The following is a 44,819-nucleotide window of genomic DNA, read 5'->3' on the forward strand; positions in this document are numbered from 1 at the left end:
CTTGTATCCATTCAATCGGGTTGGATACATCTTAGCACGCTGTCCGAATTTGCCGGACCACTTCATAGATCCGTCCACACTTTCTAATCGTTTAGCGGACACACGATATAAGGCGTTTTCGAAGGCCTTCGGATTTGGGGATTTCGACACAGCAAGAACACAGCTTTCTGATTTTGCACAGGAAATTACAAATCTATACCAAACGCGCCAGTTCGAAGAAGCCGTTGGCGTTCAAGATTCAGATTTACGGCTGGCGCTAAATGCCAAACGCGAACTGGGTTCGATTTCGTCGGGAACAGGCAGTGACAATACCAAATGGTTTACGATTATGGGCTCAGCCCCACTTAGATCTGTATTTGAGACAGCCTTTGGACTGCCGAGCAGTTTTGGAAAGCTTGATATTGATAAGCAACTCGAAGTTTTTCAGCAAAAATCTGAGAAGCTGTTTGGAAGTAGTGCTGTAAGCAATTTTTCGGACGATACTGCACAGGAAGCTCTGGTCGAGCGGTATCTGCTCATGTCCCAAATTTCGAATTCAGCCTCTGCATCATCCGCAGAAATTGCGCTCACGCTCCTTAGTTAATCAGTTCGCTCTTTGTTTAAATATGCATTGTGGCAACCCAGTAGTCGCTTGTTTTCCTAGCTTGCCCTGCTCGACGCACGGACACTAATGACCTCTCAGCTTTGAATGCGGGACCCCATCAGTGGGAGACCAACAGATACATACTGAAAGAGAATTTCTTAAACTTTCAGTATGTTGAGCCATTTCTGCGCCAACAACCCCGACGTATCATTGCAATCTGAGGGATACATTCCCCAGAACAAGCATTTTCCAGTGACATGAATTGATGGCGGCCTGCGACAGAACGAATAGGGATATATTCAGAAATCACGCACCCTAAAGTAAGGGGCATCCCTGAACCCTAGGACCAAACCCTCTCAAATTGGGCAAAGTGCCTTTTGATAGAGTTTGCAAGCAGAGAAAACCTTCTGTAGAAATTTAGAAAAATATCGACGCATCATATTTCGCGTCAGAGAGGTGAGTAATAGACGTCCTGTCGCGTCGCTTTGGATCGGCGAAAAACTTCACTATTTGAATCAGCTTTGTCTTAAAAGCCATGTATTGGCGGGGCATCCAACAACCCTGTATTGCACAGACAAGGTGGACAACGCGCCAGAAGGTGTCGAGGTACGACCAGCTTCGGAAATCATGGATTTGGATATGCAGCTTGTTGCAGATACAAGCGCGTCTTTTCTCTCAAATGTATTTCGCTACAAAATGATCCAGAAAACTGGGGCTATCTGGATTGATTGCGACGCATTCTGCCATAAACCCTTCCCTGATGACCTCGAATATATCTTTGGCGTTCATGGTCTTTTGGGGGCTTTGAATTGTGGAGTTGTCGCCTTACCGCAAGAATGCGAATTGATGGACCAGCTCCTTGATTATTACGACAACCTGCCAGATTATCCGCCTTGGTGGAACAAAAACCAACGCCGTAAATACGACCGCCTTGACGAAAAAATGAGCCACGGCGCACGCATCTACAAGGCTGAACGTACGGCATTTGGCCCGCAAGCTTTTACCTATTTTGCTAAGCAAACGGGTCAGTTTGAAAAGGCCATGGAGCGTGATGTACTTTACCCTGTTCCGTTCCAGTTGAACGACATCTTTTATGACCCTTATGGAAATGTCGAAGGGCACTTTACGGAAAACACGTTGTCTGTGCACCTTTACACCAATGGCACCAAACCATGGTGGGAGAAACATGTTCCGATGCCCGGTTCATACGCAGCGCGCATGTGCGACCAGATCGGCATCGACCCATCCAAGGCATTGAAATAACACAGCGAGACTTCTTATGAAGCTCAAACCGCATACAAGCCGGCACGGCGAGCTGCTTGCAATTTCAATGATGAAAGACGAAGCACCATTCCTGCTGGAGTGGTACGCCCATCATCTTGCTGTCGGGTTCACAAAAATACTTGTGTACACCAACGATTGTTCCGACGGGACAGACGACATGCTGATCCGGCTCGAGGAGCTGGGGTTGGGATATCATCGCAGAAATGAGATTCCCGAGGGTATCAAACCACAGCCATCGGCCATGAAACACGCCCAAGTAGAGCCTGTCGTCAGAAATGCCGATTGGGTTCTCATGTTTGATGCGGATGAATTTTTGTCGATCAACTATGGGGACGGCACGCTTGATCCAATGTTGGATGCCGCAGGCGATGCCAACGGCATCGTCATCACATGGCGCATCTTTGGGTCTGGCAATGTGATTGACTGGTCGCGAGACCCTGTCACCGAGCAATACCTTTATGCTGCGCCACCAACCTGGAACAAGGGATGGGGGGTAAAAACGCTCTTTAAGTTTGACCACGAGTATTGGAAGCTTGGCATCCACCGTCCATCAATAAAGAGAAAGCACTTGGACGATGGGTTCCCTGACACAGTAAAGTGGCTCAATGGTTCTGGTCTTCCGATGGAAGACTATTTCAAATTCCGTGGCTGGCGCTCTATTCGGCGTACCGTTGGGTACCAATGGGCACAACTCAACCACTATGCGGTCAAATCTGTCGACAGTTACGCAATCCGAAAGTTTCGCGGAAACGTTAACAACAAGAAAGACAAATACAACTCTGACTACTGGTCACTGCAGGATCGAAATGAAGTGCGCGACGAAAAAGTTCTACGCTACTCTGATAGACGTCGGGCAATCATGGACGAACTTCTGACAGACCCAGTGCTGAACAAACTACATTTTGCTGCTCTCGAGAGAGTCGAAGCACGTCTTGAAGAGTATCGAAAAACCGACGCTTATGAGGCACTCAAGGCATCTTTGATTGAAGCCTTAAAAGTTCCTATTACGCAAATCAATGCCAAACCACCAAAGGCGCGGGATCCCGAAAAGATCAAAGCGTTGATGTCTCAGGTTGAAAAGAACAACGCGGAACGCCCTGTGAATGAGCGTCGCACCAAGCCCTCGGCAGAGTTTTCCGATGTAGAAGATGGCGGCGATGGCTTTGTACCCGGAGAGATCGATACCTCGGTAGAAACTGCGGTCGATTGGATTTCAAACCATGATATTTTTCTGCCAGCGGATGTACGTATCTTTGCCCAGAGCACCTTAGATCAGGTAATGCGCGGGAAATATCAAAGGCGACTGGCGCGTTGGACGGGACGCGTCGTTGAGGATGGCGACCGTATCTTGGATCTTGGCGCGGGTATTGGGTTTTTGTCATTCCTGACGCTCAAGCATTACCCCAATTGTCAGCTGTTGGTTCAGGAAGACCATGCCTCTAGGCTGGCGTTGATGAAAGATGTCCTGAAACGGAACGCGCTTGATTTTGACACTCGATTGGGGTGGCACGAAAAACCAGTTGTTGACCCCAACAGTGATACCACAACGATTGCGTCAATTGATGCGCTGATCAGAGTCACCCAACCCGCTGTGATCCGCGCCAGCCAAGAACCCATTGGTCGTCTCTTGGCTCAGCTTGATCTGGGCGTGACCAAACGAATTATGCTGACTGGGCCCGCTGCCAACGCTTTCAAACAAAGCAAAGTTTCAGGAGCTGATCTCGCGGAGAACGAAGACATAGGCATTGCCGAAGCTGTGGTCATCAATCGAACACCAGCAGTAAAGGCGACGAGTTAACCTCTAGTCGAAATAGCCAATTTGCTGCGCGACGGCTTCACCACGTTTTGAGCTAAGCACATCTTGCAACATCGTTTCGCGCAGCGAATACGACTCTTCATGCAACTCACGCAGTTGGGAATCCGCCAGAAATTCATCCAATAGACCTCTGGCTTTTGGCGAGAGTTTAGATCCGGTTTTATCTGTATTCCCTATCCGGTTGGCCGTGTCCCAATACCGCTTGGATTGGCCAAGCCGCTCTGCATTTACGGCATCTCCACGATCAACCTTAAGCAAAAACTCTTCTTTGCTTTTGATTGAATAGTGGTTCACCTGCGCATATGTGCGCGTGCCATTGGATGCTATGCCCTTTGATCCACTATCTGTAAAACCCGCTGGCAAACGCCCTCCTGCCCCATCAATCCAGGTCATGCCTGTCGTAGAAAAGTCAGGCGTCACAGGTCGATGCGGGCGTCGTGGACCTTGAATTGTATTGCGATACAGGGTCTTTACGGCGGTCAGAACGGTTCTGTTTTCCTTTTTCGCCGCAGCCAAGTCCGTTGCTGTTTGGGTAAATCGCCTTGTTACCAAATCGGGGCTCATCTTTGTGTGCCCGTTGCTATTGAATGCGATCGACGTAAACGACACCGCATCGGCGGGCCCAGTTGCCTCAAAGAACCCATCCAGATCGGAAACGCCGCGTTTTAGATTCAAAAATTCATCTGCATCCGTCACATAGAGCCAATCCGCGGCCTGACAGCGGCCAAATTGACCAGCATACCGCAAGGCCATAATGTGCCACTTGCCACGGTCAGGGAACATCACTTTTGGATTGGGTTGATGCTTTACCTTGTGTGGCATCATCACCTCAAGCCGATCCAAAATACGATCAGTATTGTCAGAGCAGTCGTTGGAAAAGATCAACAAATCATCGATGCCCAGCGCAAAGTGGTGCGCCAACCACTCAAGAACATATGGGCCTTCATTCCGCATCACACTGATCATCAGAGTCTTTTCGCCATTGATGCTCATGTGAAATATCCTTGGGGTCAGCCGGAAAGTCGGATTTTGTCTATTAATTTGCGTCACTTGGCGAACAAATGAAAGCGCCGGGCATTGGGCTGTTCGGATATCCTTTGCATCGTGTCTATTTTGCAGCAAAGGGCGCGCAATGATTGCGGAAATTTGGAAACCCCGATAATATATTGAAAAATTTGGCCGCTGAGCAGTGACGCGGCAAAAAGCAGGTCGTAATGCGACCGAAAATTGAGTGCATAGGGCGCAGGCATGATTTCGCGTGACGAATTTGTTGAGGCATCTATTGCCCATCAACTGGGGGACCTAAGTAACGTCTGCCTTTCAACAAACTTGCCGGCAATGAACTATGCCAAATCCGCATCGTCTGGCATGACCGTGTCTTGGGATCATCACCGCAACACGCCAGACGGCCACAATGGTTGGCTGATGGCGGACAGGCGTCTTCGCAAAACCGGAAACAAGGTTAATCGCGCCAAGGTGGCGGGCGCTTTGGGTCAGATCCTAGACCGCAGACCTTCTTATGATTTTCTGGTTGATATGGCCGATCACCGGGCGCGAAATTTGGTCATGGAAAACGGCCACTGCGCACCTGTTTTTTGTTTTAATCGCAAAATTGGCGCACATTCTGGCAGAATTCTTTGGCCCCTGCCCGAGTATCAAGACTTGGGGTCTGATGAGTTTTTAGGGGGCGCCGAACTGCGCGAAATTCCTTGGGCGCAAAAGTCACCAAACGTGGTGTGGCGCGGCACTGCTGGAAACTGGGGGCGGCTGGGTAAGTACGGTCGTGGACGGCCAATTCGGCTGTATGCTCTTCTTAAAAAACACAAATCTGGTCAGTTGACCCTCGAAGAGACACAGCGCACAATGATGACAATGGAACGTCAGAGGTTCCTTTTCGAACGATATGATGATCCCCGATTTGACATCGGCTATACCAATTTTGGGGACTATGATCTTGATGCAGAACCGTTGCTGCAGCCATTTCGCAAGAGCCGCATGGCCCGCGCAGACCAGTGCGCCTTTAAATATCTGGCGGTTCTACCCGGATCAGACGTTGGATCGAATTTCTACTGGGTCATGAACAGCAGTTCTCTTGGGCTCGTCATGGAGCACGAATTCGAGAGCTTTGCATCTGCGCACTTTAAACCTTGGGTCCATTTTGTGCCCTTCAAAAAAGATCTATCGGACCTGAATGAACGCTTGGCGTGGTGCGATGCCAACCAAGACGCCTGCCAAAAGATGATCAAGCGCGCAAACGAGGTGTGCGACCTGCTCGCAGACGGCACCTTACGGGCTGAAATTCTTGACGAAGTCGTAAGCACCGTCGGCGCCCGCATTCTTTATGGCAACGAAAACCAAGTTGTTGGGAAATAGGTGGCTATATCTGGCGGCAAGCACATGGCAAAACTGAGTATGTTACGAGTTAGTACCCCAATCATGCACACAGGCACGAGTGTCTGGAAAGGAACGTAGAAATGGCGCAAGCAAAGCTGTCGATATTTTTTGTCGTAGAGCCGCCAAAGTATCAAGATATGGGGTGTTATTTGGCTGCGTCTATCCGAAGCCAATTCGACGAGCCTTTGGACCTGATCGGCTATTGCCCAGAAGACACAATTGGAAATATGGATGCCCGCGCGCTGACTGTTTACAAGCAGTTGGGCGTTGATATCAGGCCGATCAAAACTTCGGGTAAGTTCGATCCCGCATATCCGCATGGCAACAAGATGCTTGCAGCACTTGAACCTCGTGACACGCCATATTCGGCGTTCATGGATTCCGATATGTTGTTTATCGGGAAAAATCAGTCACAGAACATGTACCGCCAAGGACATGTCTCGGTCGCGCCGGCCACCTCTATGTATTGGACCGGCCAAGATATCTGGAACGATATCTACGCAGCGTGCGATATGGACATTCCCGAAGAGCGCATTTGGCTTTCTCGGCAACGCCGTCGCAAGCTCATGCCCTATTTTAACGCCGGGTTGATCGTGTTTCCAGAAGGCCCCTTGAACAGTGACGGCGAAAGCTTTGCCGAAATTTGGTATCGCCTTGGCCAAACCGTCGACCAAATCGACATTATCAAAAAACGCCCATACCTTGACCAAATGACACTTCCTCTTGCGATTCAGGCCGCTGGGCTGAAATGGAATATTCTGCCAGAGGAACAGCATTTCATACTTGGTGGTGCATTGCGCGGCGTGCCCTTACCAGAACAGCATGATATTGTGATGCTTCACTATAGAAACTTTGAAATTTTGCGAGAAGTCGGGCACTTGCGTACCGCCAAAAAAATGCTGGAGCAACAGATTGGTGTGCGGCGATTGGACAAGGTACAGGTAGACCCGAGCCTATAATACGATGACAATGACAACGTTAATCACCCAACCGAGTTGGCAGCGCCGCACAGTTTACGACGGCGCGCTTATGCGCTTAGAGTATTTCGGTCCAGCGTCACCCGATCAGGTCATCGTCGTATTTCCACCATTTGACTTTCCGTTTGCTGACAATGGCCAAGGTTGGGGTGGAACCAGCTTTGCCAAACGCAACCTTGCCTATGTCTGCGTCTACAGCGCTAAACCTGACTGGTACCAGAACGCCGAATTCTTTGACGCAATGAAAGCCTGCCGCCGAGAAATTGGCGGCAATTCCCAAATTTCTGCTTATGGGTTTTCCATGGGGGCATATGGCGCATTGTTAGCTGGACGCACGCTTGATGCAGAACGCATCATCGCGGTAAGCCCTCAGGCCTCGATTGATCCCAAAGTCGCCACCTTCGAGCGCCGGTACGACAAGGAATGGTCAAATATGGACGGATGGCGCCATAACCTCGCGAGAGAGATGGATCACCACCGAGACTATTTTGTCGTCTTCGATCCGTTGCACCGCATGGACAAAATGCACGAGGGCCTGCTGCCCAAGCCTGCCGGATATAGACGCTGTATGATGCATGGTGTTGGACACGGCATACTCAAGGCCTGCGTCGAAATGGGCTTGCAGGACGAGCTATTCGATCTGGTGCATGGGAAAATTGAAGCAAATCAGTTCCGAACCGCGTTTCGCAGAAAGCGGCCAACAGGCTTTCGTTATCTACGAAAGGTCGGGTCCGAAATGCACGACCGCGGCCACAAAATCGCGCCCCTATTTCGCGATCTCGCGGCTGAATCCGGCTATGACCGATTGGTGCGGCGGTGGCAAAAATACTATAGCGCCGCCTAGAAAACTTCGAACACGCATGGCTGTAGAAAATGCGTTAATATGTTGATGTTGCGGTATTCATTTTCGTCACGCATGATACGTTGACAGAGCAAGTTTGGCATCAAGTTCGCCTAACGTGACCCGAACGAAGGAAATGCAGCAATGAGCGAAACCCCGACACCGTCACGTGGTGTGCTGCTTCGTGCAAAAAACGGTGATGTAATTGGCTTTGACGAAACTGGTCTTAGGTTGCGGCTGGCTGATGAGGTAATCGCTGACATCGCATCTCGACTGCCGCAGCTTGGATCGGCTCAAGAAGTTGATCCTGCCGTGCTGGGTGACATTGATGCTTGGGATGTAAAAGTTATCGCGAACGAGTATGTGTTTTCAGCTCGGCTTGCAGGCGAACAGGGCGTCCGAAAATTCCGTCGCCCCATTCAGTCTGATGGCATGCCGGATACAATCGCGAACCCGAGCGGGGCTCTGTTCGCGATGTTCGGCCTTGGCGGTGCGCGACGCACTACTGGCCAGGCACATGATCTGAGATTCCCATGGCATGTCGTAACCGCAGGTGATGATCTTGGTGCCACAGGGAACGCAGGATCAGATACAAATCTGGAAACCTCTGCGCTTTATTGTTTGCCCGAGCAAACCCGGGACAGTCTGATCGCTGACGAAATTGTTGCCCGTCGGCAAGAAGCCTATCGCGCTTTGCCCGTCATTTTTTCACGAAGCGAAAGTGATAACTCTGGGTGCATTGCAGATCTAGCGGTTGGGATTGGAATGTCCAACCTCACGCAAAGCGTAAAGAACTTTGTTAGCGCTGCACGCAGGTTGGGATTACCCCCCAAAGTTCTTGGCGTGGGTTTGGAATTTACCCTTGAAGACGTTCTGAGTTCTGAAGCGGAATGGCAGTCCGGCATTTTTAAGATCATGGATGCGGTTTGTGATCTGTTTTCCGATCAAGGGCTTAGAAAGCCTTTGTTTGTGTCTGTTTTTGACGCTGGGACACAAAATATTTCCGACCACACAACGATCAGAGCACAATGGGCTCTTTCATGGAATTCAGGCAGCCATGATTTTGTGTTTAGTGCGCCAAGTTACATGTTTCCACTCGACACCTATGGGCGCCCGACACTTGATGCATGTTTGCAGATGGCAGAAATGGATGCGTCGGCTGTCGAAGCTCTTAACGAGGATCAAACGTGGTCTTGTCCGGTTCTTTTGCTTGCAGAGCGAGAGGATGACCCCACCATTATCAGGTGCCGCGGTCAGGCCGAAACCAAATTTGTCCTAGATTCCGATGATCCTTTGAACTCAGGAGATGCATGCGGTTTTCAGTTTGAGAATGATGACGCTGGCGCGAAAATTATTGCGGTACAAGTGGCGGCAGACGATCCAAATGATGTGCTCATCACGTGTGATAAGCCGCCTCAAGGTACAAACCTTACATTGTTGTACGCGATCGGTCACACCCCATCCAATGATGGTATGCCCGCAAACAGGGGTGCGTTGCGGGATCGGTGGTCCTTGAAAAGCCGCACAGGTGTGCGCTTACATCGCTGGGCTCTGCCCGCGGCATTACCGGTGCACTGATGCAAGAAGTTTTCCGAGACGGTGACACCCTGTATCTGGACATAGATTTGCCCAGCGCCGTGTTGCTCGACGAGCAGCCAGATCCAGCTGACGACAGCAGACGACACCCAAATGAATGTGGGGCCGTTTGGTATTCCCAGTCTACGGTTTCACACAATGACGGCGTGATCTCTGAATGGCTACCACAAGAGGGTCTCGGTCAGACCCTCACACCTGCCAAGCCTCATGCTGGTGCCAGCCAATACACCCGAGATGGCATTGGCTTTGTCATGGGTGAAAACGGGGGCCTCGCCGCCCAAGACGCCCTTGTTGATGCGCATTCTTTTACCATCGCTGTCAGGGTGCACTCTGACATTGGCGAAGGCCGCTCGCTCGCGACGCTGAATCCAGATGACCACAAAAACTATCTTTATCTCTATGAGAAAGACGGCAAGGTTGGCTTTGCGGACCAATCAGATCGGCTTCAGCTCAGCTTACCTTCACCTAAAGGGCCTTATTGGGCGGTCGGAAGTTATCACCTTGGTCGCCTCGCCTTGTCGTGCTTTTCTGAGGGCCAAACACCTGAAACTGTCATAACCAGCGAGTCCAGCATGGATGTGGCAGCGTCGATGCTTGGGGCGAGCACTTTGTTTGTGGGGTGCCGTTCCCATCGCAAGGGTATCGTGAAAACACTTGGCCAATCTGTCATGTCCGACGTGATGCTTTGGATTGACCGAGATTGCCTGGACGATACCGAAGGCCGCGAGACATTGAATCAGGCCTGTCGGTATGCCGAACATGCGGAGACACCAGAATGAAATTTACGCGCGACACCACGCAAAACGACAATATCGTGGCGATCTGGATTGACGACATGATCGACATCTTCACGTGGCGCAAATCGTTTGGGTTGGAAATCCAAACGCCCAACCTAGACCGGTTCATGGCCGAAGGAACGCGCTTTGCGAATGCGTACGCAACTGTGCCGCTCTGCGCCCCGTGCCGTGCCGAGCTGGCAACTGGTATCTCGCCGTTTCGAACCGGCCTCGTCGATTTGAACAGATTTTGGCGGGATGTGCTTCCGCCAACTGCTGGGTGGCAATTTGATCTGCGACGCGCTGGGTTCCGAACCTTTACGACAGGCAAAGTCGACAGCAACTACAAACCCATGCCCCAAGCCTATAAACGCATTCTGTTTCACGAAGAACCAGAAGCCAAAGATGCTGGCAAACGAGATGGCGTAAAGGCTTATCTTGATAAAGGCCCCGGCATTTCCGGAGTAAACCACCCCAATGATGACGGCAGTCAGGACCGTAAATTCTATGACTGGCGTGTTGCGCAAAACGCGATTGACCACCTTGGCACCGCTGATCCAAACAAACGTCATTTGATCCAGCTTGGGTTCAAACACCCGCATTATAACCTCCAGTGCCCTGACAGGTTTTATTCTCAGTATGAGCCAGCTGAAATTGTGTGGCCGCAAAGCGCGGCCCCCGAAGATTTCTTTGGGCCGCAATCAGGTATGGCCGTCTATGAAGCCGCATATATCACGAACGGACCATGGACCCCTGAGAAAGCGGGTGATCTAGCGTGGCGCCAAGTTGTCAGAGCCTATTTCGCCGCAATTAGCCATGTTGATCACGAAATTGGCCGCTTTATGGATGCGCTTCGGGACTCGCCGCTTGGTGAAAACACAACGGTTTTGCTGTTGTCCGATAATGGTTTTAACCTCGGGACCCACGACAGCTTTCATAAGATGAGTCAGTGGGATTCGGCAGCGCACGTTCCGCTTGGAATGTGGAACGCCAAGATGGAGGGCGGTAAAGTCATCGATCTCCCGGTGAGCCTTCATAATATTCCCAAAACGATACTGGATCTGGCTGGCCTTCCATATCGGCCGGATTGGACATCAGGTCAGAGCATGCTGCCGCTGGTCGATGCGTCCTTTGGCACATATGACGCTAGTAAATCTCCTGTCACCTCCGTATTCGGCACGCTTTCCGTACGCTCGGCTCGTCCAGACCTGAACCAGTATCGGTATTTCCGGTATCCAAATGGCGAAGAGCATGTGTACGATTTGGTAAATGATCCTGGGGAAACCGAAAATCTCTGCGAAACAGCCCCAATCCAAGAGCTTCGCCAAGAACTTGTAGAAAATGCGCTTGAGCTTGGTTTGGACTTACGCGGCTACGAAAACCCTGAGCGTGGCGTGAATGCCATGATGTCGTTGGATGGATCGGTTGTCATGGCTGGCGGAAATGCCGACAATGATTATTGGGCATACGGTTCTGATGCCGAAAAAATTGTCGAAGATGCGGACGGCGGCAATGATACCCTGTGGTACATGGCCGGACCTGACGATTACGTCCTGCATATGCCAGCCCATGTTGAAAACATTCGCATCGCAACCGTTGTCGCGCGCAACGAAAGTGATGGGAAAACGGGCAAAGAGATTGCGGTCGTCGCGCATCCAGACACCCCCATCAATTTTGAAACATCCGAACGCGTCGTCGTCCACGTCACCGGAAGCCGTGGCGATGACGTTATGATCGGGCCCAAGTATGGCGGGGCCGAGTTTCACGGCGGGGCCGGAAATGACCTTTTGGTTGCAAAATCAGGCCGCAAGAAAGACCGGCACCAATTCTTTGGTGGGTCGGGAAATGACACGCTGATTGGTGGAAATGGCCGCGACTATTTGGACGGTGGCACCGGAAACGACGTTATCCGCGGCGGACATGGCCAAAGCACAATCCACGGTGGGGCGGGCAATGATGAAATTCACGATGGCGAAGGTGGATCAGAGATTTTCACAGGCCCAGGCCGAAACACTGTGCATTCTGAGGGGGGCGATGACGTCATCCACATCGGCAATGGACATAATCAAATTCGCGCTGGCGACGGACACGTCAAGATGATCGTCGAGTACGGCGGGATCACAGAGATTCAGGATTGGCGCCCCGACTATCGTCTTGATCTGTCCTCTTGGCCAAATTCACCCGAGCTTCACATGCATTCAGATCGGGAAGTCATGCTTAAGTTGGGTCTTTCGACCATTGTGTTGAAAGGTGCTGTTAAGGGTTTGGCACTTGATGAAATTTTGGTTTGAAAAGACACGAGAGACCCGAGCAGGATAGCCGCGCCTTCGAAAGGGTTGCCATCTGTTCAATAAGGGGTCCTTAGGATAAGAAAGACACATAATTTATGAATTTTGAGGTTTGGTATGGCGTTGCGATTTGATCCGGAACAACAGTTGGCCGATCAGATTGAAGTGATCGAAGACGCAATCATTGTTCCTTTTGGCGACGGCACTTCCAAGAACATGGCCCGACCCGCAGGCGTGTTTTACCCAGATGGACGGTATTGCGAAACAGCTCAAACATGGCGAGCTTCTAATCGACCAACAATCGTAGAACCCAGATTTCCCCAACCCGAAGAAATCACTGGCCACCTACCGGGTACGGTACTGTTTGGCGGGCTTGGGTATGGCCATTTTGGTCACGCCTTATGCGAGTCTACGGCACGGTTGTGGGGACTTGATCACAGCCCAGAATCCATTGATCAGGTTGTATTCATCCCGAAAAGACAATTCACGTGGCCAAGCAGAAGCCTGCCGCCTCTGCGCCCGATCGTCAATGCCTTAGGCGACGTTCCAGATCTTGTCGCTGTTGGAAGCCCGACCCGCGTTGACCGGCTTGTTGTGCCACCTCAGGGGTTCGGTGTGAACGACATGATCGGTGCCTGCCCCGAGTTTCGAACATTTATGGATGAACGCCTGCGCAAAACTGTTACCGCAGAGGGCCCCGAGAAAATCTTTATCTCGCGCAGCAAACTGTTCCGAAAGCGTGGGCGTTTTCTACAGGAAGAGGCGCTCGAGAGACATTTTGAGGCCGAAGGGTTTTCGATTTTTCATCCACAAGAGCACAATGTCGCCACGCAGCTTGCCCAGTACAAAGCGGCCAAGGTCATCGTGTCATCCGATAACTCGGCGTTGCATCTTGCCGCCTTTGTCGTTTCCGCAGAGTGCCGCATCGCGATTTTGTTGCGGCGGCCCGGCACAATTTACAAAGACTTCATCGAGCAATTTGACAGATTTGCGGGGATCAGCCCCGTAATTATTGATGCCTGCTCACGTTTTTGGTTTCGTGAAGACGAACCAGTTCAGTTTAACGAGGTCATTTCCTATATCGATCTTGAAAAGACGTCTCGAGCACTCGCCGAGCATGGGTTTATCGAAAATGCAGCTTGGCCGAACCTATCGGAGCGAGAAATGGAAATACGCCTTGAGGATTTCGAAGAGCGTGCTGAGACCTTGCTAGAAGAAGTGTTTCCCTAAGACACAAGCCTCGCGGTATCAGGCGCAAAATTTTGTGTGGAGAAGAACCATCTTCTCCACACTGATTTGAAAACTTCGCCGTTAAAGGACCATCGCCTTTAGGCTGTCCGCGCCGCCCAGAATACGGGCTTTCTGAGCTTCTGTTTCAATCAAAATATGGTCGGCATAAAACGATGCAGACGCGATTTTCGCCGCCATAAAGCCCGGGTCTTTGCCAAGCTCTATTGCGGTTTCGGCCGCAAGCAAGGCACGCCCAAGTTGCCACCCTGAAACAAGGTTACCAGCCAGCATCAGATACGGCACACCGCCACCAAATGCAGACGTCGGATCTTGTTTTCCGTGCTCCAACATATGGGACACGACATCTTGAAACGCGGCGCGCGCTTTTCCAAGGTGTTTGGCAACGGCCTGAGCTTGTTGTGATCCCTGTGACAACTCGCGCTCTGTCTGTTCGATCAATCCAGCAACACGCAGCGCGGTTTTTCCGCCATCACGAAGTGTCTTACGCCCGACCAGATCGTTCGCCTGAATCGCGGTGGTGCCTTCATAAATCGGCAAGATACGGGCATCGCGATAATGTTGGGCAGCACCTGTTTCCTCGATAAAGCCCATCCCGCCGTGCACCTGTACACCCAAAGATGTCACTTCGATCGCCGTTTCAGTACAAAAACCCTTAACCAGTGGCGTCAAAAATTCGGAAATGGCTGTGGCATCATTGCGATCCTCTGCGGACTCGGCATGCCGTGCCAAATCTTGCCATCCAGATGCATAAGCAGCCATAGCGCGCCCGCCTTCGGTCAACACACGCATCCGCGCGAGCATACGCCGTACATCTGGGTGCTGAATGATGGAGACCGCATCACGGGTTGAGCCGTCGAGCGGGCTGCTTTGCACGCGATCATTGGCATAGGCCAGCGCCTGTTGATAGGCGCGCTCCGCAACGGCTACACCCTGCAAACCAACGCCGTACCGCGCCGAATTCATCATTTCGAACATATAGCTCAGGCCAGAGTTTTCTTCGCCGATCAGATACCCGGTGGCACCCTCAAACTCTAACACGGCTGTGGGACTGGCCTTGATACCCAGTTTATGCTCGACACTTACGCAGCGCACCGCGTTGCGAGCACCCAAAGACCCGTCAGATTCCACCATGAACTTTGGCACCACAAAAAGGCTGATACCCTTGACACCCGCGGGTGCCCCAGGAAGTCGCGCCAACACCAAATGCACCGTGTTTTCGGCCATATCATGTTCACCATAAGTGATGAAAATCTTGGTACCTGTCACCTGATAGGTTCCATCATCCTGCTTTTCTGCACGGCTGCGGATCAGCGCAAGATCACTACCTGCTTGGGGTTCTGTCAGGTTCATCGTGCCGGTCCATTTCCCGGACACAAGATTTTCAAGATACGTTGCCTTGATTTCGTCTGATCCGGCTGTCAACAACGCTTCAATTGCGCCATCTGTCAAAAGCGGACACAGTGCAAAGCTCATATTTGCAGAGTTTAGAATTTCAGTGGCTGCGGCGCCAATCGACCGTGGCAAACCCTGACCGCCAAACTCTTCGGGATGTTGCAAGCTCTGCCACCCCATTTCGACAAAGCTGCTATAGGCCTCGTGAAAACCATCAGGCAAGAAAACGCGCCCATTTTCATAGTGCGAGCCAGCATGATCGCCGGGAGCGTTCAGTGGCGCAATCTCTTCTGCACAAAAGCGACCGTATTCCTCGAGAATTGCCGCCGCGTCGCTGAGGTCAAGTGCGGAATAGGTAGGTAAACTTGTAACGTCTGACCATTCCGCAAGATGTTCGATGTTAAAAAGCATGTCTTTGGTTGGGGCCTCAAAGGTCACTACACTATCTCCGATATAATTCTTTGGGGTTACATAGGCTGTGCACGATTGCCGTGACCATCCCCGAGATGGACGCATTCCTTGCATAAAGTGACAAATACTTGGATAGTCCATGGCATGAGTTCCCTGAAAACTGCACCCATTTTACCAACAGTATCCCGCGCTTTCCTTGAAGATTGGCTTGCCGCACTTCGGGGGTATTGCAGCCATGAACAAGTAGACGGTTTTCTAACCCAGACTGGATTGTCACCCATCAGCCATCCGCGGGCCCGTGTTACGCATGACCAAATCGTGCGCTTGTACAAGTTGGTGGTTGTCGAAACCGGTGATGAAATGATGGGCTTGTGGAGCAGGCCAATTCGCGCTGGCGCCCTTAAGCACCTTTGTGCCTCGACACGAGGGGCGTCGTCACTTTCAGCTGTTCTCTATCGGTTTAGTTCGTTTTGGAATCTGCTGCTTGACGACCACCATATGACATTTGAAGCGCAGAACGGTGCGTTGCGACTAAGCCTCATTTCTAACAAGCAAACCACACCCCAGTATTTTGGCCATGTGTTGTTGTTGAAGCTGGCGCACGGGGTGGCATCTTGGCTGGTTGGTCGCGAGATTCCCCTCAAGGATGTGAGCTTCGAGTTTGATCGACCCAGCTTTGCGGAAGACTATCCAATCCTCTTCCCCGCACCGATACGGTTTTCAAGACCAAATTCGTCCATTTCGTTTGATGACGCCTTAAGTGATCTGCCGGTTTCACGTACCGAGACAGAAACTCAGGAGTTTTTAGCACGCGCCCCCCGAGATTGGATTTTCACCAGCCTGCGTGAGCATACGCTTTCGCTTCGGGTGCGCGAGATATTGCTATTGTCAGATCAGCTTGATTGCGGATTGGGCACTGCCGCCGAGGCTCTAAACCTGACCCCACGCACACTGATGCGCAGGCTTGGCGCGGAAGACACATCATTTCAACAAATCAAAGATGGATTGCGGCGTGATATTGCTATTCGGGACATTTCCCATAGTGCCAAAACCATTGAGGCAATCTCTCAGGATCTTGGGTTTGCTTCGGCAGCCACGTTTCACAGGGCTTTTAGACGCTGGACTGACGCTACACCAAGCACATATCGCTAGGCGATCAACGCGACAGATTTTCCGAAAATTGCACGACATCGTTCCGAGTTGGAATGGCATCTGCCGTTCCATGGCGCGTCACCATCAAGGCGGCCGCATCGGCTGCAATATTTAGCGCTGTGGCCATCGTGTGCCCCGTATCGATGAGCGCCAAGGCATATCCGGTATACGTATCCCCTGCGCCTGTTGTGTCGACAACATCGACTTTGGGGGCCTCGAAAAACTGGTTGGTCTGGTGTGTGTGATTGTTCCAGCGACTACCACGCGACCCCAAAGTCACTACGACATCCTCTACGCCCAACCGCGTCACGAGTTTTCCGGTTGCGGCCATAAGTTGTGCTGCTTCGACTTGGTTCAGAATGAGAAAATCAACGTATGGCAAAATCTCTTGGACGGCATCTGCACAAAAAGGGGCCGCAGCATAGGCGATCTTCATACCGTTGGTACGCGCGATATCTGCTGCAAAACACTGAAGCTCGGTTTCATTTTGCATTAACAGAATGTCGCCTTCCGTCGCCTCACAGAGTGCCTCTGTGACAACGGATTTCTGTATCGCGAGGTTGGCGCCCGGCCACAGTATGATGGAATTTTCGCCTTGAGCGTCCACGGAAACAACCGCCTGAGCCGTCGAGGTGTCGACAATCGCGACGTGCTGGGTATCAACGCCGTATGCGGTTAGGCGATCCTTGGCCCAAACACCATCATTCCCAATAGCGCCAATGTGAACAACCTGCGCGCCTGCGCGCGCGGCTGCCACAGACATATTCGCACCCTTGCCACCCAGGCCGCTTGCCATTTCAGTCGCGGCCAAGGTTTCACCTGGTTTTGGTAAATGCGGCACCTGATAGAAAAAGTCCGCATTAATAGATCCGAGATTGTAGATCGTCATCCGACTTCAACCCTTCACAACGTCTATCCAACCTTACAGGCGGCCAAAATTGCCATGTTCAAAATATCATTCGCCGTAGAGCCTGAGGAGCAAATTTGGATTGATTTGTCCACGCCGGACAAGATCGGGCCAATAACCGTTGCATCGCCCATTTCCTGCATCAACTTAACAGAAATTGATGCCGAATGCCGTGCCGGAACCACCAAAATATTTGCAGGACCAGTAAGGCGTTGGAAAGGATAGTTTTCCTGTGCCTTGGTATTTAGGGCGACATCAACTGTCATCTCGCCTTCGTATTCAAAATCTACGCCACGCGCATCCAGTACTTTGGGCGCAAGGTGCATTTTCTCGGCACGTTCAGACACTGGGTATCCAAAGGTCGAGAAGCTGACAAACGCCACTCGCGGATCAAGTCCGATATGGCGCGCCACACCTGCTGCACGTTCAGCAATATTCGCAAGGTCTTCTTCGTCAGGCCATTCGTGCACCAGCGTATCTGCAATCAAGACAATCCGGCCATTGTGCAAAATGGCGGTCACGCCAACTGCGCCGTGGTCAGCATCTGCATCAAACACGTGATTGATGAGCTGAAGAACATGAGCAGACTTGCGGGTCGCACCCGTGACAACAGCGTCACCATGCCCGTGTTGAAGCATGAGTGCCGCAAAGACATGCCGGTCACGCGCCGCAAGCTTGAACACATCGTGACGGTCAAAACCCTTACGTTGCAAGCGCGAGTATAGGAAATCAGTATACTGTTCGAGATATCGCGTATTCTTCGCATTCACGACTTCGATCTCGCGCACAGCATCTCCAAGGCCGGCGGCCTCAAGCTTTTCTTTGACGTCAGCTTCACGGCCAACCACAAGCGCCTTACCAAAACCGCCGCGCTGATATGAAACCGCGGCCCGAAGAACACGAGGATCATCCCCCTCGGCAAAAATCATACGGGCCTGTGCGTTCCGCGCACGTGCGTTTAGGCTTCGCAAAATCGAGGCCGTTGGATCCATCCGCGATTTGAGGTTTTCCTGATACCCATCCACATCAATGATTGGGCGACGCGCAACACCTGTATCCATGCCAGCTCGGGCGACTGCAGGAGGAATTCGATAGATCAGGCGTGGATCAAATGGAGTGGGGATAATGTAGTCACGCCCAAATGACAGCTTGCGACCATACGCCATGGCAACCTCGTCTGGCACGTCTTCGCGCGCCAACTCTGCCAATGCCTCTGCACATGCAATCTTCATATCATCATTGATTGCTCGGGCGTGGATATCAAGCGCACCGCGGAACAAGTACGGAAATCCCAGAACGTTGTTAACTTGGTTTGGATAATCGGAACGACCGGTCGCCACGATTGCATCTGCGCGTACTGCGTGCGCTTCTTCTGGAGTAATCTCTGGATCAGGGTTCGCCATCGCAAAAATGACCGGATCGTCCGCCATCGACGCAACCATATCGGTTGTCACGGCGCCCTTTGCGGACACGCCCAAGAATACGTCCGCACCACGCATGGCATCTTGGAGGGTTCGCAGGTCAGTATTCGCAGCATGCGCCGATTTCCATTGGTTCATACCTTCGGTACGACCCTGATAAATCACGCCCTTGGTGTCACACATGATGCAATTGTCATGCTTGGCACCCATGGTTTTTAGAAGTTCAAGACATGCGATACCAGCAGCCCCCGCACCATTCAAAACGATGCGGCAGTCTTCGATCTTTTTGCCTGAAATATACAAGGCGTTGATCAGACCAGCCGCACAGATAACCGCTGTGCCGTGCTGATCATCGTGAAACACCGGAATGTCCATTTCTTCCTTGAGCCGTTGCTCAATGATGAAACACTCTGGCGCTTTAATGTCTTCAAGATTGATGCCGCCAAACGTCGGCCCCATCAATTTGACGGCTTGGCAAAAAGCATCAGGGTCTTCTGTATCCAACTCGATATCGATCGAGTTCACATCCGCAAACCGCTTAAACAGTACTGCCTTGCCTTCCATCACGGGTTTGGACCCAAGCGCGCCTAAATTGCCCAACCCCAAAACCGCTGTCCCGTTTGAAATCACCGCAACGAGATTGCCCTTGTTCGTGTAATCATAGGCCAGAGCCGGGTTTTCGGCGATTGCTTCGCAGGGTACAGCAACACCAGGCGAATACGCCAGCGACAGGTCGCGCTGAGTTGTCATGGGCACGGTTGCCTTGATCTCGAACTTGCCCGGAGTGGGGTCAAGGTGGAAGGCCAGCGCCTCTTCAGCGGTCACTTTTGTCTTTGACATTACTTATTTCCTTCGGATGCCGTCTCAGCCTCTTAACGCAGGTCGCGGAATGTCTCAACCAAAAGCACTTTCGCCTTTCGCCATAGTATCAGGGTTTGTTAAGTCTTAGGCCTGATATGGGGGAATTTCAGGTGAGCGCTAGCAAAACAGCCGTCACGCCAATGATGGCTCAGTACCACGAAATCAAAGCCGAACATCCGGACGCTTTGCTCTTTTACCGGATGGGCGATTTTTACGAGATGTTTTTTGACGACGCCGTCGCTGCATCCGCAGCTTTGGATATTGCCCTGACGAAACGCGGCAAACACGAAGGTGGCGAAATCCCTATGTGTGGTGTGCCCCACCATGCCGCCGAAGGGTATTTTTTGACGCTCATTCGAAAAGGGTTTCGCGTCGCTGTCTGTGAACAGATGGAAAGCCCCGCTGAAGCCAAAAAACGTGGCTATAAGGCCGTCGTAAGACGAGAGGTCGTGCGGCTTGTCACGCCGGGCACATTGACCGAAGACAGCCTGCTGGATGCACGCCGCCATAACTTTTTGGCAGCTTACGCGGTAGTGCGCGATCAGGCCGCATTGGCGTGGACTGATATTTCTACAGGCACGCTTCACGTAATGCCGATGTCTCCGGTTCGGCTGTCCCCGGAACTTGCCAGATTGGCACCGTCAGAATTGCTTGTTGCGGAGGGGTCAGAGGCCTCTCTCTCCGAAGCCGCCGCAGATATGCACGTTCCCCTCACTCCGATATCGCGAGGATCTTTTGATTCAACGTCTTCAGAACAACGCATCGCAGCATTGTTCAAGACATCCTCGCTAGAGGCCTTTGGCAGCTTTTCTCGACCTGAAATCGGCGCTTTGGGAGCATTGGTCGATTATCTAGAGCTTACCCAAAAGGGCAAACTGCCACTGCTCCAACCGCCAGTACGCGAAGCCACGCAGAGCGTTATGCAAATCGACGCTGCCACCCGTAGAAATCTAGAGCTGACGCATGCACTGTCTGGCGGTCGCGCCGGATCGTTACTGGCGACAATTGATAAAACCCTCACATCTGGCGGGGCCCGCCTGCTCGAGCGTCGATTGTCATCACCTTCCCTGCATTTGACTACGGTCCAAGCGCGGTTAGAGGCTGTGTCCCTTTTTGTGAATGATCGACCACTGTCACAGACCTTGCGTGATGCGCTACGCAAAGTTCCTGACCTTGATCGTGCTTTGTCGCGTTTGGCACTAGATCGTGGAGGCCCCCGTGATCTGGCATCCATCAGAAATGGTTTGGGTCAATCACAAGACATCCTCACCTTGCTGGGCGCATCATCGTTGCCCAAAGTTCTGTCCGATGCGTCCAGCAGCCTTGAGGGGCATGATCCCTTGTTGCATTTGCTAGAGGATGCGCTGGTCGCTGATCCGCCTCTGCTTGCGCGCGACGGGGGTTTCATTGCCCCCGGATATGACGCCGACCTGGACGAAAGCCGGCAGCTTCGTGACGAGGGCCGAAGCGTCATCGCATCGATGCAGGCCCAGTATGCCGAAATGACGGGGATCGGTTCACTCAAGATCAAGCATAACAACGTGCTGGGATATTTCATCGAGACCACAGCGACACATGCCGACAAAATGCTTTCGGCACCGCTCTCCGAAACATTCATCCATCGCCAAACAACCGCCAACCAAGTCCGCTTTACCACGGTTGAGTTGTCGGAAATGGAAACCAAGATCCTGAATGCGCGCAACAATGCACTCGAGATCGAAAAGAGGCTCTATTCCAGCATAAGACAAGTAATTCTCGATCAGTCAGCCAAAATCGCAAACACTGCATCAGGACTGGCAGAGCTTGATCTAAGTTCCGCACTTGCAGAAATCGCCGTTGATGAAAACTGGTGTCGACCGGATATCAATGAAGCCCGAGATTTCCATATCGAACGAGGTCGCCACCCAGTTGTCGAGGCCGCGTTGCGCAAACAAAACGGCGCGCCTTTCGTCGCAAATGATTGTGATTTGTCAGGTGGGGATAAGGCAAGCCTTTGGTTGCTGACCGGACCAAACATGGCTGGTAAATCCACATTTCTGCGCCAGAATGCCTTGATCGCGCTGCTCGCCCAAATGGGAAGCTTCGTTCCAGCCGCCAAGGCACGGATCGGGATGGTGAGCCAGTTGTTTAGCCGCGTCGGTGCATCCGATGACCTCGCACGCGGGCGTTCAACCTTTATGGTCGAGATGGTAGAAACCGCCGCAATTCTGAACCAAGCAGACGACAGAGCACTTGTTATCTTAGACGAAATCGGGCGCGGCACCGCCACCTATGATGGCTTGTCAATTGCCTGGGCGACGCTCGAGCATCTGCACGATGTCAACAAATCGCGCGCTTTGTTTGCCACCCACTATCACGAAATGGCGGCACTTTCGAACAAGCTTGATGGGGTCGAAAACGCCACAGTTACGGTCAAAGAGTGGGATGGTGAGGTCATTTTTCTGCACGAGGTAAAGCAAGGTGCCGCCGATCGCAGTTATGGCGTTCAGGTCGCCCAACTTGCCGGATTGCCTCCTGCGGTGGTCCAGCGCGCACGGGTTGTGTTGGACACCCTTGAGAAGGGCGAGAGAGATGGCGCACCGCAAAAGGCGCTGATTGATGACCTGCCTCTTTTTGCGGCAACTCCTGCCGCCGTGCCCGCACAAAAACAAGGACCGTCCGAGTTAGAGACCATGCTGGACGATATTCATCCTGATGACCTAAGCCCAAGAGAGGCGCTTCAACTCATTTATGAGCTCAAGAACAAGCGCATCGCCAAATAGAAAAAGGGCGCCATATCCTCAGACATGGCACCCCTCGCGTTATCTTATCAATTCAAAACTGAACTCAGCCCGGGTTGGAAGAAACCCCGACCTGTGCTGGGCGCAACAGGCGATCATGCAGGAAAAAGCCTTCTGCTGAGACCTGAATGATTTCACCGGATTTTGTGCCGGGAACAGGCGCCTCGAACATTGCCTCGTGCATTTTGGGATCAAACTTATCACCCACTTTGGGCGATACAATTTCGATGCCGTGCTTTTTGAACACACTCAGCAGCTCACGCATTGTCAGCTCAATACCCTCAAGCAACGCCGGAACCGCTTCTCGTTGTTCGTCGGTGATTGTATCGAGCGCTCGCTTTAGGTTGTCGTGCACCGGAAGCATATCGCGCGACAGCTTGGCCCCGCCGTATTGTTCAGCGTCACGGCGCGCCTTTTCACCGCGTTTGCGTGCATTCTCGGCGTCTGCCAATGCTCGCATAAACTTGTCTTTGAATGCGTCTCTTTCGGCCCGCAGAGAATCCACCTCTATCGCGGCATCATCCATTTCGGCCATATCATCTGCAAACACCTCAGCTTCCGCTTCTGCGAGGTCATCCAGGAAATCGTTTTCTTTGCGCTCAGCCATTTTTCACCTTTAACCCCGGTCCGAGATCAACTTCCCGACCAGCTGTGCCGTATAATCTACAATCGGCACGATACGTCCATAGTTCAAGCGCTTGGGTCCGATGACACCAACTGCGCCTACAATTTTTCGATCAGCGTTCATATAAGGGGAAACGACCAAAGAGGAACCCGAAAGTGAGAAAAGTTTGTTCTCAGAGCCAATAAAAATGCGAACTCCGTCGCCTTCCTCGGCAAGTTCCAGAAATTCAGCGATATCTCGCTTGCGTTCTAGGTCATCAAACAACGACCGAATCCGCTCCAGATCGTGCTCTTCCTCTTCTGTGCCGAGCAAATTTGAACGCCCCCGCACGATCAAACGCTCATGCCGCTCACCTTCGTCAGCCCATAGCGCTAGGCCGTTTTCAACCATGTCCCGGGCCAAGACGTCAATTTCCTGACGCCGACGCCCGATCTCTTCGGCGATTACCGTGTGCAAGTCACTCAGCGTCCGACCTTCGATCAAAGAGTTTAGAAAGTTCGCTGCCTCTCGCATCGAACTTGGCGTCTGTCCCGCCGGCGGCGAGAACAATCTGTTTTCAACGTGCCCATCCGCAAACACCAATACGACAAGCGCACGATCTATTCCCAGACTTACAAACTCAATATGTTTGATCGGCGCTTCGTGTTTAGGCGCCAAAACCAACGACGCCCCATGCGTAACCCCGGATAAAGCCGCGCCAACACGATCCAGCATCCCGCTAACATCCGCAGAGGCATCCCCCATCGTGGCATCGATTTTTTCACGATCTTTGACGTTCAAATCGCTGACCTCTAGCAAGCCATCGACAAACATACGCAACCCCTGTTGAGTGGGAATTCGTCCAGCGCTCACGTGGGGACTATCTAGCAATCCCAAATACTCAAGATCTTGCATTACATTTCGGATGGTCGCCGCACTGACTTGCTCTGTCAGCGTCCGCGTAAGTGTCCTTGAGCCAACGGGGCCGCCTGTTTCGAGATAACCTTCAACCACGCGCCGAAAGACCTCTCGCGAGCGATCGTTCATCTCTTCAAGAATTTTGCTACTGTCGGTCATGATATGCCTTTGCCACTTTTGCAATTAAAGTGGGTTGGACCGAAAGGTCAATCGGGGTTGCACTCTTGCAGCGGCGCCTTGTATCCCCTTGCCCAAGCAAAAAAGGAAATTCACCATGCGCCCTTCTGGAAGACAACTTAATGAAATGCGTCCGGCTTCGATTGAAATCGACGTAACAAAACATGCAGAAGGTTCTTGCATGATCAAGATGGGTGACACCCATGTATTGTGTACAGCTTCGCTTGAATCCCGGGTTCCACCATTCATCAAGGGCTCGGGCCTAGGCTGGGTTACAGCCGAATATGGCATGCTGCCGCGCTCTACTTCATCTCGGATGCGCCGCGAAGCTGCTGCAGGTAAACAAGGCGGCCGTACAGTCGAAATCCAGCGTCTAATTGGCCGGTCGTTGCGCGCTGGTGTGGATCGCGTTGCCTTGGGCGAACGCCAAATCACAGTAGACTGCGATGTCATTCAGGCCGATGGCGGCACACGATGTGCGTCCATTACCGGTGGTTGGGTCGCACTACGTCTCGCGGTAAACAAGCTAATCAAGGCTGGCGATATTGTAACAGATCCGCTGATCTCTCCCGTCGCAGCTGTGTCTTGTGGCATCTACGCGGGACAACCGGTGCTTGATCTTGATTATCCCGAAGATTCCGAAGCAGGCGTCGATGGCAACTTTATTATGCTTGGAAACAAGCAGCAGATCGAAGTGCAAATGTCAGCCGAGGGCTCTACATTTTCTCGTGCTCAGATGAATGAACTCCTTGATCTTGCGGAAAAAGGTGTTGACGAGCTTGTCGCACTTCAATTGGCAGCCACGGCGTGATGCGCAAGTTTTCAGGCGATCGCTTGCTTGTCGCGACACATAACGCTGGCAAGCTAGAAGAGATCAAGCGACTGCTGGAACCCTTTGGGGTTTCAGTGGTCGGCGCCGCCGAAATGAACCTTCCCGAACCTGAAGAAACCGAGACCACGTTTGTCGGAAACGCCCGCATCAAGGCCCACGCCGCAAGCAAGGCAACTGGGCTTCCTGCACTTTCAGACGATAGCGGTATTGAAGTTGACGCATTAGATGGGGCGCCCGGCGTCTATACTGCGGACTGGGCTGAAACCGGCAATGGCCGTGACTTTGTTATGGCTATGACGCGGACACACACCGAGCTCGAGGCCATCAACGCCCCGTTTCCCCGCACCGCCCGTTTTTGCTCAACGTTGGTACTGGCGTGGCCCGATGGCCATGACGAGGTCTTTCCCGGCAAAATAGAAGGCCAAGTGGTTTGGCCCATGCGCGGCCCCGAAGGACACGGATACGATCCGGTATTTCAGCCAAACGGGTACAACATCACATTCGGTGAAATGGAATTCAAAGAAAAGAACCGCATCAGCCATCGCGCCGATGCCTTTCGCAAGCTGGTAGATGGGTGCTTTGGTTGAAGACTGGCAGAACGGGGGCTTTGGCTTCTACATTCACTGGCCGTTTTGCGAGGCCAAGTGCCCCTATTGTGATTTCAACAGCCACGTCTCCAGAGAAATTGACCAGAAGCGCTGGCTTAGAGCCTATTTGTCCGAGATAGATCGCGTAGCCGCCGAGACCCCTAATCGTGTTTTGAACAGCGTGTTCTTTGGCGGCGGCACCCCAAGTTTGATGAATCCGGATGTCGTCGCTGCCATTCTCGAACGCATTTCTCAACACTGGCCACAATCGAACGACATGGAGGTCACCCTTGAGGCAAATCCAGGATCGGTAGACGCAGGAAGGTTCGCAGCATTTAGGCAGGGCGGCGTAAATCGGGTTTCCATGGGCATTCAGGCCCTAAATGACATCGATCTTAAGCATTTGGGACGCATTCATACCGTCGCGGAAGCTCTCGCAGCCTTTGACATAGCCCGTAATTGTTTTGACCGTGTCAGTTTTGATCTCATTTACGCACGTCAGGATCAATCTCTTGACGCTTGGACTCACGAACTTAACCAAGCGCTAAGCTTAGCAATTGATCACCTATCACTGTATCAGCTCACAATTGAACAAGGCACAGCCTTCGGGGATCGCTATGCGCGCGGCAAACTTCGCGGGCTGCCACAAGACGACCTGGCCGCAGACATGTATGAGGCCACACAGAGAATTTGTGCCGATGCGGGTCTAAACCCGTACGAAGTCTCTAACTATGCCAAATTTGGCAATGAATCTCGCCATAATCAAATTTATTGGCGCTATGGGGACTATGCAGGTATTGGTCCGGGCGCCCACGCACGCCTCACATTAGAAGGCACACGCTATGCTATTGAAAACTGGCGCAATCCAAACAAATGGCTCACGCACGCAGAGAGTGGAAATGGCGAAAATGTAAAAGACGCCATCAATCGGTCTGATCAGGCCACCGAACTTCTGCTCATGGGTCTAAGAATGTCCGAGGGTATCGATCTTGGCCGGTTTACCGCCCTATCTGGGACAACAATTGAGGGTCCGCGAGTTGATGTATTGCGCGAACTTGGTATGATTTCTCTCGAAAAGCAAAGGCTTACCGTTCTCCCTAAAGGCAGAATGGTTTTAAACTCTGTTTTGTCAGAGCTATTGGTGGATTGAAATGCGCGTGATCTGGGCAGCACTTGGGTTGCTGAGCTTAAGCATCGGAATTGTCGGCATTATTTTACCGCTCGTTCCAACAGTGCCCCTTCTGTTGTTGGCGGCATTCTTTTTCGCGCGCTCATCAGAGAGACTTCACAGCTGGCTTCTGGGACACCCTCAGCTAGGCCCTCCAATTGAAGAATGGCAATCTAGGGGCGCAATTAGCCTATCTGCAAAAAGAATTGCCACAGTTTCAATTGTGTTAATATTCTCGATTTCGGTAATACTCGGCCTAAGGCCCCTGATCCTCGCGATTCAGGGGCTTACATTGACCTGCGTACTCATATTCATCTGGACAAGACCTAGCGCGTAGAGCTTAACGCCTGACAAATCTCATCTAGCTGGTCAAGACTCTGGTATCTAATCGTCACCTGACCACTCTCGCCACCAGCTTTGTGGTCGATCAACACCTTCATCTTAAGATTCGCCGAAAGGTCACCCTCAAGCGCTGCAGTATCGGCATCTTTTTCAGGTTTAAGATCGACCTTCTTTACCCGAGCCTGCGGTTTTGCACCTGCAGTTTTTGCCAGCGCTTCGGTCTGTCGAACCGATAACCCTTCATTTACAACTTTGCGCGCGAGTTCAGATGCTTGGTCGGTGGTAATCAAAGCCCTAGCATGCCCAGACGAAAGCTCTCCTCGCTTCAAAAGTCCCTGCACATCCTCTGGAAGGTGCAACAATCTCATTAAGTTGGCGATATGACTTCGACTTTTCCCGAGAGCTTCTGACAACTTCTCTTGCGTGTGTCCAAATTTGTCCATCAACTGGCGATATCCGGCCGCTTCTTCGACCGGATTTAGATCTGCACGTTGGATGTTTTCGATGATCGCGATCTCAAGGACTTCGGTGTCGTCATATTCCCGCACAACAACTGGAAGCTCGTGAAGCTGCGCCATCTGCGATGCCCGCCAACGGCGCTCACCCGCCACAATCTCATAGGTCCCATCCGCTTTCTCGCGAACGATAAGTGGTTGGATCACGCCCTTTTCTCGAATTGATGCAGCAAGTTCATCAAGATGATCTTGGGCAAACTCTCGCCTTGGCTGGTCAGGGTTTGGAACAATTCGTTCAATCGGGACGGTCATATCTGGGCGTCGAATATTTTCGGCACCCTCGACGGACTTCTCTTCCGTTACATCAGCCATCAAAGCAGACAGCCCACGCCCCAAACCACGCGTTTTTCCCTTTCTATCCGCCATCAGATGTACCCTTCATTATGCAGCTACTTTTTTGTGTTTATTCAACAATTCTTTTGCCAGACTCCGGTATGCATCCGCGCCCTTCGAGGTCGGGTCATAATCCAGAACAGGCTGGGCAAATGATGGTGCTTCAGAAACACGCACATTTCTTGGAATTTTCGTTTCAAACACCAGCTCACCCAAGTTGTCTCGTGCGTCTTGTTCAACTTGTTGAGAAAGGTTGTTACGTGCATCAAACATCGTAAGAACCACCCCTTCAATCCGAAGTTGTGAATTCGCTGTTTGCCGCACTTCTCTCACAGACAGCATAAGCTGTGATAGGCCTTCGAGCGCAAAGAACTCACTTTGAAGTGGGATAAGCACAGAATGTGCAGCAATCATCGCGTTAACAGTCAATAGATTCAGCGAGGGCGGACAGTCTATGAGGACATAGTCCCATTCGTAAGAATCCATTGCTGGTTGCCTTAGGGCATCATGCAGCAGAAAGCTTCTTTTCTCGTTAGAAATCAACTCTATATCGGCAGAACTCAGGTCAACAGTTGCCGGGATAATCGACATTCCTTCAGTATCGGTAGATCGAATAACATCGGCCAGATCAGCTTCGTCAAGAAGCAATTCATACGTGGTATATTCGCGGTCGTTAGCGTCAATACCCAAACCCGTCGATGCATTTCCCTGCGGATCAAGATCAACAACCAGCACCCTGCACCCGACCTCAACCAGCGCAGCCGCGAGGTTAATGGCTGTTGTTGTTTTCCCTACACCGCCCTTTTGATTGGCGACCGCGATAATTTTTGGGCCCTTAGGCCGTGTGGGATCAGACATGGTGAATTTTCCCAACCTTCAGAATTACAGAGTTTGGCTCAGTTTTACTTTTAGTAACGTCGTACTCAAATGACCACAACTTCTGCGCGGCGGCTAACTCTTTTTCCCAAGTGACACCCTTTGGAAACAACGCAAATCCTTCTCCGTTGAGGTGCCGAGCAGCGAACGCCAGAAGTTTGGGCAGGTCTGCAAGTGCGCGAGCTGTCAATACATCCGCATTCTGAGGCGTCGCCTGCTCTATTCGTTCCGACAGAACTTTTGCGGATACACCGGTTTCTCTCAACACAGTTCTTAGGAACACACACTTCCGTTGGTCACTTTCAATCAACGTGACTGCATTTGATCGTCCGTCGCCGGCCGCTAGAATTGCAATCACCAATCCAGGAAATCCACCACCACTACCAATATCAACCCACCTGCGATCATCACTCTCGAGAAGGCGGTATATCTGAGTAGAATCAAGTATATGTCGGTTCCAAATGTCTGAGAGCGTGGATTTGGAAACCAAGTTTATCTTGGGGTTCCATTTTTCTAGTAAGCTCACAAGAAGACGTAACCGGTCAGATGTTTCACGTGAAACACTTAGAGAAGAGAGCGCTTGATCAGAAATAGACATCAGGCGGTTTTCCCTCGCTTAGATTGCTTTATTCTGGCAAGAATCAGTGTAAGCGCTGCTGGTGTCATCCCATCAATACGCCCTGCTTGGCCAAGATTCGTGGGTCTCGTAGCCGTCAGCTTTGACTTCAGTTCGTTTGATAGCCCATCAACAGCGAGAAAGTCGAAGTTCTCTGGGATGTGTTGATTTTCATCCCGCTGCATAGCCTCCACGTCCTTGCGCTGCCTATCAATATAGTTGGAGTAGAGCGCATCTCGCTCCAACTGTTCTCGAGTCTCAGAATCGACATTATGGAAGTCAGGGTTCAATGCGAGTAAGTCAGAGAACGACACATCCGGAAATGCAAGTACCTGAAATGCCGTACGGCGGTTTCCATCCTTGTTCACTGATATCCCAGCGGTTCCGAGCTCTTTAGGTGAATATCGTACTTCTTCGAGCAGGGATTTACCCGTCGCAAGTTTTTCGATTTTCCGTTCAAACGACAAACGGCGCGCATCCTTTACAAGACCAAGAGACAGCCCCATCGGCGTCAAGCGCTGGTCAGCATTATCAGCACGTAACGACAGACGGAACTCAGCGCGCGATGTAAACATCCGATAGGGTTCCGTGACGCCGCGCGTAATTAGATCATCCACCATGACGCCAATATAGCTGTTGGAGCGCGTAAAGTATGCGAACTCTAGACCCAGAGACGCCTTCGCAGCGTTAACCCCAGCAACAAGGCCCTGCGCCGCAGCCTCTTCGTACCCGGTTGTTCCGTTAATCTGTCCCGCCAAATACAAGCCGGGGACTGACTTTACCTGAAGCGTTGCATCCAGTGCACGTGGGTCAACATAATCGTACTCTATCGCATATCCTGGCTGTAGAATTTTGCAATTTTCCAAGCCAAAGATCGAATGTACATAATCTTCTTGTACATCAATCGGGAGCGAGGTTGATATCCCATTGGGGTATACCGTATCGTCACTAACCCCTTCTGGTTCCAAGAAAATCTGATGCGAGGTCTTGTCGGCAAATCTTACAATTTTATCCTCAATTGACGGACAATATCGCGGCCCGATCCCATCAATATGCCCGCCATACATCGCCGATCTATCCAAATTCTTCCGGATTATGTCGTGCGTCCTCTCGTTGGTATGGGTGATGCCACACGAGATCTGCCGAGCAATCGGCTTATCGGACAGAAAAGAAAACATAGTTGGATCTTCGTCACCAGGCTGCATCTCAAGAGCAGCCCAATTTATTGACTTCCCGTCAAGCCTTGGCGGCGTGCCCGTCTTCAGTCGGCCAAGAGGCAATCCAAAACTATCGATGCGCTCAGCCATTTTGACGGATGGATCGTCGCCCATGCGCCCACCGGGCCGCGAGACATCACCAATATGAATAACTCCTCGCAAAAATGTTCCTGTAGTCAGCACGACGGCGCTCGACGACATTTGCGCCCCATCCGCAAGAACCACGCCACAAACGCGGTCCCCCTCCATAACAAAATCGGTGGCTTCACCTTCAACCACTGTCAAGTTTTCAGTGTTCAAAATTTCTGACAGCATGGTTTGCTGATATATCTTCCGATCTGCCTGGGCACGCGGGCCCTGCACTGCCGGACCCTTACGACGATTTAGCAGCCTAAACTGGATTCCAGCGCGATCGGCGACGCGACCCATCAACCCGTCCAGCGCATCAATCTCACGAACAAGATGGCCTTTACCCAGCCCGCCGATTGCAGGATTACACGACATAACGCCGATTCCGCTTGTTTTCAGCGTTACGAGAGCTGTCTTCGCGCCCGCACGGGCCGATGCATGCGCTGCATCTGTACCGGCGTGGCCTCCACCAACTACGATGACATCAAAATGTTTCACGTGAAACACTCCTTACTTACCGATACAGAAGCTTGAAAATATCTCGTCCAACAGATTCTCTACATCTACGCGACCAACAATCGAATCCAAAGCGCGAATTGCGGTACGAAGCTCCTCGGCGACGATCTCGTAGTGGTCTGGGCCAAGGTTTAATAGAGCATTCGCCGCACTTAGACTTTCTGTCGCCCGCGACATGGCGATCCTATGTCGTTCTCTCGTCGCAATACCGGAATGACTGGCACGGTCAGCAAGCTTGTCGGAAATTTCGGATACGAGTTCAGAAACACCAAATCCGGTCTTCCCAGAGATCGCATGTGAACTGTCAGTCAGAGTGTCGGCTTTCGCTGCACGAATGATATCATTTGGAAGTGGCTCAAAATCCGGAGTCTTACCGGCTTCAATCAGAAACACGCGCAGATCGGCTGCTAATGCACGTTCGCGCGCACGTTCGATACCAATTCCCTCTACGACATCGTCTGTATCTCTAAGACCTGCTGTGTCCAGCAGAGTAACAGGCAGGCCGCCCAAATCCATACGAACCTCAATCACATCACGCGTGGTTCCGGCAAATTCGGACGTGATTGCAGCCTCTCGACCAGCCAATGCGTTCAGTAGAGTGGATTTGCCAACATTCGGCGCCCCAAGAATAGCCACCTCAAAACCAATCCGAATACGTTCCGCGGTCTCGACTCCCGAAATCTCTTTGGAAAGCTGATCGGACACAGTATTCAACAGCTCTTGAACCTCGGGTGTTACATCAACCGGGACCTCTTCGTCAGCAAAATCAATCGTTGCTTCAAGAAGAGCAGCAGCGCGGATAAGGTTTTCGCGCCAACCACCAGCCAAGTTGCCCAGATCACCCGACAACACACGAAGTGCTTGTTTACGTTGAGATTCCGTCTCTGCTTCGATCAAATCTGCCAGACCTTCGACTTGCGCCAAATCTAAGCATCCGTTTTCCAGTGCACGCCGAGTGAACTCGCCTGCTTCCGCCATACGCAGGTCGTCTAAATCAGCCAACACCTTAAGAACAGCATTTACGACAGCAACAGATCCATGCAGGTGAAATTCTACAACTTGTTCGCCTGTAAAGCTGCCTTTCTCTTTGAAAAACAGTACCAAAGCTTGGTCAAGCCTTGTGCCCCGGCTATCCGAAAGAACTCGCAAAGCCGCCGTTCGAGCCGGCGGAACATCCCCGCACAATGATTTACACACGTCAGAAGCCCGAGAACCAGACACGCGAACAACCGCGACCCCTGCTTTACCAGGAGCCGTTGCGAGCGCAAAAATCGTATCAGGCACATAGGCCATGGCGCGGCTCTAGGTATTCATCGAGTCAAAGAACTCGGTATTTGATTTTGTTTGCTTGAGCTTGGAGATCAGGAATTCGACTGCATCCGTTGTACCCATTGGATTCAAGATGCGTCGTAGAACAAATGTCTTTTGCAGATCAATTTTATCGATCAACAGATCTTCTTTCCGTGTACCGGACTTGAGAATATCGATCGCAGGGAACACGCGCTTGTCAGCAATCTTGCGATCAAGAACAATTTCCGAGTTACCAGTACCTTTGAATTCTTCAAAGATGACTTCATCCATCCGGCTACCTGTATCGATAAGCGCGGTAGAAATAATCGTGAGCGACCCGCCCTCCTCGATATTTCGAGCTGCACCAAAGAAACGTTTAGGACGTTGCAACGCATTTGCATCAACACCACCCGTCAAAACCTTGCCTGAAGAAGGTACGACCGTGTTGAAAGCTCTACCAAGTCTAGTGATCGAATCCAGCAAGATGACTACATCTCGCTTGTGCTCCACCAATCTCTTGGCCTTTTCAATCACCATTTCAGCAACCGCAACGTGACGCGTCGCAGGTTCATCAAATGTCGAAGATACAACCTCGCCCTTCACAGAGCGCTGCATATCGGTGACTTCTTCAGGGCGTTCATCAATCAGAAGAACGATCAAATAGCACTCTGGGTGATTAAGCTCGATAGAATGCGCGATGTTTTGCAGCAATACGGTTTTACCCGTACGCGGAGGTGCTACGATCAAAGACCGCTGTCCCTTCCCAATCGGCGCAACCAAATCAATAATTCGCGCTGATCTGTCTTTGATCGTCGGATCTTCGATTTCCATCTTAAGGCGCTCGTCAGGATAGAGCGGCGTAAGGTTATCAAACGCAATTTTATGTTTAGCCTTAATTGGATCTTCGAAGTTGATTAAATTCACGCTACGAAGCGCAAAATACCGCTCTGTGTCCTCAGGAGCCTTAATAACACCGTCAATGGTATCACCGGTCCGCAGAGAGTGTGAGCGGATCATATCGGGGGACACATAGATATCGTCAGGACCAGGAAGATAGTTCGCTTCGGGTGACCTTAAAAATCCGAAACCGTCTTGAAGCACTTCCAACACACCATCGCCAGAGACCTCCCACCCTTCATCCGCGCGTTCACGCAGAATTTGGAACATCATCTCGCCTTTGCGCATCGTCGAAGCATTTTCGATCTCTAGCTCTTCAGCCATCGAAAGCAAATCAGCAGGTCGTTTTGCTTTAAGTTCCGCCAGCGCGAGTTTTTCAGTGGTCATAACACATCCCAGACATGTCCCAAGCGGGCCATGGATTATCTAATAGTTTGGAAGACACATAGCCCGGACGGGCCTGTTTAACAGGTTTCTAAGCATTAAAATAAGCGGAGTCAAATTCTCAGAATTTGATGACCACCGAAGATACAATGATAATCATCAATATTGTCGGTACTTCATTCATCATTCGATAAGATTTCCCAGACAGAGTGTTTTCACCTCTGCTGAACTTTTTGCGTTTTATCATCAACCAATGATCAAAGATTGTCATACAAAGCACACCAATTGCCTTGGTCCACGGCCAAATTTCGGACCAATCAACGATCCCCGGAGTGAATACCAATGCAAGACCTGCGATCCATGTCGCGATAGAAGCTGGCGACATAATATATCGCTGAAGTTTGAATTCCATAATCCTCAGTGTTTCATCAAGCTGATCGCCAACTACGGCATTTTCAGCGTGATACACAAAGAGCCGAGGTAAATAGAACAGACCTGCCATCCATGAGATCACCGCCATTATGTGGAATGACAGGGTATATGGATAAATCTCGGCAAGAAAATCGGTCATGAGGTATTCCACGCGGTTCTGTGTCCTCTCTAAATAATAAATATATATAGAAAAGGAAGAAGTTTATGTAGGTACGCGTTTGCCTGAGGATTAAATGGTTCTCACAAGACTTATCCACTTAGGGATAATAGCTATACAGTGATTGTATAACTGAATCCCTGAAATCTATATATTCATTAAAAACAAAAGATTATCCAAAACTTTCAAACGATATTACATGTGGAAAACTGATTGAAAAAAAATGTACTGCCATAGTTTTTCTAGGTAGCAAAGTTATCCTCATCCACCGTGGGTGAATCTCGTGGAACACCGTGAAACAGGTGGGTTTTTCACAGCTTGCAACCGGTGTTGGTTTTTCACACAAGTAAGCTCTAGAAATATACCGAATTGGTACACGGGGTTATCCACATGGCACATACAATCGTTTTAGCTTCTGGATCAGATATCAGGGCGCAGCTTCTCAAAAATGCAGGAGTTGAGTTCTCGATTCAGACGGCGCGTGTCGATGAACAAATGCTCAGGGCTGGACTTGAGGCAGAAGGTGCCCCACCCAGAGATATTGCAGATGCCCTTGCAGAGGCAAAAGCACGAAAGGTTTCAAGCAAACGACAAGGCTCACTTGTCATAGGATGTGATCAGGTTCTTGATCTCGATGGTCTCGTGTTGACTAAGCCAAATACCAAAATCGAAGCACGAGCTCAGCTTACGTCACTGCGTAACAAACGCCACAGTCTGTTGTCTGCAGCTGTAATATATCTGGATCGCCAACCCGTTTGGCGGCACGTCGGAGTCGCCCGGCTTCACATGCGTGATTTTTCGGATGCGTTTATGGATGACTATATAGATAGAAACTGGGAGAGTATCCGTCACTCAGTTGGGGGGTATAAGTTGGAGGAGGAAGGTATTCGTCTGTTTGATAAAGTGGACGGTGACTACTTTAATGTGCTTGGAATGCCTCTGATTGAAATACTATCCTATTTGACCTTGCGCGGAGACCTACAGAAATGACTTTGGCTAAAATACCTCTGGCGGGCGTAATCGGTCATCCGATTGCGCATTCTCGGTCACCGCTTTTGCACGGACACTGGTTGCGATCGTTCGGACTAGCTGGCCATTATGTTCCTATGGATGTGTCACCAGAGAATTTGCAAGAAGCGCTGCGTACGCTACCCAGAGTTGGCTTTGTTGGTGTAAATGTTACGCTTCCCCACAAGGAAAATGCGTTACAAATAGCAGATATAGTAACTGATACAGCGCGCAGAATTGGCGCAGCAAACACTCTTACGTTTCTTGAAGACGGCAAAATTGTTGCTGACAACACTGATGCATATGGTTTCATGGAGAACCTGAAACAGGGTGCGCCAAAATGGAGGGCAGACGCAGGGCCTTCTGTCATTTTGGGTGCCGGCGGTGCGGCGCGTGCTGTCATTGTTGCCTTGTTGGATGAGGGCGTTTCCGAAATTCTTATTACCAACCGAACTAGGGAACGGGCGGAGCAGCTTTGCCAAGAGTTCGGCCCGTGTTTGCGAATGGTAGAGTGGGCTCAGGCGGATGACGCCATCCAAGCTGGGTTGACCATAATCAACACGACATCTTTAGGCATGGCCGGTAAGGCGGAACTGAACCTCTCACTTGCGGGTTTGCAGAAAGAGGCCACGGTGACGGATCTGGTCTATAATCCCATAAAAACCAGGCTTCTCGAAGCAGCAGGTGATGCGGGATGCGTCACGGTAGATGGTTTAGGTATGTTATTGCATCAAGCGGTACCAGGCTTTGAACGCTGGTTTGGAATCCGCCCAACAGTTGATGACGCGACGCGAAAGGCAGCTCTTGCATGACGTATAAACTTGGGCTGACCGGATCGATCGGAATGGGAAAATCAACGACGGCGCGTCTTTTTGCCGAACTGGGATGCGAGGTATGGGATGCTGACGCCGCTGTTCACAGGATGTATGCACCGGGTGGCGCAGCCGTAGAGCCAGTCTCAAGATTGCTGCCTGCCGCGGTCCAGAGTGGTGCTGTGTCCAGAAAGTGTCTTAAAGATCTCATCGCTCAAGATGCGAGTGTTTTGAAGACATTGGAACAAATAGTTCACCCATTGGTTGCGCAAGACCGGGAGGATTTCCTTGCTTCATCTGTTAGCGACATTGTTGTTTTGGATATTCCGCTGTTGTTCGAGGGTGGCAATGAAGAAGCTATGGATGCAGTGGTATGTGTCTCTATTTCACCGGAAGAACAGGAAACACGCGTAATGGCACGGGGAACAATGACGATAGAGCAGTTTCGTCAAATTCGTGCGAAACAGATGCCGAACGAGGATAAATGTGCGCGATCGAACTATGTTGTTGTGACCGACAATCTGGAGCACGCGCGAGCACAAGTGAAAGAGATTGTTGCTGAAATTCGGGGAAAATTAGGTGATGCGTGAAATTGTTCTAGATACTGAAACCACTGGTTTCGACCCTAAATCAGGTGACCGCATTGTCGAAATTGGTGCTGTAGAGCTATTTAATCACATGCCAACCGGCGAAACCTATCACCAGTATATCAATCCAGAACGCACCATGCCCAAAGAGGCCTTTGAAGTGCACGGAATAGGCCCTGACATCCTAGAACCCCCTCAAGAACTCGAACCGGGTGCCGTTACGCTTCGCGATAAGCCCGTTTTTGCAGAGGTCGGCCGTGCATTTCTGGATTTTGTCGGTGACTCCAAGCTTGTGATACACAATGCGGCCTTTGACATGAAGTTTTTGAACGCAGAGCTAAAGTGGATGGGGCTTCGGCAACTTCCATGGGAACAGGCCTTGGACACTCTGGCCATAGCGCGCAAAAAGTTCCCAGGGTCGCCGGCGTCATTGGATGCGCTTTGCCGTAGGTTTGGCATTGATAACGCAAACAGAACCCTGCACGGAGCCTTGTTAGACTCTGAAATACTTGCCGAAGTCTATTTGGAACTCATCGGTGGCCGTCAACCTGATTTGGTATTGGCGCAGAACATCGTGGGAAACTCGTCAACATCTGAGGCGTCTGATTGGCGGCCTCAACCGCGAAACACGCCCCTGCCCTCTCGCCTGACCCCAGACGAAAAACGGGCACACGATGAATTCGTAGAGAAGATGGGAGAGACGGCCCTTTGGACCAAGCTGGGATAGGCGCCCCGATAGATGGGGCGCCCTTCCACGAAGTCTTAGTTTTGAGGAGTTTCTGCCTGACGGCGCGCCAACTCGGAGCGGTAAAGCTGCATAAAGTCGATTGTCTCGAGGTTCAGAGGTGGGAAACCACCATCTCTGGTCACATCTGAAACGATGCGACGTACAAACGGGAACAGCAAACGCGGGCATTCAATCAGCAGAAACGGGTGAAGTTGATCTTCTGGAACGCCCTCGATGTGGAAAATACCAGCATACTCGAGCTCTAGAATGAACATCTCGTCGCCAGTTTCTTTGGCTTTGGATGTGACATTCAGCTTCATGACCACTTCGTACTGGTGCTCAGCGTCGCGCTTTTGCGCATCAAGGTTCACCTGTACTTGAACGTCAGGTTGTACATTTCCCGTCGCACGCTTCTGCGCGAGGATGTTTTCAAAGGACATATCACGAATGAATTGAGCCAATACGTTCATGCGAACCTGTGGGGCGGCTTGCGCTGCACCGTTGCCGTTTTCCGACATAGTTTTCTCCTGAAAAATTCAAAAAGTCCCGGCTGCTTTACCAGTTCAGGGCTTGGGTCTCAATGCTTAGTCCATTCAGATGGCGGATGTGTTGGGCGCTTGGCTGGATCGACTTCGGTGAAGTCGCCATCAATGATGTCCGGATGGTGTGTTTTCTGTTCGTGGTACTGAGTGTGGTTCCCACCCATTGCAAAGCTCTGTACCTTGATCCGTTTGCGCAGATAGCTGAAAACGGCAACCCGTACCGGGGGCATCAAAAGCAAAAACCCAACGGCATCCGTAAAAAAACCGGGTGTAAGCAACAACGCGCCGGACAGCAGAATCATTGCGCCATGCGCAAGTGGTTCGGTCGGGTCGTCTAATTCCGAAAAGGACTGGCGAATGTTTCCCATGGCTAATGCGCCTTGGTTTCGCACCAAAAACGTACCGAGCATTGCGGTTAGAATTACGACTGCCAGTGTCGGCCAAAGGCCAATTGCACCCCCGACTTGAATAAAAAGCGCAATTTCAATCAAGGGAACGCTGACAAATGCCAGAAACAACCACATTTTTTCTCTCTCCAAGGTTTCACGGGCCTAGTGGACTTGATCCCGCCCGTAACCTACATAAGTGCGGTATACGCCTGTTTCCATGCCCCGACACGAGGTCCCTATGAATTCTCCTATTCTTCAGCTTTTGGTGCTGGCCGGTATTGCCGTCTTTTTGATCCTGCGTTTGAAAAACGTATTGGGAACTCGAGACGGATATGAACCGCCGCGCGAGGCACAACAACCTGCCGCCCGTACAGGCCCAACACTTGAAGTCATTGAGGGTGGACCTGATCTGGATATCACGGATCACGTACCGGAAAATAGCGAGAGTGCAAAAGCACTCGCGGCTATGAAGAGCGCCGAGCCAAGCTTTGGCGTGACTGATTTTCTTCAGGGTGCGCGCGGGGCCTATGAAATGATTTTGATGGGCTTTGAAAAAGGCGATTTGGCCAGCATCAAACCATTCCTTGCAGAAGATGTGTATCAGGCATTTGCCGGAGTTGTGGAAGCTCGTGAGCAACAAGGTTTGACCGTAGAGGGCGAGTTTGTTGGCGTGCGTGAGATGGCTTTGAATAACGCCGAGTTTGATACAGCAACACGTGAAGGTGAAATTTCCGTGCGTTTTGTGGGAGAGCTTACGCATATCGTGCGTGATCGGGCCGGCGAGATTGTGGAAGGCGACGAAAGCCAAATCAAACGGCAAAAGGACATTTGGACTTTTGCGCGCAAGATGGGATCAAACGATCCGAACTGGCAACTCGTCGCTACGGGCGAATGATCAACTGGTTTCGGGGGCTTCTTGTCGCTGGGTTTTTATTGGCCAGCTCTGAGGGAATGACCGAGACCACCTATACCATTCTTGATTTTCAAGATTTGGACGGCTGGCAGCAGGATGACCATTCTGCTGCCCTTTCGACATTCCGAAACACCTGTGCCGATTTGGATGCGCCAGATTGGCGATCGTTATGCGCCGCAGCCTCAGAGTTTCAGGATGCGCAAAAGTTTTTTGAACTCTTTTTCCGTCCCGTTCTTGTTGAAGATGGAAAAGCCCCCCTTTTCACGGGATATTTCGAGCCGGAACTGGATGGGTCGCTGTCTCCGGATGCTCGGTATCGGTTTCCGATCTACAAGATGCCCAGAGAAGCAAAATCAAAATCTATCTGGCTCAGCAGACGAGAAATTGAAACGTCTGATGTAATGCGTGGACGGGGGTTGGAAATTGTGTGGGTCGATGACGCTGTCGAACTGTTCTTTCTACAAATTCAGGGATCGGGGCGCGTCAAGCTGCCTGATGGCCGTTATGTACGGGTTGGATACGGGGGATCAAACGGCCATTCCTACAGGTCCATTGGGGCCGAAATGGTCCGGCGCGGCATATATAATGTTCATCAAGTAAGTGCGCAGGTGATTAAGAACTGGGTTCGTAGAAATCCAAAGGACGGATTGGAGTTGCTGCGCCACAATAATTCATATGTCTTTTTCCGCGAGGTCAGCAAAGTACCGGCTCACAAGGGCCCTCTGGGTGCAATGAACCGATCGATTACCACGATGCGTTCAGTAGCCGTGGACCCAAAATTTACACCATTGGGGGCTCCGGTCTGGATTGAGAAAGATGGTGAAAACCCCTTGCGTAGGCTCATGATTGCGCAAGATACCGGATCGGCCATCAAGGGTGCACAACGCGCAGATGTGTTTTTTGGAACGGGTGATGCGGCTGGTCGCGCTGCCGGCCGATTGAAAGACCCTGGCCGAATGGTTGTGTTGTTACCAATTCAGCGTGCGTACGCCATGTTACCCGAGTCAGTCCTATGAGCCGACGCAAGTTAACTTCGGACGAGATCGATTTGTGGCGCAAGGTCGCCGCGCGTGCCCACCGCATGCACCCCGAACAGACGAGCCATGAAGGTCCGCAACCCAAGCCCAAGCCTGTCAAAACCGTGCGTCCGCGTTTGGCTGATTTCGAAGTCGGCATTGCCGCTCGGGGCCCGGCGCCTCGGAATGATTTGATGCCCGCGATTTCTGACCGTATTGCAAGTGCACCGGTCAAGATGGACAAAAAGGCGTTCATGAAACTAAAGCGCGGCAAGCTGGTTCCCGAAGGCAAGATTGATCTTCACGGCATGACTCTGGATCAGGCGCACCCTGCCCTTACAGGATTTATTCTTCGTGCTCAGGGTCAGGGCAAACGGCTTGTGTTGGTGATTACGGGAAAAGGGAAATCGAAACACGATGATGGGCCAATACCGGTTCGGCGTGGGGTTCTCAAACACCAAGTTCCTCAATGGCTTGTGATGCCCCCTTTGGCTGGTGCTGTCTTGCAGGTTGCCGAAGCGCATCTCAGGCATGGTGGAACCGGAGCATATTACGTCTATCTTCGGCGCCACTAACGAAAGAACCTCAGATTTCAGGGTAAACATGAGTCCGCTTCACCACCCCGTAAACAAAACTGGTGTCGATGGACCCGATCCCGCCAATTGGGTGCAGGCGTTCGCGCACAAACCGCTCGTATCCTTCCAGATCACTCGCCACGACCCGCAGCAGGTAATCTGACGAGCCGGTCACCACCATGCATTCCAACACGTCCGGAATGCGTTTCATCTGGTCCTCGAAATGCCCCACAACATCCTTGGTGTGTTTGTCCAGCGTGATCCGCACCATCACCGTCACCGGCAGCCCATAGGCACGCGCGTCCACATCCACGCTATAGCCGGTGATCGCCCCGCTTTGCTCAAGCAGTCGCAGCCGCCGCAGGCAAGGGGATGGCGACAGATTAACCGCCGTCGCAAGGTCAAGATTGGTCATCCGGCCATTTTTTTGCAGTGCGCGGATAATTTTTCGGTCAGTAGCGTCAAGTTTTGGCATTTTGTTCCAATATTTGTGCGATCACGGCACTACATAGCAACTAATGACCTAGGATCATAGCATATATTGCCTCTAGAATTGAGGAGACAGCGATGCGTGCCACTGACTATGACTTTTCCACCCGCGCCATTCACCACGGCTATGATCCGCAATCCCATCAAGGGGCGCTGAACCCGCCGATATACATGACCTCCACCTTCACCTTTGACACCGCCGAATCCGGTGGCGCGATGTTTGCGGGGGAAAAGGCGGGGCATTTCTATTCGCGCATCTCCAACCCGACGCTGGATCATCTGGAACAGCGGATCGCGAACCTTGAGGGCGGCGAAGCGGGCCTTAGCACCGCATCTGGCATGGGCGCGATCACCTCGACGCTTTGGTCGTTTCTTGAAGCCGGCGATGAGGTTATCATCGACAAAACGCTTTATGGCTGCACCTTTGCGTTTATGACCCACGGCCTGCCCCGGTTTGGTGTCAAAGTGACCCTGGTGGATATGACCAACCCCGACAACCTGACTCATGCGATAAGCTCCAAAACCAAGATTGTGTATTTTGAAACCCCGGCAAATCCAAACAACCGTTTGGTGGACATTGCCGCGGTGTCCCAGATCGCCCACCGCGTCGGGGCCAAAGTGGTGGTCGACAACACCTATGCCACGCCGGTGATCACCCGCCCGCTCGAGCATGGCGCCGATATCGTAGTGCATTCGGCGACCAAATTCCTCAGCGGTCATGGTGATGTTGTCGCTGGACTGATCGTTGGCAGTCATGAGGACATCACTCAGATCCGCCTTGTTGGGCTCAAGGATATGACCGGCGCGGTGATGTCACCGATGACGGCAATGTTGTTAATGCGCGGAATCAAAACCCTGGAATTGCGCATCGAACGTCACTGCAAAACCGCCTTTGAGGTAGCCCAAGCCCTGGAGGCCCATCCCGCCGTGCTCAGCGTCAGCTACCCGGGTTTGGACAGTTTCCCCCAGCGTGATTTGGCCCGCAGACAGATGGCGAATTTTGGCGGCATGATTCCCTTTGAGGTCAAAGGCGGCAAGGCAGGCGGAATTGCTGTGATGAACCGTCTGAAACTGATTCAGCGGGCGGTCAGCCTAGGCGATGCCGAAAGCCTGATCCAGCATCCCGCCAGCATGACCCATTCTACTTACACTCCTGATGAACGCGCCGAGCATGGCATTGCAGAAGGGTTGGTGCGCCTGTCCGTTGGCCTGGAGGGCTCTGCGGACCTGATTAACGATCTGCATGGTGCGCTTGCCGCGCATAACATGCAGGCTGCCTGACCTCCCAGCGGCAGCAATTGGGCGCAGGCAGGGGAGTTCCTGTGCCCATTTTTCCCAACAAAATCGGAATAGACCCATGACAAATCCTAAGATTCTTGGCGATGACGCCAGCCTGCCGCCTGCTACGACCAAGGGGGGATGGCTCAATGACCTGAACCGCGCCCGCGCCGCGGGGCCGTTTCTGGCCACCCATCCGGCCCCATTTGCCGGCCATTCGACCACCGCTGTGCATGCCGGCACCCATGATGATCCGCGCACCGGCGCCGTAGGCACCCCGATTTACCAGGCCTCGACCTTTGTGTTGAATGAGGGGCAGTACCAATCTGTAGAAGACGGATTTGCACGCGATCGATTCATCTATTCGCGCTATGGCAACCCGTCCCAATGGGCAGTTCAGGAAAAGCTCGCCGCGCTTGAAGGCGCCGAATCCGCCATCGTGTTCAGCTCCGGTATGGCAGCGATCACCAGCACCGTTTTGGCGCTGATGGACAAAGGCGCACATGTGGTCGCCTCCAGCGATCTTTACGGCGGCACGTTCAACCTCTTTAATCAAGAATTTCCAACCCTTGGCATGTCCTGCACCATGGTGGATTCCTACGATTTTGACGCGATCGAGGCCGCGATCCAGCCGAACACCCAAATGCTGTATTTTGAGGCGATCACAAACCCGCTGCTCAAGGTGATCGACATTCCGCGTCTGGCCGAGATTGCGAAACGCCGGAACGTGCGGCTGGTGGTCGATGCCACCTTTGCCCCTCCCGTGGCGATGCGCACGTTGGATCATGGGGTCGACGTGGTGATTCATTCCGCCTCCAAATATCTCAACGGGCACAGCGATCTGATCGCCGGGGTCGCCGCTGGCTCACGCAAACTGATTGATATGATCTGGCCGAGATTGCTCAACTACGGCGGTTCGCTTGATCCGCATGCCTGTTTCCTGCTGGAACGCGGGCTCAAAACCCTCGCGGTACGGATGCGTGCGCACGAAGAAAGCGCACTAGCGCTGGCCGAATATCTCGAAGGCCATCCGCGTGTGCGAAAGGTGTTCTACCCCTTCCTGCCCAGCCATCCGGATTATGACACCGCTAGCCGCCTGCTGAAAAACGGCACCGGCAATGTCACCTTTTTCATCGAAGGGGGCGATGCTGCCGCGCTGCGCTTGGTTGATGCCCTGAACATTCCCAAACAAGCCACCAGCCTTGGCGGTGTGGAAAGCCTGATCAGCCTGCCATTCAACACCTCACAGGCCACATTCACCGCACGGCAACGGGCCGATGTCGGGATTGATCCGGGCTGCGTGCGCCTGTCGGTCGGGATCGAAGACGCCGCCGATCTGATTGCCGATTTCGATCAAGCCCTCACCGCCATTTATCCAGCAAAGGAAGCCGCACATGCGTAACGCCATCCCCACCGCCGCTCTCAGCGAATTTGTAAACGAAGTTGCCTCCGCCCCCGAAGAGGCGATCATGGATTATGGTCTTGAGGTAAAATGGCAAAGCGGCACCCGCGCCGTCAGCGAAACCAAGCCAATGAAAGTCGGCCCGCATCAGGTCAGCCGCTCGTTCAGCTGGACATCAGATGAACCACGGCAATTGATGGGCAACAACCACGGCCCCAACCCGCAGGAATTGCTGCTTTCGGGTCTGGGGTCATGCATGATGGTCAGCTTTATCGCTGGGGCCACCGCCGAGGGGGTTCTGTCGCAAAGTTTTCGCGGTTGGTTGGATTGGCTCGCGCGTGGTAGGTACGGGCTTTTGAGT

42 protein-coding genes are annotated in these 44,819 nt (G+C 51.9%); 26 read left to right on the forward strand and 16 right to left on the reverse strand.

Annotated elements, in window-relative coordinates; translation table 11 throughout:
* From FAP39_RS14635 to FAP39_RS14645, 3 genes are all read left to right on the forward strand, one after another.
* A partial coding sequence (locus FAP39_RS14635; RefSeq protein WP_171006881.1) for a DUF1217 domain-containing protein occupies positions 1-583 on the forward strand: 583 nt, incomplete at its 5' end.
* Between the two features lie 456 nt (positions 584-1,039).
* Complete coding sequence (locus FAP39_RS14640; RefSeq protein WP_138017129.1) at positions 1,040-1,846, forward strand: glycosyltransferase family 32 protein; 807 nt, start codon at positions 1,040-1,042, stop codon at positions 1,844-1,846.
* Between the two features lie 16 nt (positions 1,847-1,862).
* Complete coding sequence (locus tag FAP39_RS14645; RefSeq protein ID WP_246059181.1) at positions 1,863-3,665, forward strand: glycosyltransferase family 2 protein; 1,803 nt, start codon at positions 1,863-1,865, stop codon at positions 3,663-3,665.
* Positions 3,666-3,668: 3 nt separating this feature from the next.
* Here FAP39_RS14645 and FAP39_RS14650 read toward each other — a convergent pair whose 3' ends face one another.
* Entirely contained in the window at positions 3,669-4,676 is a 1,008-nt protein-coding gene (locus tag FAP39_RS14650) for a glycosyltransferase family 2 protein (protein WP_171006882.1), read from the reverse strand.
* Positions 4,677-4,931: 255 nt separating this feature from the next.
* On the opposite strand from FAP39_RS14650, the gene FAP39_RS14655 reads away from it, so the two are divergent.
* The 7 genes from FAP39_RS14655 (at position 4,932) to FAP39_RS14685 (ending at position 13,785) form a co-directional block, all read left to right on the forward strand.
* Entirely contained in the window at positions 4,932-6,056 is a 1,125-nt protein-coding gene (locus FAP39_RS14655; protein WP_138017131.1) for a glycosyl transferase family 90, read from the forward strand.
* A 101-nt stretch (positions 6,057-6,157) separates the two neighbouring features.
* Positions 6,158-7,036: a hypothetical protein gene (locus FAP39_RS14660; RefSeq protein ID WP_138017132.1), complete on the forward strand. Its 879-nt coding sequence runs from the start codon at positions 6,158-6,160 to the stop codon at positions 7,034-7,036.
* 10 nt (positions 7,037-7,046) lie between these two features.
* Entirely contained in the window at positions 7,047-7,898 is an 852-nt protein-coding gene (locus tag FAP39_RS14665) for a hypothetical protein (protein WP_138017133.1), read from the forward strand.
* 141 nt (positions 7,899-8,039) lie between these two features.
* Positions 8,040-9,473 carry a hypothetical protein gene (locus FAP39_RS14670; protein WP_138017134.1) on the forward strand — a complete coding sequence of 478 codons (1,434 nt, stop codon included), beginning with the start codon at positions 8,040-8,042 and terminating at the stop codon, positions 9,471-9,473.
* Positions 9,473-10,270 carry a hypothetical protein gene (locus FAP39_RS14675; protein ID WP_138017135.1) on the forward strand — a complete coding sequence of 266 codons (798 nt, stop codon included), beginning with the start codon at positions 9,473-9,475 and terminating at the stop codon, positions 10,268-10,270. Before FAP39_RS14670 ends, FAP39_RS14675 begins: the two co-directional genes overlap by 1 nt.
* Positions 10,267-12,558: a sulfatase-like hydrolase/transferase gene (locus FAP39_RS14680; protein WP_138017136.1), complete on the forward strand. Its 2,292-nt coding sequence runs from the start codon at positions 10,267-10,269 to the stop codon at positions 12,556-12,558. The genes FAP39_RS14675 and FAP39_RS14680 overlap by 4 nt, the downstream gene beginning before the upstream one ends.
* A gap of 114 nt (positions 12,559-12,672) precedes the next feature.
* Positions 12,673-13,785 carry a glycosyltransferase family 61 protein gene (locus FAP39_RS14685; RefSeq protein ID WP_138017137.1) on the forward strand — a complete coding sequence of 371 codons (1,113 nt, stop codon included), beginning with the start codon at positions 12,673-12,675 and terminating at the stop codon, positions 13,783-13,785.
* A gap of 81 nt (positions 13,786-13,866) precedes the next feature.
* On the opposite strand, the gene FAP39_RS14690 is transcribed toward FAP39_RS14685, so the two are convergent.
* Positions 13,867-15,636, reverse strand: a complete 1,770-nt coding sequence (locus FAP39_RS14690; RefSeq protein WP_138017138.1) for an acyl-CoA dehydrogenase family protein — start codon at positions 15,634-15,636, stop codon at positions 13,867-13,869.
* A gap of 117 nt (positions 15,637-15,753) precedes the next feature.
* On the opposite strand from FAP39_RS14690, the gene FAP39_RS14695 reads away from it, so the two are divergent.
* Positions 15,754-16,761: an AraC family transcriptional regulator gene (locus FAP39_RS14695; protein WP_138017139.1), complete on the forward strand. Its 1,008-nt coding sequence runs from the start codon at positions 15,754-15,756 to the stop codon at positions 16,759-16,761.
* Positions 16,762-16,765: 4 nt separating this feature from the next.
* Here FAP39_RS14695 and FAP39_RS14700 read toward each other — a convergent pair whose 3' ends face one another.
* Together FAP39_RS14700 and FAP39_RS14705 are read right to left on the reverse strand one after the other, a co-directional pair.
* Positions 16,766-17,650, reverse strand: a complete 885-nt coding sequence (locus FAP39_RS14700) for a ribokinase (RefSeq protein WP_138017140.1) — start codon at positions 17,648-17,650, stop codon at positions 16,766-16,768.
* 23 nt (positions 17,651-17,673) lie between these two features.
* On the reverse strand, positions 17,674-19,929 hold the full coding sequence (locus FAP39_RS14705) for an NADP-dependent malic enzyme (RefSeq protein ID WP_138017141.1): 2,256 nt from the start codon (positions 19,927-19,929) through the stop codon (positions 17,674-17,676).
* A 161-nt stretch (positions 19,930-20,090) separates the two neighbouring features.
* Between FAP39_RS14705 and mutS the strand changes: the two genes are divergently transcribed.
* On the forward strand, positions 20,091-22,712 hold the full coding sequence (gene mutS / locus FAP39_RS14710; RefSeq protein WP_138017168.1) for a DNA mismatch repair protein MutS: 2,622 nt from the start codon (positions 20,091-20,093) through the stop codon (positions 22,710-22,712).
* Between the two features lie 64 nt (positions 22,713-22,776).
* Here mutS and FAP39_RS14715 read toward each other — a convergent pair whose 3' ends face one another.
* Positions 22,777-23,337, reverse strand: a complete 561-nt coding sequence (locus tag FAP39_RS14715; protein ID WP_138017142.1) for a nucleotide exchange factor GrpE — start codon at positions 23,335-23,337, stop codon at positions 22,777-22,779.
* 9 nt (positions 23,338-23,346) lie between these two features.
* A complete protein-coding gene (gene hrcA, locus FAP39_RS14720; protein WP_138017143.1) occupies positions 23,347-24,411 on the reverse strand; it encodes a heat-inducible transcriptional repressor HrcA in 1,065 nt (354 codons plus the stop codon).
* A gap of 115 nt (positions 24,412-24,526) precedes the next feature.
* Here hrcA and rph point away from each other — a divergent pair, with 115 nt between their 5' ends.
* From rph to FAP39_RS14740, 4 genes are read left to right on the forward strand one after another with little or no spacing between them, the layout of a single operon-like run.
* The gene (gene rph, locus FAP39_RS14725; protein WP_138017144.1) at positions 24,527-25,240 is read left to right on the forward strand and encodes a ribonuclease PH; all 714 of its coding nucleotides are present in this window, start codon (positions 24,527-24,529) and stop codon (positions 25,238-25,240) included.
* Positions 25,237-25,848, forward strand: coding sequence for an RdgB/HAM1 family non-canonical purine NTP pyrophosphatase (gene rdgB, locus FAP39_RS14730; RefSeq protein WP_425471437.1), 612 nt, complete (start codon positions 25,237-25,239; stop codon positions 25,846-25,848). The genes rph and rdgB overlap by 4 nt, the downstream gene beginning before the upstream one ends.
* On the forward strand, positions 25,841-26,998 hold the full coding sequence (gene hemW / locus FAP39_RS14735) for a radical SAM family heme chaperone HemW (protein ID WP_138017169.1): 1,158 nt from the start codon (positions 25,841-25,843) through the stop codon (positions 26,996-26,998). Before rdgB ends, hemW begins: the two co-directional genes overlap by 8 nt.
* Before the next feature lies 1 nt (position 26,999).
* The gene (locus tag FAP39_RS14740; RefSeq protein WP_138017146.1) at positions 27,000-27,353 is read left to right on the forward strand and encodes a YbaN family protein; all 354 of its coding nucleotides are present in this window, start codon (positions 27,000-27,002) and stop codon (positions 27,351-27,353) included.
* Here FAP39_RS14740 and FAP39_RS14745 read toward each other — a convergent pair.
* From FAP39_RS14745 to FAP39_RS14775, 7 genes are all read right to left on the reverse strand, one after another.
* Positions 27,343-28,239, reverse strand: a complete 897-nt coding sequence (locus tag FAP39_RS14745) for a ParB/RepB/Spo0J family partition protein (RefSeq protein ID WP_138017147.1) — start codon at positions 28,237-28,239, stop codon at positions 27,343-27,345. The genes FAP39_RS14740 and FAP39_RS14745 overlap by 11 nt on opposite strands.
* A 15-nt stretch (positions 28,240-28,254) precedes the next feature.
* Positions 28,255-29,064, reverse strand: coding sequence for a ParA family protein (locus tag FAP39_RS14750; protein ID WP_138017148.1), 810 nt, complete (start codon positions 29,062-29,064; stop codon positions 28,255-28,257).
* Positions 29,057-29,680, reverse strand: a complete 624-nt coding sequence (gene rsmG, locus FAP39_RS14755; RefSeq protein ID WP_138017149.1) for a 16S rRNA (guanine(527)-N(7))-methyltransferase RsmG — start codon at positions 29,678-29,680, stop codon at positions 29,057-29,059. The genes FAP39_RS14750 and rsmG overlap by 8 nt, the downstream gene beginning before the upstream one ends.
* On the reverse strand, positions 29,680-31,551 hold the full coding sequence (mnmG, locus tag FAP39_RS14760) for a tRNA uridine-5-carboxymethylaminomethyl(34) synthesis enzyme MnmG (protein ID WP_138017150.1): 1,872 nt from the start codon (positions 31,549-31,551) through the stop codon (positions 29,680-29,682). The genes rsmG and mnmG overlap by 1 nt, the downstream gene beginning before the upstream one ends.
* 3 nt (positions 31,552-31,554) lie before the next feature.
* Positions 31,555-32,853, reverse strand: coding sequence for a tRNA uridine-5-carboxymethylaminomethyl(34) synthesis GTPase MnmE (mnmE, locus tag FAP39_RS14765; RefSeq protein WP_138017151.1), 1,299 nt, complete (start codon positions 32,851-32,853; stop codon positions 31,555-31,557).
* A gap of 9 nt (positions 32,854-32,862) precedes the next feature.
* Complete coding sequence (rho, locus tag FAP39_RS14770) at positions 32,863-34,134, reverse strand: transcription termination factor Rho (protein ID WP_138017152.1); 1,272 nt, start codon at positions 34,132-34,134, stop codon at positions 32,863-32,865.
* Positions 34,135-34,252: 118 nt separating this feature from the next.
* Positions 34,253-34,702 (reverse strand): CopD family protein, encoded by a 450-nt coding sequence (locus FAP39_RS14775; protein WP_138017153.1) that lies wholly within the window; start codon positions 34,700-34,702, stop codon positions 34,253-34,255.
* A gap of 408 nt (positions 34,703-35,110) precedes the next feature.
* Here FAP39_RS14775 and FAP39_RS14780 point away from each other — a divergent pair, with 408 nt between their 5' ends.
* From FAP39_RS14780 to dnaQ, 4 genes are read left to right on the forward strand one after another with little or no spacing between them, the layout of a single operon-like run.
* Positions 35,111-35,710: a Maf family protein gene (locus FAP39_RS14780; protein ID WP_138017154.1), complete on the forward strand. Its 600-nt coding sequence runs from the start codon at positions 35,111-35,113 to the stop codon at positions 35,708-35,710.
* Positions 35,707-36,540, forward strand: a complete 834-nt coding sequence (locus tag FAP39_RS14785; RefSeq protein ID WP_138017155.1) for a shikimate dehydrogenase — start codon at positions 35,707-35,709, stop codon at positions 36,538-36,540. The genes FAP39_RS14780 and FAP39_RS14785 overlap by 4 nt, the downstream gene beginning before the upstream one ends.
* A complete protein-coding gene (coaE, locus tag FAP39_RS14790; RefSeq protein ID WP_138017156.1) occupies positions 36,537-37,130 on the forward strand; it encodes a dephospho-CoA kinase in 594 nt (197 codons plus the stop codon). The genes FAP39_RS14785 and coaE overlap by 4 nt, the downstream gene beginning before the upstream one ends.
* Positions 37,123-37,854 (forward strand): DNA polymerase III subunit epsilon, encoded by a 732-nt coding sequence (dnaQ, locus tag FAP39_RS14795; protein ID WP_138017157.1) that lies wholly within the window; start codon positions 37,123-37,125, stop codon positions 37,852-37,854. The genes coaE and dnaQ overlap by 8 nt, the downstream gene beginning before the upstream one ends.
* Positions 37,855-37,889: 35 nt before the next feature.
* Here dnaQ and secB read toward each other — a convergent pair whose 3' ends face one another.
* On the reverse strand, positions 37,890-38,372 hold the full coding sequence (gene secB / locus FAP39_RS14800; RefSeq protein WP_138017158.1) for a protein-export chaperone SecB: 483 nt from the start codon (positions 38,370-38,372) through the stop codon (positions 37,890-37,892).
* 59 nt (positions 38,373-38,431) lie between these two features.
* A complete protein-coding gene (locus FAP39_RS14805; protein WP_138017159.1) occupies positions 38,432-38,920 on the reverse strand; it encodes an FxsA family protein in 489 nt (162 codons plus the stop codon).
* Positions 38,921-39,023: 103 nt separating this feature from the next.
* On the opposite strand from FAP39_RS14805, the gene FAP39_RS14810 reads away from it, so the two are divergent.
* From FAP39_RS14810 to FAP39_RS14820, 3 genes are read left to right on the forward strand one after another with little or no spacing between them, the layout of a single operon-like run.
* Complete coding sequence (locus tag FAP39_RS14810; protein ID WP_138017160.1) at positions 39,024-39,680, forward strand: Tim44/TimA family putative adaptor protein; 657 nt, start codon at positions 39,024-39,026, stop codon at positions 39,678-39,680.
* A complete protein-coding gene (mltA, locus tag FAP39_RS14815; RefSeq protein ID WP_138017161.1) occupies positions 39,677-40,714 on the forward strand; it encodes a murein transglycosylase A in 1,038 nt (345 codons plus the stop codon). The genes FAP39_RS14810 and mltA overlap by 4 nt, the downstream gene beginning before the upstream one ends.
* Positions 40,711-41,289, forward strand: a complete 579-nt coding sequence (locus FAP39_RS14820; RefSeq protein WP_138017162.1) for a Smr/MutS family protein — start codon at positions 40,711-40,713, stop codon at positions 41,287-41,289. Before mltA ends, FAP39_RS14820 begins: the two co-directional genes overlap by 4 nt.
* A gap of 10 nt (positions 41,290-41,299) precedes the next feature.
* On the opposite strand, the gene FAP39_RS14825 is transcribed toward FAP39_RS14820, so the two are convergent.
* Positions 41,300-41,764 (reverse strand): Lrp/AsnC family transcriptional regulator, encoded by a 465-nt coding sequence (locus FAP39_RS14825; protein ID WP_138017163.1) that lies wholly within the window; start codon positions 41,762-41,764, stop codon positions 41,300-41,302.
* A gap of 92 nt (positions 41,765-41,856) precedes the next feature.
* On the opposite strand from FAP39_RS14825, the gene FAP39_RS14830 reads away from it, so the two are divergent.
* The 3 genes from FAP39_RS14830 to FAP39_RS14840 all read left to right on the forward strand — a co-directional run.
* Positions 41,857-43,059, forward strand: coding sequence for a methionine gamma-lyase (locus FAP39_RS14830; RefSeq protein ID WP_138017164.1), 1,203 nt, complete (start codon positions 41,857-41,859; stop codon positions 43,057-43,059).
* Positions 43,060-43,135: 76 nt separating this feature from the next.
* The gene (locus FAP39_RS14835; protein ID WP_138017165.1) at positions 43,136-44,458 is read left to right on the forward strand and encodes a trans-sulfuration enzyme family protein; all 1,323 of its coding nucleotides are present in this window, start codon (positions 43,136-43,138) and stop codon (positions 44,456-44,458) included.
* Positions 44,451-44,819 (forward strand): OsmC family protein (locus FAP39_RS14840; protein WP_138017166.1); only part of this gene is annotated, 369 nt, incomplete at its 3' end. The genes FAP39_RS14835 and FAP39_RS14840, both read left to right, overlap by 8 nt.

This window comes from Shimia litoralis, from assembly GCF_005518135.1.
Classification (GTDB): domain Bacteria; phylum Pseudomonadota; class Alphaproteobacteria; order Rhodobacterales; family Rhodobacteraceae; genus Shimia_E; species Shimia_E litoralis.

Coding starts and splice junctions, on each gene's coding strand:
- FAP39_RS14645 (WP_246059181.1), top strand. CDS start 1,863: ATGAAGCTCAAACCGCATACAAGCCGGCACGGCGAGCTGCTTGCAATT.
- FAP39_RS14650 (WP_171006882.1), bottom strand. CDS start 4,676: ATGAGCATCAATGGCGAAAAGACTCTGATGATCAGTGTGATGCGGAAT.
- FAP39_RS14655 (WP_138017131.1), top strand. CDS start 4,932: ATGATTTCGCGTGACGAATTTGTTGAGGCATCTATTGCCCATCAACTG.
- FAP39_RS14660 (WP_138017132.1), top strand. CDS start 6,158: ATGGCGCAAGCAAAGCTGTCGATATTTTTTGTCGTAGAGCCGCCAAAG.
- FAP39_RS14665 (WP_138017133.1), top strand. CDS start 7,047: ATGACAACGTTAATCACCCAACCGAGTTGGCAGCGCCGCACAGTTTAC.
- FAP39_RS14670 (WP_138017134.1), top strand. CDS start 8,040: ATGAGCGAAACCCCGACACCGTCACGTGGTGTGCTGCTTCGTGCAAAA.
- FAP39_RS14675 (WP_138017135.1), top strand. CDS start 9,473: ATGCAAGAAGTTTTCCGAGACGGTGACACCCTGTATCTGGACATAGAT.
- FAP39_RS14680 (WP_138017136.1), top strand. CDS start 10,267: ATGAAATTTACGCGCGACACCACGCAAAACGACAATATCGTGGCGATC.
- FAP39_RS14685 (WP_138017137.1), top strand. CDS start 12,673: ATGGCGTTGCGATTTGATCCGGAACAACAGTTGGCCGATCAGATTGAA.
- FAP39_RS14695 (WP_138017139.1), top strand. CDS start 15,754: ATGAGTTCCCTGAAAACTGCACCCATTTTACCAACAGTATCCCGCGCT.
- FAP39_RS14700 (WP_138017140.1), bottom strand. CDS start 17,650: ATGACGATCTACAATCTCGGATCTATTAATGCGGACTTTTTCTATCAG.
- FAP39_RS14705 (WP_138017141.1), bottom strand. CDS start 19,929: ATGTCAAAGACAAAAGTGACCGCTGAAGAGGCGCTGGCCTTCCACCTT.
- mutS (WP_138017168.1), top strand. CDS start 20,091: ATGATGGCTCAGTACCACGAAATCAAAGCCGAACATCCGGACGCTTTG.
- FAP39_RS14715 (WP_138017142.1), bottom strand. CDS start 23,337: ATGGCTGAGCGCAAAGAAAACGATTTCCTGGATGACCTCGCAGAAGCG.
- hrcA (WP_138017143.1), bottom strand. CDS start 24,411: ATGACCGACAGTAGCAAAATTCTTGAAGAGATGAACGATCGCTCGCGA.
- rph (WP_138017144.1), top strand. CDS start 24,527: ATGCGCCCTTCTGGAAGACAACTTAATGAAATGCGTCCGGCTTCGATT.
- FAP39_RS14740 (WP_138017146.1), top strand. CDS start 27,000: ATGCGCGTGATCTGGGCAGCACTTGGGTTGCTGAGCTTAAGCATCGGA.
- FAP39_RS14745 (WP_138017147.1), bottom strand. CDS start 28,239: ATGGCGGATAGAAAGGGAAAAACGCGTGGTTTGGGGCGTGGGCTGTCT.
- FAP39_RS14750 (WP_138017148.1), bottom strand. CDS start 29,064: ATGTCTGATCCCACACGGCCTAAGGGCCCAAAAATTATCGCGGTCGCC.
- rsmG (WP_138017149.1), bottom strand. CDS start 29,680: ATGTCTATTTCTGATCAAGCGCTCTCTTCTCTAAGTGTTTCACGTGAA.
- mnmE (WP_138017151.1), bottom strand. CDS start 32,853: ATGGCCTATGTGCCTGATACGATTTTTGCGCTCGCAACGGCTCCTGGT.
- rho (WP_138017152.1), bottom strand. CDS start 34,134: ATGACCACTGAAAAACTCGCGCTGGCGGAACTTAAAGCAAAACGACCT.
- FAP39_RS14775 (WP_138017153.1), bottom strand. CDS start 34,702: ATGACCGATTTTCTTGCCGAGATTTATCCATATACCCTGTCATTCCAC.
- FAP39_RS14780 (WP_138017154.1), top strand. CDS start 35,111: ATGGCACATACAATCGTTTTAGCTTCTGGATCAGATATCAGGGCGCAG.
- FAP39_RS14785 (WP_138017155.1), top strand. CDS start 35,707: ATGACTTTGGCTAAAATACCTCTGGCGGGCGTAATCGGTCATCCGATT.
- coaE (WP_138017156.1), top strand. CDS start 36,537: ATGACGTATAAACTTGGGCTGACCGGATCGATCGGAATGGGAAAATCA.
- dnaQ (WP_138017157.1), top strand. CDS start 37,123: ATGCGTGAAATTGTTCTAGATACTGAAACCACTGGTTTCGACCCTAAA.
- secB (WP_138017158.1), bottom strand. CDS start 38,372: ATGTCGGAAAACGGCAACGGTGCAGCGCAAGCCGCCCCACAGGTTCGC.
- FAP39_RS14805 (WP_138017159.1), bottom strand. CDS start 38,920: ATGTGGTTGTTTCTGGCATTTGTCAGCGTTCCCTTGATTGAAATTGCG.
- FAP39_RS14810 (WP_138017160.1), top strand. CDS start 39,024: ATGAATTCTCCTATTCTTCAGCTTTTGGTGCTGGCCGGTATTGCCGTC.
- mltA (WP_138017161.1), top strand. CDS start 39,677: ATGATCAACTGGTTTCGGGGGCTTCTTGTCGCTGGGTTTTTATTGGCC.
- FAP39_RS14820 (WP_138017162.1), top strand. CDS start 40,711: ATGAGCCGACGCAAGTTAACTTCGGACGAGATCGATTTGTGGCGCAAG.
- FAP39_RS14825 (WP_138017163.1), bottom strand. CDS start 41,764: ATGCCAAAACTTGACGCTACTGACCGAAAAATTATCCGCGCACTGCAA.
- FAP39_RS14830 (WP_138017164.1), top strand. CDS start 41,857: ATGCGTGCCACTGACTATGACTTTTCCACCCGCGCCATTCACCACGGC.
- FAP39_RS14835 (WP_138017165.1), top strand. CDS start 43,136: ATGACAAATCCTAAGATTCTTGGCGATGACGCCAGCCTGCCGCCTGCT.